At 55.0% G+C, this 52,669-nt stretch carries 71 protein-coding genes (1 of these 71 cut by a window edge); 43 read left to right on the top strand and 28 right to left on the bottom strand.

The window, feature by feature from the left end:
- A protein-coding gene (locus tag N7D90_RS24620) for a type IV secretion system DNA-binding domain-containing protein (RefSeq protein ID WP_261742562.1) crosses the window boundary here: on the top strand, window positions 1-1,370 show its 3' portion. It extends 154 nt beyond the left edge of the window; only the last 1,370 of its 1,524 coding nucleotides appear in the window; its start codon lies beyond the left edge, outside the window; its stop codon occupies window positions 1,368-1,370.
- The gene (mobF, locus tag N7D90_RS24615) at window positions 1,370-4,393 is read left to right on the top strand and encodes a MobF family relaxase (protein ID WP_261742561.1); all 3,024 of its coding nucleotides are present in this window, start codon (window positions 1,370-1,372) and stop codon (window positions 4,391-4,393) included. Before N7D90_RS24620 ends, mobF begins: the two co-directional genes overlap by 1 nt.
- A 231-nt stretch (window positions 4,394-4,624) precedes the next feature.
- On the opposite strand, the gene N7D90_RS24610 is transcribed toward mobF, so the two are convergent.
- Complete coding sequence (locus N7D90_RS24610) at window positions 4,625-5,113, bottom strand: hypothetical protein (protein ID WP_240056269.1); 489 nt, start codon at window positions 5,111-5,113, stop codon at window positions 4,625-4,627.
- A gap of 43 nt (window positions 5,114-5,156) precedes the next feature.
- Entirely contained in the window at window positions 5,157-5,900 is a 744-nt protein-coding gene (locus N7D90_RS24605; protein ID WP_261742560.1) for a hypothetical protein, read from the bottom strand.
- Window positions 5,901-5,936: 36 nt separating this feature from the next.
- Here N7D90_RS24605 and N7D90_RS24600 point away from each other — a divergent pair, with 36 nt between their 5' ends.
- On the top strand, window positions 5,937-6,269 hold the full coding sequence (locus N7D90_RS24600) for a hypothetical protein (protein ID WP_261742559.1): 333 nt from the start codon (window positions 5,937-5,939) through the stop codon (window positions 6,267-6,269).
- A 425-nt stretch (window positions 6,270-6,694) separates the two neighbouring features.
- Entirely contained in the window at window positions 6,695-7,249 is a 555-nt protein-coding gene (locus tag N7D90_RS24595) for a hypothetical protein (RefSeq protein WP_261742558.1), read from the top strand.
- Window positions 7,250-7,623: 374 nt separating this feature from the next.
- Here the strand turns inward: N7D90_RS24595 and umuC are convergent, their stop codons facing one another.
- Together umuC and N7D90_RS24585 are read right to left on the bottom strand one after the other, a co-directional pair.
- Complete coding sequence (gene umuC, locus N7D90_RS24590) at window positions 7,624-8,901, bottom strand: translesion error-prone DNA polymerase V subunit UmuC (RefSeq protein WP_261742557.1); 1,278 nt, start codon at window positions 8,899-8,901, stop codon at window positions 7,624-7,626.
- On the bottom strand, window positions 8,894-9,319 hold the full coding sequence (locus tag N7D90_RS24585) for a LexA family protein (RefSeq protein WP_261742556.1): 426 nt from the start codon (window positions 9,317-9,319) through the stop codon (window positions 8,894-8,896). Before N7D90_RS24585 ends, umuC begins: the two co-directional genes overlap by 8 nt.
- Window positions 9,320-9,450: 131 nt before the next feature.
- Here N7D90_RS24585 and N7D90_RS24580 point away from each other — a divergent pair, with 131 nt between their 5' ends.
- Together N7D90_RS24580 and N7D90_RS24575 are read left to right on the top strand one after the other, a co-directional pair.
- Window positions 9,451-10,086 carry an SOS response-associated peptidase gene (locus N7D90_RS24580; protein ID WP_261742555.1) on the top strand — a complete coding sequence of 212 codons (636 nt, stop codon included), beginning with the start codon at window positions 9,451-9,453 and terminating at the stop codon, window positions 10,084-10,086.
- Between the two features lie 54 nt (window positions 10,087-10,140).
- On the top strand, window positions 10,141-11,184 hold the full coding sequence (locus N7D90_RS24575) for a hypothetical protein (RefSeq protein WP_261742554.1): 1,044 nt from the start codon (window positions 10,141-10,143) through the stop codon (window positions 11,182-11,184).
- 48 nt (window positions 11,185-11,232) lie between these two features.
- Here the strand turns inward: N7D90_RS24575 and virB11 are convergent, their stop codons facing one another.
- From virB11 to N7D90_RS24505, 13 genes are all read right to left on the bottom strand, one after another.
- Complete coding sequence (gene virB11, locus N7D90_RS24570) at window positions 11,233-12,234, bottom strand: P-type DNA transfer ATPase VirB11 (RefSeq protein ID WP_261742553.1); 1,002 nt, start codon at window positions 12,232-12,234, stop codon at window positions 11,233-11,235.
- A gap of 31 nt (window positions 12,235-12,265) precedes the next feature.
- Window positions 12,266-13,432, bottom strand: coding sequence for a type IV secretion system protein VirB10 (gene virB10, locus N7D90_RS24565; RefSeq protein ID WP_261742552.1), 1,167 nt, complete (start codon window positions 13,430-13,432; stop codon window positions 12,266-12,268).
- Window positions 13,432-14,244, bottom strand: a complete 813-nt coding sequence (gene virB9, locus N7D90_RS24560; RefSeq protein ID WP_410012398.1) for a P-type conjugative transfer protein VirB9 — start codon at window positions 14,242-14,244, stop codon at window positions 13,432-13,434. Before virB9 ends, virB10 begins: the two co-directional genes overlap by 1 nt.
- Before the next feature lie 7 nt (window positions 14,245-14,251).
- The gene (locus N7D90_RS24555; protein ID WP_261742551.1) at window positions 14,252-14,953 is read right to left on the bottom strand and encodes a virB8 family protein; all 702 of its coding nucleotides are present in this window, start codon (window positions 14,951-14,953) and stop codon (window positions 14,252-14,254) included.
- A 250-nt stretch (window positions 14,954-15,203) separates the two neighbouring features.
- Window positions 15,204-16,151 (bottom strand): type IV secretion system protein, encoded by a 948-nt coding sequence (locus tag N7D90_RS24545; RefSeq protein WP_261742550.1) that lies wholly within the window; start codon window positions 16,149-16,151, stop codon window positions 15,204-15,206.
- Window positions 16,152-16,220: 69 nt separating this feature from the next.
- Window positions 16,221-16,454, bottom strand: coding sequence for an EexN family lipoprotein (locus tag N7D90_RS24540; RefSeq protein ID WP_261742549.1), 234 nt, complete (start codon window positions 16,452-16,454; stop codon window positions 16,221-16,223).
- A complete protein-coding gene (locus tag N7D90_RS24535) occupies window positions 16,455-17,138 on the bottom strand; it encodes a type IV secretion system protein (protein WP_261742548.1) in 684 nt (227 codons plus the stop codon).
- Entirely contained in the window at window positions 17,135-19,612 is a 2,478-nt protein-coding gene (locus tag N7D90_RS24530) for a VirB4 family type IV secretion/conjugal transfer ATPase (RefSeq protein WP_261742547.1), read from the bottom strand. Before N7D90_RS24530 ends, N7D90_RS24535 begins: the two co-directional genes overlap by 4 nt.
- Entirely contained in the window at window positions 19,609-19,926 is a 318-nt protein-coding gene (locus N7D90_RS24525; protein WP_261742546.1) for a type IV secretion system protein VirB3, read from the bottom strand. The genes N7D90_RS24530 and N7D90_RS24525 overlap by 4 nt, the downstream gene beginning before the upstream one ends.
- Before the next feature lie 12 nt (window positions 19,927-19,938).
- Complete coding sequence (trwL, locus tag N7D90_RS24520; RefSeq protein WP_261742545.1) at window positions 19,939-20,256, bottom strand: VirB2 family type IV secretion system major pilin TrwL; 318 nt, start codon at window positions 20,254-20,256, stop codon at window positions 19,939-19,941.
- Window positions 20,225-20,521, bottom strand: a complete 297-nt coding sequence (gene korA / locus N7D90_RS24515) for a KorA family transcriptional regulator (RefSeq protein WP_155002574.1) — start codon at window positions 20,519-20,521, stop codon at window positions 20,225-20,227. The genes trwL and korA overlap by 32 nt, the downstream gene beginning before the upstream one ends.
- A gap of 104 nt (window positions 20,522-20,625) precedes the next feature.
- Window positions 20,626-21,399, bottom strand: a complete 774-nt coding sequence (locus N7D90_RS24510) for a lytic transglycosylase domain-containing protein (protein WP_155002575.1) — start codon at window positions 21,397-21,399, stop codon at window positions 20,626-20,628.
- Entirely contained in the window at window positions 21,396-21,812 is a 417-nt protein-coding gene (locus tag N7D90_RS24505; protein ID WP_261742544.1) for a conjugal transfer protein, read from the bottom strand. The genes N7D90_RS24510 and N7D90_RS24505 overlap by 4 nt, the downstream gene beginning before the upstream one ends.
- 33 nt (window positions 21,813-21,845) lie before the next feature.
- On the opposite strand from N7D90_RS24505, the gene N7D90_RS24500 reads away from it, so the two are divergent.
- The 3 genes from N7D90_RS24500 to N7D90_RS24490 are packed head-to-tail and all read left to right on the top strand — an operon-like array spanning window position 21,846 to window position 22,889.
- Window positions 21,846-22,169 (top strand): H-NS family nucleoid-associated regulatory protein, encoded by a 324-nt coding sequence (locus tag N7D90_RS24500; RefSeq protein ID WP_155002577.1) that lies wholly within the window; start codon window positions 21,846-21,848, stop codon window positions 22,167-22,169.
- Window positions 22,170-22,219: 50 nt separating this feature from the next.
- Window positions 22,220-22,624, top strand: coding sequence for a hypothetical protein (locus N7D90_RS24495; RefSeq protein WP_261742543.1), 405 nt, complete (start codon window positions 22,220-22,222; stop codon window positions 22,622-22,624).
- A gap of 10 nt (window positions 22,625-22,634) precedes the next feature.
- Complete coding sequence (locus N7D90_RS24490; protein ID WP_261742542.1) at window positions 22,635-22,889, top strand: hypothetical protein; 255 nt, start codon at window positions 22,635-22,637, stop codon at window positions 22,887-22,889.
- Window positions 22,890-22,965: 76 nt separating this feature from the next.
- On the opposite strand, the gene N7D90_RS24485 is transcribed toward N7D90_RS24490, so the two are convergent.
- Complete coding sequence (locus N7D90_RS24485) at window positions 22,966-24,543, bottom strand: hypothetical protein (protein ID WP_261742541.1); 1,578 nt, start codon at window positions 24,541-24,543, stop codon at window positions 22,966-22,968.
- Window positions 24,544-24,572: 29 nt separating this feature from the next.
- Here N7D90_RS24485 and N7D90_RS24480 point away from each other — a divergent pair, with 29 nt between their 5' ends.
- From N7D90_RS24480 to N7D90_RS24455, 6 genes are all read left to right on the top strand, one after another.
- On the top strand, window positions 24,573-24,917 hold the full coding sequence (locus N7D90_RS24480) for a hypothetical protein (protein ID WP_261742540.1): 345 nt from the start codon (window positions 24,573-24,575) through the stop codon (window positions 24,915-24,917).
- A complete protein-coding gene (locus N7D90_RS24475) occupies window positions 24,914-25,552 on the top strand; it encodes a recombinase family protein (protein ID WP_261742539.1) in 639 nt (212 codons plus the stop codon). The genes N7D90_RS24480 and N7D90_RS24475 overlap by 4 nt, the downstream gene beginning before the upstream one ends.
- Window positions 25,549-26,499, top strand: coding sequence for a replication protein RepA (locus tag N7D90_RS24470; RefSeq protein WP_261742601.1), 951 nt, complete (start codon window positions 25,549-25,551; stop codon window positions 26,497-26,499). Before N7D90_RS24475 ends, N7D90_RS24470 begins: the two co-directional genes overlap by 4 nt.
- Window positions 26,500-26,543: 44 nt before the next feature.
- Entirely contained in the window at window positions 26,544-26,840 is a 297-nt protein-coding gene (locus N7D90_RS24465; RefSeq protein WP_261742600.1) for a hypothetical protein, read from the top strand.
- A gap of 14 nt (window positions 26,841-26,854) precedes the next feature.
- Complete coding sequence (locus N7D90_RS24460; protein WP_261742599.1) at window positions 26,855-27,073, top strand: hypothetical protein; 219 nt, start codon at window positions 26,855-26,857, stop codon at window positions 27,071-27,073.
- 62 nt (window positions 27,074-27,135) lie between these two features.
- Complete coding sequence (locus N7D90_RS24455) at window positions 27,136-27,258, top strand: hypothetical protein (RefSeq protein ID WP_261742598.1); 123 nt, start codon at window positions 27,136-27,138, stop codon at window positions 27,256-27,258.
- A gap of 50 nt (window positions 27,259-27,308) precedes the next feature.
- Here the strand turns inward: N7D90_RS24455 and N7D90_RS24450 are convergent, their stop codons facing one another.
- Window positions 27,309-27,536: a hypothetical protein gene (locus N7D90_RS24450; RefSeq protein ID WP_261742597.1), complete on the bottom strand. Its 228-nt coding sequence runs from the start codon at window positions 27,534-27,536 to the stop codon at window positions 27,309-27,311.
- A 183-nt stretch (window positions 27,537-27,719) separates the two neighbouring features.
- On the opposite strand from N7D90_RS24450, the gene N7D90_RS24445 reads away from it, so the two are divergent.
- Entirely contained in the window at window positions 27,720-28,070 is a 351-nt protein-coding gene (locus N7D90_RS24445) for a hypothetical protein (RefSeq protein ID WP_261742596.1), read from the top strand.
- An 18-nt stretch (window positions 28,071-28,088) separates the two neighbouring features.
- Here N7D90_RS24445 and N7D90_RS24440 read toward each other — a convergent pair whose 3' ends face one another.
- Complete coding sequence (locus N7D90_RS24440; RefSeq protein WP_261742595.1) at window positions 28,089-28,490, bottom strand: hypothetical protein; 402 nt, start codon at window positions 28,488-28,490, stop codon at window positions 28,089-28,091.
- A gap of 128 nt (window positions 28,491-28,618) precedes the next feature.
- Window positions 28,619-29,152: a hypothetical protein gene (locus N7D90_RS24435; protein WP_261742594.1), complete on the bottom strand. Its 534-nt coding sequence runs from the start codon at window positions 29,150-29,152 to the stop codon at window positions 28,619-28,621.
- Window positions 29,153-29,448: 296 nt separating this feature from the next.
- On the opposite strand from N7D90_RS24435, the gene N7D90_RS24430 reads away from it, so the two are divergent.
- Window positions 29,449-30,426: an SEL1-like repeat protein gene (locus N7D90_RS24430; RefSeq protein WP_261742593.1), complete on the top strand. Its 978-nt coding sequence runs from the start codon at window positions 29,449-29,451 to the stop codon at window positions 30,424-30,426.
- Window positions 30,427-30,739: 313 nt separating this feature from the next.
- Here the strand turns inward: N7D90_RS24430 and N7D90_RS24425 are convergent, their stop codons facing one another.
- Together N7D90_RS24425 and N7D90_RS24420 are read right to left on the bottom strand one after the other, a co-directional pair.
- Window positions 30,740-31,519: a hypothetical protein gene (locus N7D90_RS24425; RefSeq protein ID WP_261742592.1), complete on the bottom strand. Its 780-nt coding sequence runs from the start codon at window positions 31,517-31,519 to the stop codon at window positions 30,740-30,742.
- Between the two features lie 43 nt (window positions 31,520-31,562).
- The gene (locus N7D90_RS24420) at window positions 31,563-32,255 is read right to left on the bottom strand and encodes a hypothetical protein (RefSeq protein WP_261742591.1); all 693 of its coding nucleotides are present in this window, start codon (window positions 32,253-32,255) and stop codon (window positions 31,563-31,565) included.
- Window positions 32,256-32,449: 194 nt separating this feature from the next.
- On the opposite strand from N7D90_RS24420, the gene N7D90_RS24415 reads away from it, so the two are divergent.
- The 12 genes from N7D90_RS24415 (at window position 32,450) to N7D90_RS24360 (ending at window position 41,459) form a co-directional block, all read left to right on the top strand.
- Window positions 32,450-32,833 carry a DUF2513 domain-containing protein gene (locus tag N7D90_RS24415; protein WP_261742590.1) on the top strand — a complete coding sequence of 128 codons (384 nt, stop codon included), beginning with the start codon at window positions 32,450-32,452 and terminating at the stop codon, window positions 32,831-32,833.
- Window positions 32,830-33,792 (top strand): tyrosine-type recombinase/integrase, encoded by a 963-nt coding sequence (locus N7D90_RS24410; RefSeq protein WP_261742589.1) that lies wholly within the window; start codon window positions 32,830-32,832, stop codon window positions 33,790-33,792. Before N7D90_RS24415 ends, N7D90_RS24410 begins: the two co-directional genes overlap by 4 nt.
- 180 nt (window positions 33,793-33,972) lie before the next feature.
- Entirely contained in the window at window positions 33,973-34,347 is a 375-nt protein-coding gene (locus N7D90_RS24405) for a hypothetical protein (RefSeq protein WP_261742588.1), read from the top strand.
- Window positions 34,348-36,196: 1,849 nt separating this feature from the next.
- On the top strand, window positions 36,197-36,664 hold the full coding sequence (locus N7D90_RS24400) for a thermonuclease family protein (protein WP_261742587.1): 468 nt from the start codon (window positions 36,197-36,199) through the stop codon (window positions 36,662-36,664).
- The gene (locus N7D90_RS24395) at window positions 36,654-37,145 is read left to right on the top strand and encodes a DUF192 domain-containing protein (protein ID WP_261742586.1); all 492 of its coding nucleotides are present in this window, start codon (window positions 36,654-36,656) and stop codon (window positions 37,143-37,145) included. Before N7D90_RS24400 ends, N7D90_RS24395 begins: the two co-directional genes overlap by 11 nt.
- Window positions 37,145-37,777 carry a hypothetical protein gene (locus tag N7D90_RS24390; protein ID WP_261742585.1) on the top strand — a complete coding sequence of 211 codons (633 nt, stop codon included), beginning with the start codon at window positions 37,145-37,147 and terminating at the stop codon, window positions 37,775-37,777. Before N7D90_RS24395 ends, N7D90_RS24390 begins: the two co-directional genes overlap by 1 nt.
- A 406-nt stretch (window positions 37,778-38,183) precedes the next feature.
- On the top strand, window positions 38,184-38,741 hold the full coding sequence (locus tag N7D90_RS24385; protein WP_261742584.1) for a DeoR family transcriptional regulator: 558 nt from the start codon (window positions 38,184-38,186) through the stop codon (window positions 38,739-38,741).
- A 519-nt stretch (window positions 38,742-39,260) separates the two neighbouring features.
- Window positions 39,261-39,506, top strand: a complete 246-nt coding sequence (locus N7D90_RS24380; protein WP_261742583.1) for a hypothetical protein — start codon at window positions 39,261-39,263, stop codon at window positions 39,504-39,506.
- Window positions 39,503-39,838 (top strand): hypothetical protein, encoded by a 336-nt coding sequence (locus N7D90_RS24375; protein ID WP_261742582.1) that lies wholly within the window; start codon window positions 39,503-39,505, stop codon window positions 39,836-39,838. Before N7D90_RS24380 ends, N7D90_RS24375 begins: the two co-directional genes overlap by 4 nt.
- Before the next feature lie 54 nt (window positions 39,839-39,892).
- A complete protein-coding gene (locus tag N7D90_RS24370; RefSeq protein ID WP_261742581.1) occupies window positions 39,893-40,258 on the top strand; it encodes a hypothetical protein in 366 nt (121 codons plus the stop codon).
- 56 nt (window positions 40,259-40,314) lie between these two features.
- The gene (locus tag N7D90_RS24365) at window positions 40,315-40,956 is read left to right on the top strand and encodes a hypothetical protein (RefSeq protein ID WP_261742580.1); all 642 of its coding nucleotides are present in this window, start codon (window positions 40,315-40,317) and stop codon (window positions 40,954-40,956) included.
- Window positions 40,957-41,186: 230 nt separating this feature from the next.
- Complete coding sequence (locus tag N7D90_RS24360) at window positions 41,187-41,459, top strand: hypothetical protein (protein ID WP_261742579.1); 273 nt, start codon at window positions 41,187-41,189, stop codon at window positions 41,457-41,459.
- Between the two features lie 128 nt (window positions 41,460-41,587).
- Here the strand turns inward: N7D90_RS24360 and N7D90_RS24355 are convergent, their stop codons facing one another.
- Window positions 41,588-42,364: an MltR family transcriptional regulator gene (locus N7D90_RS24355; protein ID WP_261742578.1), complete on the bottom strand. Its 777-nt coding sequence runs from the start codon at window positions 42,362-42,364 to the stop codon at window positions 41,588-41,590.
- A gap of 173 nt (window positions 42,365-42,537) precedes the next feature.
- Between N7D90_RS24355 and N7D90_RS24350 the strand changes: the two genes are divergently transcribed.
- The 14 genes from N7D90_RS24350 to N7D90_RS24285 all read left to right on the top strand — a co-directional run bounded on the left by N7D90_RS24350 (window position 42,538) and on the right by N7D90_RS24285 (window position 49,833).
- Window positions 42,538-43,386 (top strand): LPD29 domain-containing protein, encoded by an 849-nt coding sequence (locus N7D90_RS24350; RefSeq protein WP_261742577.1) that lies wholly within the window; start codon window positions 42,538-42,540, stop codon window positions 43,384-43,386.
- A 94-nt stretch (window positions 43,387-43,480) separates the two neighbouring features.
- Window positions 43,481-43,951, top strand: coding sequence for a transcriptional regulator KorA (locus tag N7D90_RS24345; RefSeq protein WP_261742576.1), 471 nt, complete (start codon window positions 43,481-43,483; stop codon window positions 43,949-43,951).
- A 12-nt stretch (window positions 43,952-43,963) separates the two neighbouring features.
- Window positions 43,964-44,173, top strand: coding sequence for a hypothetical protein (locus N7D90_RS24340; RefSeq protein ID WP_261742575.1), 210 nt, complete (start codon window positions 43,964-43,966; stop codon window positions 44,171-44,173).
- Window positions 44,170-44,592 (top strand): hypothetical protein, encoded by a 423-nt coding sequence (locus tag N7D90_RS24335; RefSeq protein WP_261742574.1) that lies wholly within the window; start codon window positions 44,170-44,172, stop codon window positions 44,590-44,592. Before N7D90_RS24340 ends, N7D90_RS24335 begins: the two co-directional genes overlap by 4 nt.
- Window positions 44,531-45,394: a DUF4238 domain-containing protein gene (locus N7D90_RS24330; protein ID WP_261742573.1), complete on the top strand. Its 864-nt coding sequence runs from the start codon at window positions 44,531-44,533 to the stop codon at window positions 45,392-45,394. Before N7D90_RS24335 ends, N7D90_RS24330 begins: the two co-directional genes overlap by 62 nt.
- 742 nt (window positions 45,395-46,136) lie before the next feature.
- On the top strand, window positions 46,137-46,592 hold the full coding sequence (locus tag N7D90_RS24325; RefSeq protein ID WP_261742572.1) for a hypothetical protein: 456 nt from the start codon (window positions 46,137-46,139) through the stop codon (window positions 46,590-46,592).
- Window positions 46,593-46,805: 213 nt separating this feature from the next.
- Window positions 46,806-46,985, top strand: coding sequence for a hypothetical protein (locus N7D90_RS24320; RefSeq protein ID WP_155002546.1), 180 nt, complete (start codon window positions 46,806-46,808; stop codon window positions 46,983-46,985).
- 55 nt (window positions 46,986-47,040) lie between these two features.
- Entirely contained in the window at window positions 47,041-47,838 is a 798-nt protein-coding gene (locus tag N7D90_RS24315) for a DUF3560 domain-containing protein (RefSeq protein ID WP_261742571.1), read from the top strand.
- A gap of 52 nt (window positions 47,839-47,890) precedes the next feature.
- Entirely contained in the window at window positions 47,891-48,097 is a 207-nt protein-coding gene (locus N7D90_RS24310; RefSeq protein WP_261742570.1) for a hypothetical protein, read from the top strand.
- 126 nt (window positions 48,098-48,223) lie between these two features.
- Window positions 48,224-48,460 (top strand): hypothetical protein, encoded by a 237-nt coding sequence (locus tag N7D90_RS24305; protein ID WP_155002549.1) that lies wholly within the window; start codon window positions 48,224-48,226, stop codon window positions 48,458-48,460.
- An 80-nt stretch (window positions 48,461-48,540) separates the two neighbouring features.
- Window positions 48,541-48,732, top strand: coding sequence for a hypothetical protein (locus N7D90_RS24300; protein WP_261742569.1), 192 nt, complete (start codon window positions 48,541-48,543; stop codon window positions 48,730-48,732).
- 176 nt (window positions 48,733-48,908) lie between these two features.
- Complete coding sequence (locus N7D90_RS24295) at window positions 48,909-49,325, top strand: entry exclusion protein 1 (RefSeq protein ID WP_261742568.1); 417 nt, start codon at window positions 48,909-48,911, stop codon at window positions 49,323-49,325.
- A gap of 30 nt (window positions 49,326-49,355) precedes the next feature.
- Window positions 49,356-49,556, top strand: a complete 201-nt coding sequence (locus N7D90_RS24290; protein WP_155002552.1) for a CrpP family ICE-associated protein — start codon at window positions 49,356-49,358, stop codon at window positions 49,554-49,556.
- Complete coding sequence (locus N7D90_RS24285) at window positions 49,531-49,833, top strand: hypothetical protein (protein WP_261742603.1); 303 nt, start codon at window positions 49,531-49,533, stop codon at window positions 49,831-49,833. The genes N7D90_RS24290 and N7D90_RS24285 overlap by 26 nt, the downstream gene beginning before the upstream one ends.
- On the opposite strand, the gene N7D90_RS24280 is transcribed toward N7D90_RS24285, so the two are convergent.
- The 4 genes from N7D90_RS24280 to N7D90_RS24265 form a co-directional block, all read right to left on the bottom strand.
- Entirely contained in the window at window positions 49,762-50,622 is an 861-nt protein-coding gene (locus N7D90_RS24280; protein ID WP_261742567.1) for a SprT-like domain-containing protein, read from the bottom strand. The genes N7D90_RS24285 and N7D90_RS24280 overlap by 72 nt on opposite strands.
- A gap of 310 nt (window positions 50,623-50,932) precedes the next feature.
- Entirely contained in the window at window positions 50,933-51,316 is a 384-nt protein-coding gene (locus tag N7D90_RS24275) for a hypothetical protein (RefSeq protein ID WP_261742566.1), read from the bottom strand.
- Window positions 51,317-51,328: 12 nt separating this feature from the next.
- On the bottom strand, window positions 51,329-52,030 hold the full coding sequence (stbB, locus tag N7D90_RS24270; RefSeq protein WP_261742565.1) for a StbB family protein: 702 nt from the start codon (window positions 52,028-52,030) through the stop codon (window positions 51,329-51,331).
- Window positions 52,027-52,458, bottom strand: a complete 432-nt coding sequence (locus N7D90_RS24265; RefSeq protein ID WP_261742564.1) for a hypothetical protein — start codon at window positions 52,456-52,458, stop codon at window positions 52,027-52,029. The genes stbB and N7D90_RS24265 overlap by 4 nt, the downstream gene beginning before the upstream one ends.
- Window positions 52,459-52,669: the final 211 nt, after the last annotated feature.

The raw sequence follows: 52,669 nt of genomic DNA, 5'->3' as shown, positions 1-52,669 counted from the left end.
TATTGCTGGCCTCTGCCATTGGCGGGCTGGCACTGGCGATCTTGCTGATATGGCTTATGGGGCAACTCGGGAAAACTGATTTTGGCGGTGCACCGTTTCGCAAATTTCTTCGAGGCACCAAAACCGCAAGCATTAGCGCACTCAAGAAGCTGACGCAGGAGAAGAAGCAAGAACAAGTAACTATTGCCAATATTCCTATGCCGACAAAGGTCGAAAACTTGCACACGCTAGTTCAAGGTGCGACCGGCTCCGGTAAATCCGTGCTGATGCGAGAGCTTGCCTATACCTCCCTCAAGCGCCGTGATCGGGCGGTTTTTCTAGACCCCAACGGTGATATGTACTCAAAATTCGGTGGGCCTAAAGACATTGTATTAAACCCCTACGATTCCCGAACTAAGGGCTGGACATTCTTCAACGAGATTCGCGCAGATTACGACTTTCACCGTTACGCGCTGTCGCTTGTCCCGCGCGGGCAAACAGCAGACGCTGAAGAATGGTGCGCCTATGGCCGTTTGTTGCTGCGCGAAACCGCCCGCAAGTTGAAGATGTTGGGCAAACCTTCGGTATATGAGTTGTTCCACTGGACAACTATTGCAGACCCGGAAAGCCTGCGTGAATTCTTGAAGGGCACCACTGCCGAGTCCCTGTTTGCCGGATCGAGCGAAGCCAGCAAGGCCCTCACTTCAGCCCGGTTTGTGCTGTCCGACAAGTTGCCGGAACACTTGAACATGCCGGTTGGCGACTTTTCGATTCGCACCTGGTTGGAAGAAGGCGAAGGAAATCTGTACATCACCTGGCGCGAGGACATGGCCGAAGCCCTGAAGCCGCTTATTTCGGCGTGGATCGACGCCTTTTTTGTGTCGATCCTTTCCATGGACGAAGACGAAAACCGCCGCATATGGGCATTTATTGATGAACTGGCGTCCTTGGAAAAGCTGGCCTCTCTGGAGGCAGCGCTTACCAAAGGCCGCAAACACGGCTTGCGTGTGGTGGCCGGGCTCCAGTCCACCGCGCAGCTTGACGATATTTACGGCCGCGATCTGGCACAGACGCTGCGCTCTTGCTTCCGTTCGCTGGTTGTTTTGGGCGGCTCGAAAACCGACCCACGCACCAGCAAGGACATGAGTGAAGCACTTGGACAGCACGAAGTAGAGCGCGACAAGTACAGCAAGAGTACCGGAAACCGCACCACCACCAGCAAATCCGAAGAGGTGAAGCCGGAGTATGTGGTGACCGCTTCGGAAATCGCCAGCCTGCCAGACCTGACGGGCTACATCGCGTTTGCGGGTGACTTCCCCGTGGCGAAATTCAAGCTAGAGCCGTTGAACTTTAAGAAGATCAACGAGCCATTCATTGAGCGAGCCGCGTAATGCTTAGTCACCAGGTATTGACCCGAAAAAGTATCGGCGCGCTGGCCAGCTACTACGGCGACGGCGCAGACGACTACTACGCCAAGGAGGGCGAATCCATGGAATGGCAGGGGGAGGGTGCAAAAGCCCTCGGCCTGTCCGGCGAAGTTGATAGCCAGCGTTTCAGGGAGCTGCTGGCCGGGGAAATATTGCCGGGCGTGAAAATCATCCGCTCAGACACCCGCAAGGACAGCAAGGAACGGATCGGCATCGACCTCACGTTCTCAGCACCTAAAAGCGTGTCACTCCAGGCGCTGATAGGCGGCGATGCCGCCATTATCAAGGCCCACGACAAGGCCGTGACCAAGGCTATCGAGCTGGCCGAGCAGCGGGCTCAGGCCCGCAAAAAGGAAAACGGAATCACGATGGTGGAGGACACCGGCAATCTGGTTGTCGCCAAGTTCCGCCACGAAACAAGCCGAGAGAAAGACCCGCAGTTGCACACTCACGCCGTTGTTTTGAACATGACGCAGCGCAGCGACGGCCAATGGCGCGCACTGAAGAACGACGAAATCATCAAAATGACCAAGTACCTCGGGGCGATGTATCGCGCCGAGCTTGCGGCGGAGCTGGCAAAGCAGGGCTACAACATCCGGCACGAACGAGACGGCATGTTCGAGCTGGGCCACATCAGCCGCGAACAACTCGAAGGCTTCAGCCAGCGCAGCGCGCAGATTGAGGAACGTCTGGCCAGCCAGGGCAAGACCCGAGAAACAGCCACCACCGCGGAAAAGCAGGCGGCGGCGATGGAAACCAGATCGCCCAAGACCGGCGCCGAGCGTGACGCCTTGTTCAAGGACTGGAAAGACCGGGCCAAAGACCTTGGGATCGACTTCAAAAGCAGGGAATGGGCCGGCGTAGACGCGAAAGGACCGCACATCGAGCGCAACCACACGCCAAGCGAAGTGGCCGCAGACCTTGCAGCAAAGCGGGCCGTTCGTTTCGCCGTCAACCACCTGACCGAACGCCAGTCAGTCATGACTGAGGGCAATCTGATTAACACGGCCGTTAAGCATGGTATGGCCGGGGCCACGATGAAGGACGTGGAATCAGAAATTAAGCGGCAGATCGTAAGCGGTTATCTGATCCAGCAAAAGACCATGTACCGGCCGGCGGAAAACGCCCTTGGCGGTGATCGAGGACAAAGCCGTGAGGCTTGGGTGGCCGAGCTGGAGGCAAAGGGCATGTCGGCCGGCGCAGCGCGTGAGCGTGTGGATACCGCGATCCAGCGCAAAAGCCTGATCGAAACGGAGCCGCAGTTCACCACACAAACCGCCCTGGAGCGCGAAAAACGGATTCACAGCATCGAGCGCGACGGCCGAGGCGCTATGCAGCCGGTCATGTCAGCCGACATAGCGAAAATCATCCTGGAAGGCACCAATCTAAACGCTGGCCAGCGCAGCGCCGCCGAGCTGATTGCCACCACTTCAAACCGGGTAATCGGCGTTCAGGGCTACGCCGGCACGGGCAAAAGCCACATGCTCGACACCGCAAAACAGATGGTCGAATCGAATGGCTACGAGGTTCGCGCACTGGCGCCCTACGGCAGCCAGGTACGAGCGCTGCGCGAGCTGGGCGTCGAGTCGAATACCTTGGCGTCCTTTCTAAAGGCCAAGGACAAGAACATCAACGAGCGCACCGTATTGGTGATCGACGAGGCCGGTGTAGTGCCTGCTCGCCAAATGGATCAGCTCTTGAAGATCGCCGAGAAAGCAGGCGCCCGTGTTGTGCTGATGGGCGACACAGCACAGACGAAAGCCATTGAAGCCGGCCGGCCATTCGACCAGCTCCAGGCCGGCGGCATGGCGACGGCCAAGATGGAAGAAATTCAACGGCAGAAAGACCCGCTGCTGAAAGAAGCGGTCGAGCTTTCGGCCCGTGGCAAAACGGCCGAATCGCTCAACAAAATCAGCTCAGTCGTGGAGATTGAGGACAAGCACGAACGCCGGCAGACCATCGCTGACGAGTACGTGGCATTGACTCCCTCACAGCGTGAACAAGCAATCATTGTGTCGGGCACCAACGAAGCACGCCGCGAGATTAACAAGGCCGTGCGTGAAGGGCTGGGCACACTTGGGCAGGGCCGAGAGGTCGATACTTTGACCCGGACGGACACGACCCAGGCAGAACGTAAGTTCTCGAAGTACTTCAACGTAGGTGACGTGATCCAGCCCGAAGTGGACTACAAGAAAAGCGGGTTGAAGCGTGGCGAGCTGTACACGATCCAGGACACCGGGCCGGGTAATCGCTTAACGCTGAAAAGCAAGGAAGGCGAGGTACTGGCGATCAATCCGATGCAGCACACGAAACTTTCGGTATACCAGCCCGAGCGGGCCGAACTGGCACCAGGTGATAAGGTTCGCATCACCCGCAACGATGCCACGCTAGACGTGGCCAACGGTGACAGGTTCACCGTGGAAGCCATCACGAAAGAGGCCGTAACCCTGCGCAGCGACCGTCGGAGCATTGTGCTGCCGACCGACAAGCCACTTCACCTTGACCATGCCTATGCAGCGACTGTTCACAGTAGCCAAGGCTTGACTGCAGACCGCGTGCTGATCGACGCGGACGCAAAAAGCAGGACTACCGCGAAAGACGTTTACTACGTGGCCATCTCCAGGGCACGCCATGATGCCAAGATTTTCACCGACGACAGAAGCGCGCTACCCAAGGCAATCAGCCGTGAGAACGTGAAGCACGCCGCCCTCGATCTATCGTACAAACTGCACAGGTCGCCAGAGGAAAAAGTACGCCTGCAGGAGCTAAAGGAACAGGCACAGAAGCACGCAGAAGCAGGGAAGGGGGCCAAACAGCCACACGACAAGGACAAAACCGCAGAACGGCCACAGCGGGCCAGCAAGACGCAACCGGAGAAGGGCGCTACAGGGCCGCAAAAGGCCGCTGGCCGCGACCCTGTTGGCAAACTACCCACCGAGCAAGGGAAAGCCTTGAAACAGCAGGAGCGCCGGGAAATAGGTCGTTAAGCGGGGCTGAATTGACAAATTGTCAATTCAGTTGACACGCGCGACAACTATTTTGATATAGTTACTACGTCAGCACAGACCGGAATCCCGAAAGGGAAGTGTTGATTTCGGAGCGTAAAGCTCTCCTAGCCCGTGAGCAGGATAACGACGGCAACGTCGAAAAGAACACGCCGATATTGAGATTCACAGAGAGCCCCAGGCGCGCAAGCGGTTGGGGCTTTCTGCTATCTGTCAGACCGATTTGCCTTCATTCCGCACCTTGAGGATGTAGCGCATGTTGAAAGCCTTCCCGCCTGGCAACGAATGCCGTCCCCAGTTGGCCACCTCGTAGGCTGAAATTACGTGCAAGCGCAGGTAATTGGTCGTGCCTTGGGGCTTTGTGATCGAAAAAAAGATCGCGTATTCGTGCAGATCCATACAGAAATAGCGTTGCCCGCCCTTTTTCTGGCTGTTGTGCGGCACAGCCAGCGATTCGATGAAACGGCGCTCGATATAGTCCCGTAGCTGGCTGCTACAGTTGTACCGATCAGGGCAGAAGTAGCGCCGCTCGCCTTTATGATAGAGCGTCTCACCGTGGCCTTTGTCGTCGGTAAAGCAGTGGAAGCCGAATTCGAATTTGATCGTCAACGCTTCGTTGGCCACCTCAAACGTCAGCTCGAACGGCTGCATGTGCGCCATGCTCACGGTTTTTCCGTTGATAACCAGGTCATTCCATTGCATGTTCAAGCTGCGCCAAGCACGTGAGGGGCCAGCAGTGTACCAGTCAGTTCCCTAAGCTTGCTCTTGTGCGCATATCCGCAATGCGTGCCGGCGACACCCCCGCGAGCTTTGCCAACACGTTATTGGGTACCACCCCAAACAGATGCTTGTATCGAGCTGCCCGCGACACGCGCTGATAGGGCTTCACGCCCAGGAACTCCCGCCGCTGTTCGACCACGGCGAGAGGAACACCTACTGCACGACTGATCTTTGCCGAAGACATGGTGCCAAACAGCGACTCGTACCCAAGCCACGGGCCTTGATAGTCTGGTACCGGGTCTGGCCTTGGTAGCTCAGGCAAGGGAGCTGCAGGCTCGAAGCCGAACGCCTCACGCAACGATTTGACCGTGGCGACTGGAACGTCTGATAGCTTTGCTATGTCTTGGTCACTCACAAGGCCCAGCAGCGCCTTGTAGGGTCTGACCGGATGGTTTGCCGGGATGCGCTGTTTTCTCGGTGTCGGTCGCGCCAAGGGTGCTATGCCCAGCGACTCGCGGTAAGTCGTCACACTGGACACGGACACACCGCATCGAGCGGCAATCACCGGATCGGACTCAACTCCCAGCAAATCACGGAACGGTTCAATCGCCTGATCGACTGTATAGGCGGCGATGCCGAGCATAAGACGGCGAGCCCTGATTCGATTCTTTGAAATACCGACCAGTCTTGCCAGGGTCTGGTCTTTGATACGGCCAAGCTTGCAGTCGTACCACCGGGGCAGCCCTACGATTTTCCAATCAACAGCCATACTTTCCTTTCTCGCCTAATCCCTGTGCTATCCACCATGAAACGCACGACTAATTCCGCCAAGTGGGCCGCAGTCCTCAATGACTGGACGAAAGCCGATGCTGACGCGGCAGCAAAACAGGGCTGGGGTATTTTCGATGTTGGTAGCCCATCCAGGAAGCGAAAGCCCGTTGGCCCCTTCGACTTTAACTATCCCCCTTTCGAGCTTATGAGCATTGACGAAACACGCATCCTAAAGGATGACGCCGCCGCTTTCGACCTAGTGCGCCAGTTGGTGGCCGAGGGTGAACCCTTGGGATTAAAGGCGAAAGCCTTTTTGCAGAAGCACAGCAAAGTCGCGCACGACGCCATCTTTCAACAGGAGGATTGATCCAGGTGTAGGTGTAGGTGTAGGGGAGTGTCGGGTTCCGTCTGATGCGAAATTGCAGTCCACTTGACCACCCGTTTGCATTCGACCTGACCAGTCATTTGCATTCGTTCTGACAACCGATTGCATCGGATTTGACCAGCACGCTTTGTAACCATGATCGGCAGAGAACGGCCAGGAGCGGACGGTGGCCTCAGTGATGGCAAATGGGCGGCATCATCGATGCTGCTTTCGAATCTAGAAGGCAGCAGGGCCTGGCCGTCAGCCTTGTCGTGTTTCTCTTTTGGCGATGTCGTGTTTGCCGCAACCACGTCTAAGCTAGACAAGTACCTACAGGACGACAAGGAGCGTTATACGACAAGCCATCGCGACATGGCATGACTCCTGATAGGAGTTAGGAGCCAAGGACGATCCTCAGGAGGCTCATAATGTTCTCATCGCTCAAGAAAATTCCCGTCTCATCGATTTTGAGTATCGTCGCCGCAATGGTTGGCTTCTCCGTCGCTCTTTACTCAAGCATGGACACATTTCGAGTGAACGATATCTATGGTGTCAAGTTTCAGGTCGATCAGGTGTCCTTGGATATGGCTTTAGCAGAAACGGCCAAGCTTAAGGAGGAGCTTCGCTCCATCAAAACTGATCTGAAAAACGTCACCGCACTTCCTCCCGCGTCGAAACTTGCGATTCAATTGCAGCAAACGCAGAGTGCGATTAAGCAGCTTGCCTCGCGGCAGGAAAAGCTTGAGCAAGTAATACTAGCCAATCCTGCGAAGGCACTAGAAATACCGCTCCTACAACGTGATCTCGAAAATGTTAAGGCCGCGCATCAAGCAAACTTGATCGCAGTCAAAGAGGGGGTGGACCGGATCTACGACTTGAACAAATGGCTACTCGGAGCGATGGCTATCAGCATAATGACGCTTGCTATTAGCAACTTCCTCAAAGGTAAGGAGCCTACCGATGGTAGAAGCCCTCGCGCCTGACACGTCGTTGCAGCGGACTCCGCAAAAGCTGCGCTTTTGCTTCGCCGCTGAACTCGCACGTTATGAATGTCTGCAAAGGGTCGATTCTGTTGAAAAAGTCGGTTTGCCCAAAACGCTCGAATACTGATGGGTAAAAACACCTCTTTTGCGTGCTGCTACGTGAAATCCGAGTCGTGAACCTTCTGCCCAAAGCACAGATTTCAATCTCAGGCGCGAACTTTTCTGCTGTGGAAACCGAAGCCGACTTTTTCAACAGAATCGGTCGTTATCTGCCGGTCATGCCCACGCAGCATGATGGTCAAATCCGATGCAAATGATTGGTCAGGTCGAATGCAAATGGGTGGGCAAGTCTGTGCAATTACCCAGTCTGACGGCTATGTACAGTTGATACGCCATAACTGGTCGAGTTTGGTCGTGTAACTCTGGCTCATGAGGCTGCGCCGCATGGCCCATTCTGGACTCGACGGAACACTAGCCACCCGTAGAGTGCCGCGTCCCCACCGATTATTGATTTCATCAAGTACCGACATAACCTTTGTCGAGTCGGTTGGCTGGGTGCTTGCGAACAGATCATCAGTGTATTCACCCGGCTGACATAGATTCAGCAGCATCACTTCTGCTTTGCTGTACCGGTATCCTGGACGGAACACCCGCTCTACGGCCTCAGTAGCGGTCTTGGTAAGCAACCGCACGTCATCAGTAGGATAGGGAAGGTCGACCACCACGCCGTTGGCATACTGCGCCTCAGTAGGATTGAACATGCCTGTGCGAATGCTGACGCGGATCTTCTTGCACAGCGAATGCTGAGCGCGCAGTTTTTCTGAAGCGCGCATCATATAGGTGGCCACGGCTTCTTTGATCGCTGGTAATTCTGTCATGCGCTGACCAAACGCCCGACTGCAGCAAATTTCCTGCTTGGGTGGATTGGGTTCGTCCAGCTCCAGGCATGAGGTGCCGGCCAACTCCCGAGCCGTTTTCTCAATCACCACACTAAATTTCTTTCGCAGCGTCCACGGATCGGCTTTTGCCAAGTCCATTGCGGTTTTGATACCCATCGCATCCAGGTTTGCTTTCATTCGCCGGCCGACTCCCCAAACTTCGGAAACATCGGTATTGCGCAGTACCCAGTCGCGTTTGAAGGTATCGCAAATATCGACCACACCCCCCGTTTGCGCTTGCAGCCTTTTTGCCGTGTGGTTGGCCAACTTGGCCAGTGTTTTTGTGCGGGCAATGCCTACCCCAACAGGGATGCCGGTGCAGCGAAGAACCTGAGCGCGGATCTTGCGGCCGAGTCCTTCCGGATTAGGCACGCCGCGTAGATCCGCGAATGATTCATCGATGCTGTAGACCTCAGCGGCGGGCACCATTGACTCAATTACGCTCATGACCCGCTGGCTCATATCACCGTACAGCGCGTAGTTGGAAGAGAAGGCCACGATGCCGTGGCGGCGCAGTTTGTCTTTGATTTGGAAATACGGCTCGCCCATCCTCACGAACGGCTTTGCATCGTAGCTTCGAGCGATTACGCAACCATCGTTGTTACTGAGAACGACGACAGGAACCTTGGCCAAGTCCGGGCGAAATACACGCTCGCAGCTCGCATAGAAGCTGTTGCAGTCAATCAAACCGAATACGGGCGGTGATTCAGACATGGCTACGCACGCTGCTGGTTATCACCCCCCAAATGGCCAATTCGTCCCCATCCATGACGTAGCGCGGCGGGTACTTGGGGTTTTCAGACAATAGGATTACGTCCTTGCCCCGCAGGCAGAGCCGTTTGCACAACGGCTCGTTGTTCAACAGCGCGATAACAATGTGACCGTGCACGGCTTCTATAGATCGATCTACCACCGCCAAGTCACCGTCAAAAATTCCAGCGCCTTGCATGCTATCCCCGCTTATCGACGCGAGGTAAACGTGCGGCGCTCGGATGTTCAATACTTCATCGAGCGAGATTTGCTGCTCAATATGGTCTGCTGCCGGCGATGGAAACCCAGCCGGTACGCGAAACGAACATAGGGGCAGGGCGACACCGCCGGCCGCGAGTGGTCCCAGGATGGAATAGCTCATGACGCACGCTTCCGAATGCTGTACAAATATACAGTTAACTTTGTTCGCAGAGCCCGGTCAATTTTTATCTAGCGGATACAGATAGACGGGTCGCCCTGGTGCGCGACGGCGGGACAATCAGGAGATGAGTAATGTGCAGCCATTATGAAGCCCCCAGCCCTGGACAACTTGCCTTGGCGTTCGGCGTGGAGCCAATTGAACAAGCCAAATTGGACCTTTGGCCTGGTTATTTCGGCCCCTTTGTCCGGGGGGCGGCCAAACGGGACGATCCGGAGGACTTTGATTCAGCGCGGGAGGTGCTATCGGGCTCGTTTGGCTTAATACCTGGATGGAGCAAAGACACGAAAATTGCCCGGCGCTGCTACAACGCCCGATCAGAGACGGCGGCTGTTAAACCGTCCTTTCGCAATGCTTGGAAGAACGGTCAACATTGCATCATTCCGGCGGCCGCCATCTATGAGCCCGACTGGCGTAGCGGTAAAGCCATCGCAACCCGGATCACTCGCAGCGACGGCGAGCCTATGGGCATAGCGGGCCTGTGGGAGCGCTGGAAAAACCCATCGGGTGAAGATGTGTTTAGCTACTCGATGCTGACAATCAATGCCGACCAGCACTCGTTCATGCGTAATTACCATCGAGCGGGAGACGAGAAACGTATGGTGGTAATTTTGCCGAAAGGGCTCTATCACGATTGGTTGAATGCTTCCGCAAGCGAAAGCATGGAATTCATGAGGGAGTATCCGGCCGATCGTATGACAGCTGCGTAAACACGCAGGCCCGCCGCGAATGTCCGCGAGTCTGCGCCAAACAAGGAAATGGCAATGTCCAGAAATAGCAATCGCAAGCATACAAAAGCCGACAGGTTCAATATTGACGAAATACGAAAGAACGCAGTTAGCTCTATACAGCTCGGGGTAGAGGATTTTGTTATAAGTCGCGACACACCTGGAAAAACCACGAGAGCTTTATCTGCGGCTAGAAATATATATGCCGGCGTTTTACTGCTATTCAAGTATAAAATAGCCTCCCTCGCCAAAACACCCGAACAGGCCCAAGCACTCATCTACAAACCAGCATCTGTACTTCCTTTTATTACGGATACTGGCAACATATCTTGGTCACCAACGCTGCATGATAAAGAAACCATAAATACAGGCATGATTAAGGCAAGGCTTGAAAGCCTAGGTGTTAATCACGACTGGAAGGCGATTTTGACTTTGCGCGACTGTCGGAATGCTTTGGAACACCTTCATCCTACCGACCCTATCAGCAGCATCCAAGCCTCTATAGCGGCGCTGTTCCCCATGCTTAGTCGGTTCATTACAGAGGAGCTAGGGGAAACGCCAGCAGCTTTGCTCGGGGACGCTTGGCCAACGATGCTTGCTACGCATGACTTTTTCAAGGAATGCCAGATTCAAGTTGAAAACGCATGGACTGCAATTGAATACCCTAATCCCGCAATGAATTTTTTGCGCGAGTGTTGTTGCAGAGCATGTTATTCCTCACTGCTTGGCCCCTTGCAAGAGGATGTAGACAACCAAGTATCAATTGATACAACAGACTTTCGCTTGCAATGTTTTGCTTGCAGTAAAACAGAATCAGCAATCGAGTTTTTAGAAGATAATTTCTCTGACGTGCATGAAGATCCTTTCGAGCAAGCAGAACCCAGGACTGTACAAGAATGCAGTGCGTGTTCTGCCCGCATGTATTTAATAACCGATTCGACATGCCACTGGTGCGGATATGAAACTGTATGGCCAAAATGCGCCGGCTGCGAGAAACCGATTACAGAGTATGTTGCAAACGAAGGAGGAAGACTGTGCGATCAGTGCGCTGAAGATGAGTGGCTTGAGCAGCGGCGCTAGGACAATCACCAATCCCAAAAAAAACCCTGCATCGCAGGGCTTTTTCCATCAGCGCATTTGCTCTTTGGCAAACACGGGATCGTAGAACACTTCGCACAGCTTGCGCTCGGAGAAGTACAGCACCACGTCGATAGTGCTGTAGAGCGTGCGATTTATCATGTCCTGATCCAGCGCCCGGCCGACTTCCGACTGTTTAATCAGAGTCCCCACGCGCTGGTAAGTCTTTAGCGCATTGTTCGCATGGGTAGTGGTGATTGATCCAGGGTGGCCGGTGTTTGCGCTGCCTACGTACTCCCATGCCTCATCACCGCGCAGCTCAGCGAGGAAAATCCGATCAGGGGATTGGCGCATGGCAGAGCGCAGAGCCTCGACCGCAGTAACCCGGCCCTTGCCGTAGCCGTAGAGCATGTGGACACGGTTCGGGTGATTCTCGAGAAACAGTTCGTGTACGTCCTCGATGGTCAACAGGCGCTCATCGGGTGAAACCCGCTCAATGATGGATCGAGCAAAGGTTGTTTTACCCGAACCGGTCTTGCCGGAAATGATGATGTTCCGGTGCGTGCTGACACACATATCAAGAAAATCACGCATCCGGCCTTCGCGCTTGAGGGCCAGAAGATCGGCCTCGAACGGAGCAAGGCGGCTGAAGTCCCGTTTCGACACCAGCGCTTGCGCCTCATCCGCCGTTGGCTTGTTGAACGACACATCTTGGAAGCTATCGAAAGCGCCCTCGGCTGCCAGCTCATCGAGTGTTTTAACCACCAATGAATGCTTACGGATAATCAAGGACAAGGTGCCGTCGATGCAGGCCGGGGGCAGTACAATTTGCCCCCGTTCACCGCCTGGCAATACGACCGAAACAATGCTTTGCAACGGGATGCCGTTGAACACGCAAATGGCGTTGGCCAGCGACGTTAGGTAGGTCATTGTGAGCTCAGGAATCTTGACCATTTCCCAGCCCTGGAACGTCCGGGTCCACAACTCGCCCGGACGGTTAACCGTCACCTCGAAGACGTCCTGCCGCTCCAGGTGCGGAACAATCGGACGCATTAGTTGGTTCACCGTGGTATCACGGCCGAAACTAGCGGCTGCTGCGCTCAAGGCTGTACACCCCTCTGAAATCAAGGTCACGTGCTACGAAGATTTGCAGGCGTTCGCCCTGGTTCTTGTAGAGCGTCGGCGGAATGTTGATGGTGTTTTCCAATGCAGTAGACGCCATGTCTTGGCCCGCATCAGAGGTGTTATCAAAGGTAATCCGATCGTCCCCGCCGCCCGACGCCTTGTTTGATAGGTACTCCCCAACGTCGCCAATCAAGCTCAGCATGATTGCGCCGCCGAAGCGCTCCCAGAAATGAGTATCGACATAGCCACCCAGGCCACCCTCACCCAGCGGGCCGGCGCCCGGCGAGTCCAGGTTGATGATTACCCCATTCGGAGTTTCAACCCGCGTCCACAGCACAAAGATGCGTGCTTGACCTTGGGTCATGCCGCCCTGGTACTGCCCGACGACCTTGGAACCGCTATCGAGTAGAACCACACGGCCGTTGGTGGAGTAAATATCCCGGGTTGTGTAGCAGGTGGTCATGCCGGGAACGGTTGAGACAATTTTCGTTTCAAGCTGGCAATCAATCATCGAACCTTGCGTGAGCATCATGTCGCGGTCGGGCAAGACGCCGGCACGGGCACCGGCAAGACGCACAGGCTGGAGATTATCAGCCAGTGGGCCGCTACCACTGCCGGAGGCTTGGCCGGGCGCAGACTGGCCCTGCGACGGCTGCGAGCCTTGACCATTGCCACCGCCTGAATTCCCGTTCAGCGGCCCGCCTAGACGGCGCATACGAATAAGTTCTTCTGGTGTTGGGCCTTCCGGCTGCCCTTGAGCAGCGCCGGCTTGCGCGACTTGCCTTTGATTGGCGACAGGCTGCGCCGGCATCATTTCTACAGGTTCTGCTTCTGCTGGTTTGGGTTGCTCAATCACCGGCTTAGGCTTCCAGTCAGCGCCGGCCTTGTTGAGCCCCAAGACCGGTTCAACCTTTTCAGCCGCGGCGCTGTCTTTGTTCCCCATCATGCCCATTGCTTTGTAGGTGACGAACCCACCGGCACCAATCACCGCTGCAACAACTGCAACCAGGAACAACCGAGCCCCTGGAGGGTTAGGCTTGCGCTGATCGCCCAAGCGCGAGCCGCCGCGTTCGCCGTCGATCCGGTCGAATTCTTCCGTCGCGTTGATTTCTTCTTTGCGCGCCATTACTCATCCCCCCCAACAACAACCCGTTTGACATTCGGCGATTGCGTCCGCGATTTGTTTTCAACGCCGATAGGGTCGAAAGCGTTGTTGTAGATCGTCAACGCACGATCCCCAAGGCGCAGGCGCCACTTTGGATTGACCTTCTGAACGGAGTAGACATGGTTGTTTTCGCCGATGGTGTTTCGGTTGACCATGCTTTCATTGCCGTCAGCGTCCACCAGGTAGATACCCGGCAAATCGACATTGCCCGGAAACTTGAAGTAGGTGAATTCGTTGTTGTCCCACACATGGACGGGGGCAATGTCGAAGTCGCCGGCCTTGTCATAGTTGATGTTGTAACGGTCGCGTGGCCCCTTCTTGAAACCATCCGCTACCGACTGCTTGCGCTGTTCTTCCATCGACTTCTTGTAAGCCGTGTCAGGGTAAGCAAACGACAGGCTGTAGAGCGCTTTCGCCTCACGGGTCGGCCGGAAGATCAGGCGGAAATTGTAGGTGCGACGGTCAGTGACAATAATCAGGTTCGTGTCGGCCTGTTCAGCCACAGGCTTGATGAACACGTGATTAAGGGACTGGGCGAAGGAGTACGACGCAGAATCCCCAAAAGCGTGCGTGATGTAGTTTTCGCCGGGCTCAAACTCAATGTGGGTTGTGATGCCAATAACGGAATCAATCTGTACCACGTCGTTCTTGTTGAACGTGGTGCTGCGAATCCGATGGTCGTAAGGCGATGCTGCCGGGTAGTCCAGCGCAAGCACTGGAAAGGCGCAGGATGCCGCCAGGGCGAAAGTCAGAAGACGAGATTTAATCATCATGGCGGCCTCAGTTCTTGACCACTTCAGGGTCAGCGCGGAAGGTGTTCACGACGAAGCCCAGCGGGTTGATGCGCCGTTCTTCAGTGGTCATCAGCGCACGCACGTAGGTGTAACCGACAGTCGCGATCCAGTATTCAGGCCGGTCGATTTTGCCGTTCGACCACTTTTGCTGAGTGGTGTAACGAACGGTCGCAATGCCGGTAGCCGAGTCCGTTGAGATAGAGCGCACAGACACTTTGATCGAGGCGCGATTGCCGAGTTGGGCATCGCGAGCATTGGGGCCAGAGTAAAGCGCGTTGTATTCCGCCCATGCCTCACCGCCGCTCATCAGGCGCGTGGAATCGAACATGCCCTGAATCGTTTGATACTCGTAGCCTTCGCGGTTAAGCACATAGCGGTTCACGAAATAGCTATCGACGGACTCGCCATAGCTGACTTCCGCTACCTGCTGCACGGTTGTCGATTCAACGGCGCCTGTCGTTCTATCGACGGTCAGCACCACCGGAGGCGGCGCTTCTTGACGTAGACCTGCGATGCCGGCAAGAACGCCAGCAAACGCGATGCCCCAGGAGAAATAGGCCGTTCGCCAGGCCAACTTTTTCGAGTGTTCCTTTTCAGCCAACAAATCGCGCTCAAGTGCGCTGCTTTCTTCCAGGTAGGCTTGGATTTCTTCCTTGCCAGTCAATGGCTTTTTTTGCGGCTTGCTCATTTGACGGCTCCTTGCACTTCTACAGGCACGGTTTTGTTAACCGGCTCGCGGTTTGATTCGTTGGGTTCTTTAGGCTTTGGTGCGGAACTGCAACCGGCAACGATGCAAGCGCAAAGCAGAAAAACAGTTATCTTTTTCACAATGAAATCCCTTTTGGCTTTACTAAGAGCAAGCCTACCTCTTTGACATCAAATTTGCAATTTTGATTGGAATAAAAAAGCCCCCGTTAGGGGGCGAAAATGTGCTGAGATTAAGCAGCCCTGCCTTTGAAATATCCGTAGGCCTTCGACGCGCCTGTCTTGATGCTGCCGCCAGCCTTGGAAGCGGCCCAGCCACCCGCCCGGCTCGCTTGCCGGCCCGCTGCACTCATGCCACTAGCACGGGAAACGCTGGCAGCACCGCCACGTATGGCGCGCAGTTCGTGCATGTACCCCAAGGCAGCACCCCCGGCCAATGCGCCGGCAATGCCTGGAAGCTGCAACAGCACCAGAACCATCGCGATAGACAGGATGATCGCGCCACCCAGCGAGTAGGCCACGTTAACGCCACTCTCGAATTTCACGCCGGCCACGTAGCCGCCGTAGATATCCATCATCAGCCCGAACAGCGCCGAGAACAGAACGACCAGCAGAACGTAGTTCAACACCTGCCCAATCCACAGATCGAAAAAGCGCGACAGTGGCTGCCACAGGAAGCAGACGATGAAGATCGGCCCAAGGCCAGCCAGCAACGCCAAGGCCACCTTGGCCAGCAGGATGAACGCACCACCGATGGACACCACAACGGCAGTTGCCAGAATGATGATGATTCCAAAGATGCCGTACAGCAGACCGTCCGCCGAGAAGAAGCTCGATTGCTCGAATGCCCTAGACGCCGCGTCAAAGCCTTTACCGGCCGCTACGTCGATGATGCTGGCAGCCCCGGCCCCTTCGGTTGGGTTGGAAATCAAGGCGACCGCTAGCGAGTTCGGAAGCTCTACGATGGCACCCGCAATTTGCGACTGGTACAGCCCGCCCGCGAGAGCGACACCGACGATAATTGCAATGCGCAGTGACCGCGCCAAGAAATCCATAACAGGCATGTCTACGGCGCCGCGAATGATCGCAATCGCGTAAGCGATGAACCCCAGCGTCAGCCCGAGAGTTACAAAGGGTGTGATAGTCGCGATGGCTTGTGTCGAAATTTGAGACACAAACACATTTGTCGCTGTATCGACCTTCGCAAAAAGTGGCTCAAATAACGTAAATGCCATGGGAACCTCACACGCTTACTGAATGCTAGGCATTCCAGTGTTTTTAGAGTTAAAGAGGCTCTTATGTTCGGCCTCTTTGGCGTTCACACAATTTGCTGCTATCGCGTTATCACCTGGATTGTTCGCACACTCGACCAGCTTTGCCTTGCGGTCGTCAGCGTGTGCCAGGTAGTAATCGACGTCATTGGTTGGCTCTTTTTTACAGGCCACCAACAGCGCGCAAACCACGATAATCAGGTACTTACTCATTCACTTAATCTCCGGCATATCAGTATTCGCGGGATTGAGAATATCCCGGTTCATTTGTTTACGTTTTTCATCGACCAGCTTTTCCTCAGAACGGGAAAGCTGCGACACCATTTGCAATTTGGTTGATTCGTTCGACACCAACGCTTGCTCGGCGCCAATACGCGCCTGCAAGTCTTGAATGGCTTTCGGGTCTTTTGTGGTGCTGATTTTCGAAATCAGCGTATTGATATTGTCCAACCGCGACTCTGCCCCTTCGTAGGTTTTCAGTGCCAAGGCTTTCTCCGAGGCGGCGGATTGGAAATTCCGCTCGCGCAGCTCGTCCTGTGAGGCACGGTTAGTCGTGGAAACTCGTTCGGTATTCATGATCGAGCGGGTTTCCCCGTAAGAGCCGGTATAGATCGAACCCGGTTCGGGGATTTGCCCATTGATACCGGGATCATTGTTCACGCCCAGGTAACGGGAGCCGGACACCAGACCTTCCATGATGTCCATTTTTTTGTATTGATCCGTCAGCATTTGGTACTGCTGTTTCATCTCGGCAATTTCTTTGGCCCATTGAGCCACCATCGCGACATTGTGCTGCGCCGTTTGGCCGTTCAGCATCACGTCAGTAGTTGGGATTTGCGCCGTAGCGACGGAGCTGATGCCTGCAAACAGAAGGCCAAGGGCAAGTTTGGTTTTCATCGTGCAGTCTCCTTTGCATTCAAAGCGCGGGCGCGTTCGTAGAAATGTGGCAACCAGACTTTCGGGTCTTCGCCGAACTCGGCAACGCACTGTTCAGAAATTTGCGCAGTTTCTGGGGTGCCCGAGAGAACCAACAACTCATCATCGAAACCGTGAAGGTTCAGCTCGGCCACGGCGCAGTTACCGCCCTGTTTAATCAGGAAACGGCGGCTGTCTTCTGCCAGACCTTTCAGCAATGCGAACTCTGAATCAGTGAGCTTGAAAATTTCGGTGTACGTTTTGTAATCCGCATCCGGGTTAGGCAAGAACACGAAAGTTGAACACTGACCGATAAGCGTCGAGGCGATAGGGCTATTGCCAATATCGTCGGCTTCCTGGGTGGCGAACACGCAAAGCCCATTCTGTTTACGGATGGTTTTTTGCTTGTTCTTCACCAGGTCTTGGAAATATTCGTCTTCCAACGGTTTCCAGAACTCATCGAACACGTACATGAAGCGGCGACCGTCAATCATTTGCTCGGTGCGATAAATCAGATACATCATCACCGGCCCACGAATCTCCGGTTGCTCCAGGAACTCGGTTACGTCGAAGCCGTAGATTTTGTGGGTGGTCAGATCAAGCGCATCGGTCGGGTTGTCGAACATCCAGCCGTATTCGCCACCCTCGCACCATTTCAAAAGCCGCGTGTGCACGGTCGCCGGGCCGTCATCCTCACCCACATGCACAGCATGGGGCAGGTTCTGCAAAAGGATGCTCATGCGTCGTAGAGGCTTATCAATCTCCGACATAAGGGTGTTAATGCCCTTGTCGATTTGTTCCTCATCCTTGCTGGTCACAGGCCCGGAAGCCCCTACCAGATTGCGCACAAAGCGCTTGAGGAACGACAAGTTAGCCGGCGTAGGCTCAAGCTGGAACGGGTTGAATCCGGAGCGCTCGCCCATCTTGAGGGGTAAGTAGCGACCGCCCAGCGAGCGGATAAGCACCTCAAGGCCACGGTCTTTGTCGAATGCCGCGATGCTCGGCCCGAACTTCTGAGCTTGAGCGAGCGTGAAGCCTAAGGTAACGGTCTTACCCGTACCCGACTTGCCGGTAAACATGGTGTTACCCAGCATTTTTTTGTCGAGGCTGTTTTGCTCAGGATTCGAGTAGTGATAGTTGAAATACAGGGGAGTACCGCTGACGGTTTTCAGGATTGTGACCGCTGGCCCCCATGGATTGCCTGTAGGCTTGCCGCTCAAGAAGTTGTGCAGTGGCGACAACGACAGGAAGTTCAGGGAGGTGATCGCAGCAGGCCGTGGCCGGTATTTGAAGTTACCCGGCAATTGCGCCCAATACCCGGCCTCAAGTGCAAGATCAACCTTTGTATCAATGACGCTTCGGTCACTCAGCGCTGAAGATACTTTAGAAAGGTAATCGCGTACTTCGTTGCCCGAGTCACCGAAAACGGTAATGGTCGCGTGATGCTCACCCATAACAAAGTGACCGGAAATCAGCGAGTTCAACGCTTCGTTAATTTCTTCGATTTGCTCGGTCGCAACGTCCGCCGCGTCAATCAGGTTCTTTTGCTGTTTGATCAAAAACCCTTTAGCCGCGTGACGCGAAAGCGCGCTGAAGCTCTGAGTCATGATGAACTCAAAGTTTGTTTCCATCAGGTTGTTGATTTGCCCCGGCTCCGTGTACGCCGGGTAATCGAAAATTTCGCGCTGGCCAAAGAAACGAGAGCCGCTATCGGTGCGAATCTCGCCAATTTCACCCCACTTGCTGAAGAACAAACGATTGCGCCCCATGTACTCAGAGAAGCGCGAGCGGCAGACCGGCATAGGGTGATGCTCACCGTTCACCAGGAACGCCAGAAACTCCAAAGCAGACGAAAAGGCATAACCGCCTTCTTCCTTGTCATCCAGAATCTCGCCGGCATCATTGCGGCGATAGATGCCCAGGTTCTCCGGGTCGTATTTGCCGAGGCTTTGGCTAATGCGCAGGTTGATGTCTTCAACCGCCTTGATGCACGCCTTTTGCCTTTCGGTTTTGACCTCGACAGATTCCTTTTCCATCGCGCCGAAGAACGACAGGACTTTATCGACAACAGGGCGATAAACGACCGTGAGATACAGATCGTTAACCATCAGGTTGTAGCCCGTGAAGCTTTCGCGGTAATGCTCATCGAGCTGATGGCAGAACGGGTTATCAAATTCGCTATCCGGGAATTCATCCACGCGACGCCGAACGATATGCGACCAGACCGATACGTGAGCCGTGGCGATGCCACGAAAGAAGTTATTCAGGTCACGTCGCCAGGTTGTAACTTCCTCGATAGACGCGCTGGTGTGCGACCGGCCACCGATCTTCCAGACAGACACGTACTCAGCTGACTTGGTGGAAATGATCTTGTCCGTGACGTGGTGCGAGTATGGAATGAAGCCTGAAAGCGGTGATTCGCTTTGCAGGTTTTTAGCGGCCGGCATCAGGCTCATTTTTTGAATCTCCTTTTCCTGTAATCAGCGGGGCCGTATGACGACGCCCCCCAAAAACCCTTGTTACGGTTTCGAAATTTGGTTTCAAACCAAAGACCCCATATACGAAAGGCTTTGTCGTCCGTCTTCGTGATTTGAGCCATCACGAACCAAAACGGAAGCACCAACCCCCAACACCACAGGCTGACTTTCAATGCGAGCATGGCAACAAACATGAACATCAAAAGCAGCGGCATCATGGGGACACCCGCGACCGTTGGAGCGCGGGTGCAGCCTTTGAACAATGGCACAGATGCTTGTTCAGAAGGTTCCATGTGTTGGGCCTATCAGGTGAAGAACAGCGCGGTTATTTGAGCGGCAGAACCGGCGATGATGATGCCGATCCCCCAGCGAACGAACGTGTCTTTCTCTACGAACTTGGTCGCGTAACCGATTGCAAGGCACAGCAGGGCGATTACCGCGATAGTCGGGATAATGTCGGTCAGTTCAACCTTGAACGACTCCATCACGCCTTTGGCCTTCGACAGACCGCCAGTCTGTGCCATGGCGACTTCGGTAGTCACAGCCAGGGTCAGAGCGGCAGAGAATGCCTTGTTTGCAGCGGCTTTGGATTTAGCGAGAGCTTGGCGGAGTGCTTGTTTCATTTGTTGTTTCCTCTTGAAGTAGAAATGTTCCATCTTTTACGTTGAAGCGTTCTTCCAGAAATGCGAACAACACACGTGGATCAGCCCATAGTCTTAATTGCCCCCGCTGGGTAAGAAGCGCGAATGTCTCTGTCTTCTTGGTAACTGGATCGTCCGCTTCAAAGGTGAAATACCACTCTTTGAGCGAACGCTTGATAACAACAACATTTCTTGCTGCGCCCATCTGAAAAGCCAGATCGACGCTATCCTGCTGAATCTTCTTCATCTGTTACGGCCCTATTCGTTTTTGTATGTGAAATGCGGGGCCATCCTTCTGCTTTGGGTACATCCGTATACTATCAAAATTGCAATTTTGATTGCAAGCTGGTTTTACTCTCTTTGGAGCATTACGGGCTCGTTTTTCAGAGAAACGGGCTCGTTCGATTTGCTTTCCTGTTGCGGTTCTTGTTTTGGTGCGAAGGCACCGCCACTTGGCCGCGAGAAAGCATCACCGATGCCGTCTGGCAATGGCTTAACGGTGTTAGGTTGAACTGCGGTTGCAGGGGTTGCGTTGGCAGTGGCTTTGGTCGCCTTCAGCCGGATCGGCTCAGTGCCGCCGCTGGCAATAGGCATAAGCGCTGGCACGTCGAGGGTTGCGTTTGAAGCAACGGCCATCACGTAACCATTGCTGATCCCTTTCTTGAAATCGCCCGTGTTGTAACAGGACAGTGCAGCATGCAGCGCCGATTGTTCGTCGCCATATCGGCTCTTTGCACGCTGGTAGCAATCGGTGATTACCCGAGCCGCGCCGGCCAGGTTCTTACACGGGTCGAACAGATCGGACACAGACAGGCCCAGCCAATCCATATTGGAGCTGTTGACCTGCCCAAAGCCGCTATCGAAGTTGTAGCCGTGCTCTTTTAACCAGGTGGCCGTGGCCACAGCTTCCTCTTTGTTCGCCGGTTGCCGTGGCAATCGGGCACCTTTGGCGTTGACGCCAATAGCGTAGGGGTTGACCCCCGATTCATGCCGGACGATTGAGGAAAGGGTTTTGATATGAACCCCCGGCGCGCATTGCGCGGCGAGGGATTTGAAGTCCACAGAATCAACGGCCCATGCGTTGACTGAGGACAGAAGGCTGGCGACCAGGACTAAGCGTTTCATAGCCCACGGACCCCGCCGAACTTATCGCCGATGGTAGAGACAATACCCGGATCGCCCCCGGCGCATGACTTCAGCTCTTTATCGCGTTCTTTAGCTGTGCGGCTTGCGCTAAACTTTCCATTCTTCTTGACGATAATGCTGAAGTATTTTTTTTCATACGACGAGCATTGCGAACCACCGCTACCGCCAAGGATTCGGCCGCCCAGGCACAGAACCATGCCACAAGCGTCATCGGATGCCTGCGCGGTTCCAGTGGTAAGAACAAAAACTGAGGTGGCTGCAACGAGGAAAGCCGAGAATTGCCGTTTCATATGTCGCTCCTGCGCGGTATTAACAATCAAAATTGCAAATTTGATTGAAATGGTGCGGACAAGAAACGATAATGTCAATAGGGCGTCCTTGCCGACAGCCACGAATTGTATCCGAAACAGCACAAGGCCGCACCCATGACACCTGAGAAGTGGTTGGCATTACTGGAAAATGCAACGAACGAACAGCTTAAAGAGTGGCTAAATGCCATTAGCTCGGAAATGCAGAAACGACAGGTAAAGGAACGTGCAGAGGCCCGGAAAAAGATACGGGAGATAGCCGAGGCCCATGGGATCGATCTTGCAAAGATGGCCCCTAGCGGCGCCACTAAGCGGCACGAAGGCAAGTATCGAAACCCTAACGATCAGTTCTCTAGCTGGACAGGTATTGGCAGAAAACCCAAGTGGGTCACGGAATGGTTAGCCGCTGGTAATGATTTGGCCGACCTCGAAATTAAGTAGGCTACTCCCCACCAGGGCAGGAGCCGGCAGGCCGAAAATAGGAGTGGGACATGAAAAAGGCACCGAAGGGAAACGTCTACGACATAGGCACCGGTCGCCCGGCCGCGCCTAGAAAGGCAGCGAACGAGGACAACCCACGCACTGGCGGCGGCGATGAAGGCGGCAGCATCGAGCCCGGCAATGCCGGTAGAAATGCCGCGAGTGTCTTTTTTCGTCACTTCCTAGTCATGGTGCTGATGTGGCTGCGCGGCCCGCTGCGCTTGCTTATGGGCCTGATCGCCGTTCCCACCGTGATTGCATTACCCATTGTCATCTTTGGCCTCGATGCCTCACCGGAAAAAACCAAGATCATATGGGCGCTGATCGCGGTCAGCTTCGGCTCCTTCTGTATCCGCTGGTTGTTTGACTCGCTGGTGATGTGGATTTCACCAGAACCACTTTTTCTAAATTCGTAAGGAGACGTGCATGAAGTTTGTAAGTTTCTCGGCCTGCACTGGCTGGTATTGGATCAGCAGCGGCGGAAAGACCGCTATGCCCGTTGCTGGCTGGGCTGTGACAGATACAGGTGACGTGGTAGGAATGATTGTGAGTAATGCCACTAGCGTGCAAGGCACCTATTCGACACCAGCACTCTCCCCACCAGGCGGTATCGGTAGCTATGTTCAAGAACAGCAGCTCAATGAAACCGCCCGAGCTACATTGAAACGACCGTCAATGTAACTACCCCCAAGCACAGAAAGCCGGCCCAGCGCCGGCTTTTCTTTTCCTGACTAACGCACCGTGCCGGCAAAGTATTTTAATGACGTGGACAATGATTTTTTACAAGACATGGCGCTATGTGCATATGTGTGCCTTCAGCGGTAGATTTTTCGGCTGTCTGCCTAACTCTTTCACCCTTACTTCCGGGGTGAAAAAACGTATTGTATTGGACATTAATCGTTTTTCCATTAACATCTTTCTCTGGCACTACCTCTTCTAATAGTCCAAAATAGTCACCTCCTAGGCTATCCACAGCCTCTTGAATAATAATATGAGCCAATTCCACCGAATAGTTAGTAAACCCTATATCAACTGCTCCTGCATAATGCCCTGAAGAATACTTAGTTTTGTTCTGCACCCCTCTATCCGGCGCAGACGGCCCGCTATGGGTAGGTGCAAAAGGTAGCCTATAGGTACTATTAATATACAGCTTACCTCCTGCCACGTTACTTGCTTGAACAGTCGCATCGATAATTCTATTTCGATGAATCTGTGCTGCTTTCTCTACCTTAATGTACCCATCATAAAAAGTGGCAATGCGACTATTAGCGATAGCCTTATCATTTGCCTGAGCAATATTCTTCTTTAATTCCTCACTTTCGTTGTTTGCTTTATCAATCTCTTTTTTTAAACGAAGTGATTCATCTCTCGCATGTTGTGCCTCTACACTCGCTCTATCTCTCCTCGTCTCAGCCTCTAAAACCCTCTCTAATGAATGCCCCTCAGATGCAGCGAGCCTCTGCTCTCTGCTCCGCGCAGCCCAATCTGAAGTCTTTTGGGACACTTCTTTTGATTCTCTTTTAACCGTCTGTTCTGTTGAAAACTCTGCGGCTTTTTTTAATATTTTTGCTTCATTCGCTAGATCTTTCTCACGCTTCTCACTATCACGAGCCCGTTGTTTAGCCATTTCAGACTCACGTATCATACGGTCATTGAAAGCTGCATCAGTTTCTTGCTCAACCTGAAGCTGTTTACGCTCTCTTGCGGCAGCTGCCGCGTTTTGCTCAGCTTCCTCCTTCGCGATTCTTGCCCTTTCTTCCCTATATTTAGCTTCTGCTTGCTCACGCTTACGATCATCGTGAACTTTTTCGAATCTTTCTCTGTCTTTTGCTTCGGCTTCCTCTTTGATCTGCTCATGCTCTTCATCCATTGTTGCTAGTTCTGCGGCGATCGTCTTTTGCCATTTCAACAAATCTTGGAATTCTTTTTCACTCATAGAGTGCGGATCGAAAAAATATAACGGATCACGTGGATCATATATAAATTTTTCGTGATTTCGCTCGACGTTCTTTTCTTCTACCCAATCAGGATCGCCGGGGTCCCCAACGGGAGGCGTGAATTTAAAAGCGTTTTTTATTTTTTCCACTTCCGGATTTAGAGGATCACCTTTAGGTGGAACAAAAGAAGGTCCAGGCTTTGGATCTTTAAAATTGGGATTGACAGGGGTAAAAATTGGCGCGCCAATTTGCCATTTTGAAGTGCCAAGCTCTTTGGTTTTATATAAATGATTCTGAGAATTTTGAATTACTGGCGCAGCATGAATATTAGATAATGCAACTATTGAAAGTAATCCTATAGCTTTAAAAAGCTTTAGCCAACTTTCATTTTTCATCATGGGCCTCTTCATTCGGTCAGGTTATTTTTATGAACCCGCTTACTCATCGCGCTCCGCCTGCTGCGCTCATTGAATTATTGATTTTATTAAAGCACCCCTCAGGGGTGACGGCTTTTTTTCGCCTGGCTAACGCGCCGTACGGCTTGTTGGCTGCTTCTGTCAAGGCGGACAAGTCCACCCAGCCATCGGCAGCTTGGGGGAAGGCGATCAACCCCATTTGGGTACACCCGAAAAGGGATAGGCAAACTACTGTCCCTAAATTGCCTATTTACAACCCTAACAGGGACAGTATTAAATGGGACACCAAACAGGGACAGGGAGGTACTGCCATGCCGCAACCCAAAAAAACATCCACTCGAATGATTCACACATGATTATTCGAGCCTACCTGCGTGCAAGCACACGCGACCAGGATGCCAACCGCGCCCGTGAGCAACTGAAGTCGTTTGCGCACGACCACGGCGCCAGGATAACAACCTACTACGTCGAGAACGCATCAGGTGCGAGCATCGAGCGCGCCGAGCTTCAGCGCTTGCTCAGCGAAGCCGCCGAAGGCGACATTCTGCTAGTCGAATCCATCGACCGTTTAAGCCGCCTGCCACAGCCTATGTGGGAGGCACTTAAACGCCAGATCGGACAAGCCGGGCTCCAGGTAGTCGCCGTTGACTTGCCCGTCACTCATGCCGCGATGAAGCCCGCAACCGAGGGTGTCGAGGCATGGCTACAGAAAGCCATTGCTCAAATGCTGATCGAGTTCATGGCCGCATTTGCCCGCAAGGATTGGGAAGACCGCCGGACTCGCCAGGCACAGGGAATCGCCACGGCGAAACAAGCCGGCAGACTCCAGCCGCGACAGCCAAATCTGAAGATGTACGCCAGGATAATCGAAGCCCGCAAAACACTTTCGATCAGGAAAACGGCCGAGCTGCTGGGCTGTTCAAAAGGAACGGTTGAACGCGCCCAGGCATGGGCACGTGAGGGACTGGAAAGAGAAGGAACGCCTGTATGACAGAGATAGTGCCCCTCGGTCGCCGTATCGACAGCATGATTCGCGAGAGTCTTGCTATCGAGTACGAGGACGCGAAAAGCGCCGGGATGTTGGGCTATATGTCCCGCTCACTGGTTCAAGCGACGTTGCCCCATACCGACCCCAAAGCAAGCTACTTCGAGCGCACAAACGGCATTGTCACGCTCTCGATTGTCGGCAAACCGTCGATAGGGGTTCCATACGGTTCAGTGCCTCGCTCACTGCTGGCCTGGATATGCTCAGAGGCCGTTGTAACTCAAAGCCGCGAGCTGGAACTAGGCCGCTCGCAATCCGAGTTTCTAGGCAAGCTGGGGATGCCTAACGATGGTCAATACATCAGCTCATTGAAGAAACAGGCTCACCGGCTGTTTTCATCCATGATTTCTCTGGACGGTTCCCGCGACTCAGAAATCGGCCTTGAAAACGTGGTGATCGCCAAGCGCGCCTTTTTGTTCTGGAACCCCAAAAAGCCTGACGAGCGAAGCCTTTGGGAAAGCACCTTGACGCTAACGGCCGACTTCTTCGAGGACGTTACCAGTGCCCCGGTTCCGGTTGACCTGCGCGTGTTGCATCACCTTCGCCAGTCGCCTTTGGCGATGGATATTTACACGTGGGCTTGCTACCGACAGTTCTTGCTCAAGGCCAAGGGCCAAGGCATGGTCAAAATCCCGTGGGGAGCATTACAAGCACAGTTCGGTTCGAGCTATGGGCGCAACGCGACAGACGCTATCACCGACGAAAAAGCGCTGATCGCTAAAGCAGCTCAAGCAACCAGGAACTTCAAACACAAGTTTCTGAAGCGTCTGGCCGAGGTCGGTATTTTCTACCCAGAGCTGGTGGAAGGCATCAGTGATACCCCGCAGTTTCTGGTTATGAAGTCCGTCAAGCTGCATATTCCCCCTCAGTTCAAAACCGAAATATCGGTTTAATCAAGTGACTAAAAACAGTCGAAACAAGCCGGAGGAACGCCACAATGCAGATCTATACCGCAGTAGAGAGTGCCGAGGCGGCCGAGCGGTGTGCCGCGACCGTCGAACTGATCCGTGAAGGCCAGGACCGGACGGCAGTCAGAAATAAGGGCTGGCTTGCCTTGGGTTACGTGCAAGGGGTGTTCAGCCAAGGAGCGATTAGTCCCGCGGTTTACAGCCAGTTCGTCCATGACATTGAACGGGTCGAAGCCGATCGCCTGGCCGAACTGCAGGCGGCCGAGCGGCACCTCGCCGCCGAAATCCAGACCATCGAAGACGAAATGCGCGCTGAGCGCGACTGAAAGGAACCCCGGACATGGTCGACTACACCCTCGACAGTGCGCGCAAAGAACTGGCACGAATTCGCGCCCAATTGGCCAGCGCCGAAGCCGTCCTCGTGCGAATTCGCGCGCACGGCGACCCCCACCTTGCCGAGAAAGAAGCCCGCACCCGGCGGTTAATTGAAGCCTTGGGCGTCGAGGCCGAGGCCTTGGCTCAGCAACTAGGCGACGGGCCGGCCCGGGTGCTGCACTGAGCAGGTACCGAAAAACTTTACCCCTAATCGGAAAGACTTTTCCGCCTGAAAGGAACCCCGCCATGTCCATGATTGATGCGTTCGATGCCGCGCTGATCGAGTTGGCCATGGTCACCCGGGCGGCGCTGAAGGCGGCTTACGCCGAGTTGGCCGCCGCCGAAGGGTACCCCGCGCGTTACTCGTAACGGGATTATCGTTAAATGCCAGGGGCAAAAACCCAGCGGCTCACGTTGAATCACCCCCGATCATCCCTCAGCCCCCTCTCAATACTCGCTTTCACGGTGGCCAGCTCGTCTTGCAAGGTCGCTGGCCTGGCCGGCAGCTCGTACAGCACCAGGAACTCCTTCTGGGTACGCAACAACTGCTCGATCTTGCGCTGCTGTTCGGCGTCATGGGCCCACAGCACCTGGTCGGCTTTGCGCTGCTGCTCGGCTTCGCGACGTTTTTTCCAAAAATTGAACATGGTGCCCTCCCTCAAAAATAGTAAGGAGTCAGCATAGGGCCTGAATCCGCAGAATTTTGGGGTGGGTTTGCATGCTTTTCACGAGGCACGGGCCGATCAATCAACCCCTAGATCATGTTAAATTGCCATTAGATTCAATCACCCCAAGCTACCGCTGGTAGGCTCAAAAAAGGAATGGTTTCAATGCTGGGCTATAGCAAATTTGAATGGATTTTTGCGGGGATTGTTGGGGTTGTACTCTTCAGTTGGATCTTGTGGCCGGCGGAGAAAAAACCGATAGAGCCAAAGCCCGAAAAAGCTAGCTCAGCGGAAATAATGAAATGCTCTGAGCTGATCAAGACCTCTGCAAGCAACCCCTCGACAGTCGTCCTCCACGAGCTGGTAGGCACGTCAAGTGACCGGAAAGGCCCAGGAGGAACGTCTAGAGTCAAAATGGATTTCGAAGCCAAGAACGCTTTTGGTTTACAACTGGAATATCAGGCCGTCTGCCAATTCGCTAAAGGAGTGCCGTCGATTCAAATTTTCAACCGATAGCGATCCCCACCTGGCCTTTCAACAGGCGTCCAATAGTTTTTGGAGATTACACAGCGGCGCATCCCCTTCTTTGTATTCGGGATAGTCATTAAAACTGGTACGAATGCGTGTCCCGGATTTCAGCTGTGGCAGCAGCTCGTCCAGGGCCTTTTGTCGTGTGTACGCGTTATCGCCCATCGAGATCATTTTGTTGTCGTCGATCCTGATTCTCAGGTTGGATTCGCTGTAGGTACTGCCGTCGTAGACATTGGGGCGATCCGTACCGTGCCGATAAAAAGAGACTTTGGCTTTGCCGGACGTCACCGCACACGTCACCACGTCGGTCATCTGATCCGTAGTTTTGCTGACTTTCCAGTCGCAAGAAAACGCCGGTGCCGAAATCAGCAGCAGCAGTGAAAAGGTCGTAGCGAAGGACTTCATCAAGATCATCCGTAATTTAAAGTGCAAGAGGATAGGCCAAGCCATGACCCACGCGCACTGCGAATAACGGTGCTCACAAAAAAGCCCGCCGATTAGCGGGCTTTGGCTGCTCAGGCGTGGCGTCAGGCCTACCCGGCACTACCCTGTTTTTCTGCCGCCTCGCGGGCCTGCCCTTCAGCGTACTCCAGCAGCCAGTTCTGGGCGTTGTCCAACGTGATGAAGGCCATGTGCTTCGCGGCCTCCAGATCGTCTTGCCAGCGCGGCCAGGGTGGGCTGAAGCCATCCTTGTGCACCACGTTCACCAGCCAGCGGCCCTTGCTCTGCGGCACAAGCGTGATCGTGAAGTCCTCGATCCGCGTGGTGTGCGAACCGTCGCCCAGCCGCGTCCACGTCGCATCGCCGTAGGTGCGCAGCAAACGGCGTTTGAAGCGCAGCATCTGCCGCACCAAGGCCAACAGTTCACCCGAGGGCCGGATCTGGCCCGCCAAGGCGCGGTTGAGGCCACGGAGAATGGTCTGTGGCGAACGGTAGTCGCCCAGGGAGTGCATCCGATCCATCAGCGCAGCCGGCGTCCAGCCCAGCTCGGACAGATCCTCGCGCAACGTCTCGGCCAGCACCGCCGTGTTCTGTTCGACACTCGGAAAATCATCAGCGTCAGTCATGTTGCCTCCATTTATGTCACTATATAAGTGACAATATGTCACATAACAAACGACATTACGACAGTCTGCGCTAAATCATGGTTGAGCCATAATTCCACCTATTGGCCTGGCCGGCGAGCCGGAGAAAAGCGGGCTAGCAGTAAATGCGAAATATTCTCAACTATGTGCATCCCCTGCGAATAACGGGGTTTATGGTAAATCTACCGGTGCCACGCCTGGCATAGACGACACAACCAAAGCGCAATCCAGGTCTATTCGTTAAGCTCTACTTCTTTGAATTAAGTGAGCGCAGGGAAGTGATCGGATTCATCGTAAAAAATCGTTGTAAAGGCTATGCCTGCTCGTTATTCCTTGCTCTGGGATTTCTTCAGTTGGCCAACTATGCGCATGCACAGGACTTAACAACATCACAGAGAATGGCCGAACAGGGCAATGCTGATGGAACCGGCGTTGCGCGGGATCCACAGCAGGCGGTCGCCTGGTATCGCAAGGCTGCCGAACAAGGTAATTCCGATGGTCAGTTTCTTCTCGGAGACAGCTATTCCACAGGTACCGGCGTTGCGCAGGATGCACAGCAGGCGGTCTTCTGGTTCCGCAAGGCCGCCGAACAGGGCCATGCCGACGCTCAAGTGTTACTCGGAAAAAGATATGCCACTGGCGAAGGCGTTGCGCAGGACAACAAGCAGGCAGTCGCCTGGTATCGTAAGGCCGCCGAGCAGGGCAATACCGACGCTCAGGTGTTACTCGGAAATAAATATGCGACTGGCACCGGCGTTGCGCAGGATGCACAGCAGGCGGTCTTCTGGTTCCGCAAGGCCGCCGAACAGGGTAATTCCTATGGTCAGCTTTTTCTCGGAGACAGGTATTCCACAGGCACCGGCGTTGCGCAGGATGCACAGCAGGCGGTCTTCTGGTTCCGCAAGGCCGCCGAACAGGGCCATGCCGAAGCTCACCTCTTTCTTGGGGACAGTTACGCCAAGGGCAAAGGCGTTGCGCAGAATGACAAGCTGGCCGTCGCCTGGTATCGCAAGGCAGCCGAGCAGGGCAATGCCGAGGCTCAGTCAAAACTGGGAGCTATTTACTTCCTAGGCAAAGGTGTCCCACAGGACAATGGCATGGCGTATGTATGGTTATCTGTCGCTGTTGCAAATGGAGGGTCGTCAGAAGCCACGAAGGTGCGAGATTTGGCAGCTAAAAAACTATCCAACGGCCAGCTTGAGATCTCGCAGAAACTAGCGGGGCAATATTTTGAAAAATATCAACCGCCTCGTTAATCCGGCGTTCAGAATTTTTGTTCTTTTGTTGCGCAACTTCTAAGTCATGCGACAAGCCATGATCTGCTGGATTTTTTGGTTCGGAGTTGTCGCATAACTCTGTCACCAGAACATGCAACGCCCATGCTTGGCGACATCCAAAAAAAAGCGGTCACTGAAGGCCAGTGACCGCTTGGACTGCTGAGCAGTAAGCTGGGCAAGCCCAGCGAGACGAGAGGGGGTATTTCCGCCCCACCCCAGGCGGTGACTACAACAAAACACTTAACGAGACACGCTCGCAGCGCTGTAGCGGCAGGGGTTCTCCTGGTTATCTTCAACCCATCCGATTTTCGCTGCGCAGCGTGGCCAGTTTGGCCAGGAGCCGCGCCTTGGCCTCATCCAGCACCACTGGATTGGTCTTAATCGACAGTTTTTCCCGAGCCTTGCCACCGAGGAAATAGCTAATCCGTTCCCCATTGGCTTTGGATGGATGAGGTAGTCCATCCAAGAGCTGTTCTGCTTTCAGCAGACCTCGACCTTGTAGGTGATGGAATACTTCGGCGACCTTGGGCCCGAGCGGGACATACAGACATTGCGGGCCCAGCGCGCGGATCTCTTCCGCCAGATGGGTTTCCACCTGGCGACGCAGACTGGCGCGGCTGAGGATGGCGGGGCTGCCGCTGTAATTTTTACCTTTCAGAAAAACCGGGTAGCGCAGGGCCGAGGTGGAGTGCAGTAGGTGCCGGTGCGTGTCGAACAGTCGTGCACAGCTCTTGATGTCCAGCAGCGTATGCAGCCCGACGTGATCGAGCATGCCAATGAGATTGTCACGCATCGCCCCGACGAAGCTGGCCGTTTCCTTCGCGGCTTGTCTGGCGTGCTCTAAGGAGGCGCCTTGGCGCAGTTGTTTACGCGCTTCATCCAGCGCACAGCTGGCCTGCTGCAGGCCCGGCGTGATGCCGCATATCACAATCCGTGCGCTGGTATTGATGTGATCAAAAGGGGCATAGAAGGTCTGCAGATTGCCTTCTGAGGCGAGCAACAGCTCGGCCGGCAGCGTGGCAAAATTGTGAGTGGAGGCGGAAAGCAGGGCGCTGAACTGTTCGAGGCTCATGGGGGTGTCCTTAAATGGCAATTGAGAGGTAGGCAGGCGAGCATCAGTCCGCGCGGGTGGCAATAAATCCCCGACGACCTTTTAACCAGCGCAACGCCTCGGTGGCATCGACTACGGTCTGGGTCTGTTCCTTACGGGTCTGCAGCCGATCTGCCGCTGCGGGCTGGGCAGCATTGCGCACCGCTCGTTCCGACATTTGCCCTAACAGGGCGATCTCCTTGAGCGTGAGATAGCCCGGGACTGGCTGACTAAAAAATTGCGGTACCGAAACCGACTCTTCGTCAAACCCGTCGACGGTAGAGAAATCCAGCAGAGCCCGTATCTGCGCATGGAACAGAAGCTGCTCAAGCTTTGCCGGTACGCCAATCGGGCGTCCTCTGACGGTGAGCGAAAATTCTTCAATTCCAGGCCGGGCAGACTGCACCAGGATAGCCAGGCAGACCCAGTCATCATTCATCTGCTCTTGCTCTTGGGCATCTTTAGCAAGCCTGAAACGTCCATTGATTGCGTAGTTGTAGCAATCGTTGGCAATGGAACGAATTCGACTTTCGCCCTGAAAAATTCGATCCAGTTGGTCGACCTGGTCTTCATTAAAATCGCTGTGGAACGCTGTCAGTGAAGCGGCCAGCCAGCCCAGATAGGCGTCGTGCGCTTCCTCCAGGATCTCGTCCAGGCCGAGTTTTTTCTCGGGAGAGATAAAGTTTTTCTCAAATCGGTCACGCCAGGAGGTGCTCATCGTTGCTGCGCTCGGTCAGTCGGTATGGGCACAGACTATCGGGCAAATATTACATCGTCAATGATTAATTTATGATATTTGAGATGATTAATGGTTTTGCCCCGTGACAGCGGCTGCGCCTGGCGGACGCAGCGCCTTTTAGGGTCGTCTATGTGTGATAATGTCCTTTATCACATATAGGAAGGCATCCCAGCATGAAGCTCGACAAAGACTTGGTGCGCGAGATCCTATTGGCCGTTGAGGCGAGCAAAAATGATCCTAAAGAAGGGATCGACCTCGTACTGAAAGATCGCTCGCCCCGAGAGATTTCATACCATGTGTTGTTGCTGACGGAGGCGGGGTTCGTCCTGTCCCGAGATGCTGCCTACCTAGCAGATGCAGTCTCTATTTGGCAGCCCACGCGGCTCACTTATAAAGGTCATGAGTTCCTCGATACCGTCCGTAACGGCGAGGTTTGGCGACGTACCAAAGCAGGCGCTGAAAAAGCGGGTGTCGCTGGCCTCGGGGTTTTACTAGAACTAGGGAAGGCCTACGGCAAGGAAGTGCTCAAAGAGCGCTTGGGGATCGAGCTGTCATGAGTGGACTCATGCTGACGGGCTCGGTCACGGCGCAAGTCCCGGTGCTGGTCAGTCATGCCGGTGAACGGGCCAGTGTTCGATTCCTGGAGTTTTTTACCGCCAGTATCCGCAATGCCAACACCCGGCGCGCCTATGCGCGGGCGGTTAATGAATTCCTGACCTGGTGCCAGGCCGTGGGCGTTCCCGACTTGGGCGCCGTGGCTCCACTGCACGTGGCCAGCTGGATCGAGCTGCAGACGCAAACGCTGGCGGCCCCGTCAGTAAAACAACGGCTTGCGGCGATCCGGCATTTGTTCGATTGGCTGGTGGTGGGGCAGGTGGTGCCGCATAACCCAGCGGCTTCGGTGCGCGGGCCGAGCCATAGCGCGCGCAGCGGCAAAACGCCGGTGCTTGATCCGTCCGAGGCGCGGCAGCTGCTGGACAGCCTCGATATCAGTACGCCGGCTGGCTTGCGCGACCGCGCGTTGATCGGACTGATGGTGTTTTCCTTTGCCCGGGTCGGTGCCGCGTTGAGCATGAAGGTCGAAGACGTCTATACGCAGCATCGCCGGCTGTGGGTGCGCCTGCGCGAGAAGGGCGGAAAACAGCACACCATGCCTTGCCATCATTTGCTCGAGGAATACCTGCACGCCTACCTGGTGCAGACCGGGATCGACAGCGATCCAAAAGGGCCGCTGTTTCGCACGATTGGACGCGGTACCGGGCAGCTGAGCCCAACCGTCCTGCCACAAGCGAATGCACACGCCATGGTGCGGCGACGGGCTTTGGCGGCTGGGCTCAAAACGTTGATCGGCAACCATACGTTCCGGGCCACCGGGATCACCGCCTACCTGAAGAACGGCGGCACCCTGGAAAATGCAGCGGCGATGGCCAATCATTCATCCACCCGTACCACGCAGCTCTATGATCGGCGCAGCGACGGCGTCAGCCTGGATGAGGTGGAACGGATTCAGCTATAGCCATACTGAAACGCCCCTGCCATTTGGATAACGAACCCTATGTTCAATGACCGGGGACAGAGAGCGCGCTGCTGTGCGCAATCTGGCCACCTAGTGGTGGCCATTCCCCCCACTTCTGGCGTACCAGCACGTACACTCCTGGCTTGAGAGTGAACGGGCTCATCAGAAAGGGAATTCGGCATGCTGTTTTTCAAACCCAAGCGACAACGAGAGTTGGAACGAGACCTCAAGGGATTCATGCCTGGCCTGGCTACCCTCGACGCCGCCACCAAGCTGATGGCGTCTCAAAAGCTGCGCGACTATCGCCAGGCTCTGGAAAACGATGGGGGGCTGCCGGGGTTTATGGCTTTATCGGTCGATGAAAAAACCGATTACATGATGCCCATCATTGCGAAGATGAACGACGCCAGAGAGCGAGACGATGAGGTCGATTTCATCGCGGCCTACCTGACCGTCATGCTGCTGGAGAGCATCAGCTGTGGGTATCACTCGACGATGAACAAGGTCATAGGTGGGATGGAGAAGATCGCCAAGTTCCCCTGGACTAACTCATGAAAAAAGCCCTGCAGCAAGACACCCCTAGAAGAGCTTGTATGAATGCGCGATGACCGCACCGCTCACTTGCTGCACCTGGTCGACGTGGTGCAAGAACAACACGGGCCGTACCCGCACGGTCGGGCCGCATTACTCGCCTGGCTGACCGCGCAACTGGACACCCAGCCGGGGCCGGTTTGCCGATGGCATAGGGCTGCGGACGTTTTTGGTCGAGCTGTGACGGGTAACGCACATAAACGACGGACACAAAAAAGCCGCCTTAGTAGGGCGGCTTTTTCTTGCAAGTCCGGTTAGTGGCCGGCCTTGCGATCCCACAGGGAACGCTTGGTGTGGAAAGAAGCTTACAAGGTGGTACCACCATTAGGCAATTAATAACGTACTACGTCGATTGACGGTAGGGTCGCCGTTATCAAGCGTTCCACGCGTGGAACAGATGGCACGGAAAAAAATATTTACGCCGCAAATGGCCGCCCATAAGGCCTTTGGCGGGTTTTAAACTTTTCTGACCTATTTCGCTGCATTACCTTCCAAATCATTCGGTTAATATCAGGCCTGTTCCGCGTTCGTCATCCTGCTAGTAGTGGCCGGGCAAGCGCGCGAATTTTGGACCCCCGACACGGGCCTAGTAATCCGTGCCGGATTCACTCGGGAGGCCCTAAGCCCAGCCGCCTCACAGGGAACGCTTGGTGTGTTTCCGAAGGTGCGTGTGTTCCGGTAAGCGCGCTGGAGGTACGGCCCAACCACGGGAGGGCCGTGTATGTCTAAGTTAAGACGTGCGTGGGACTTCGTGGTGGTTTGTTTGCGTGCACACCACGTTTACGAACTGCTGCGAGACTACTTTGAAGGTCTGTAAGGACTGATAGGTGGGACCGCTTCAACTTCGGTTGCGGCGGTTTTTTTTGCCCAAAAAAAAGCCCGGGCAGGTACAGGGATTTCCCCTGGTGCAACAGAACGCGGTGCGTGACTGGCGCTGTGAGATAACGATTGGGAAATCGCTGGCACAAAAAAACCGCCGTTGGAGGGTCCTCCTAGACCCGCTCGCAGCCGATGCGTTGATTGCTCAGGCAGAGGACAACGAACTATGAGCCCCCTTTCGCTTGATAACTGAAGCTCACAACACCTTCAGAAAGCACTCTATAGATGGTAGTCAGTTGGGGAAAACCCTATGGACAACCCGACTTATCCACGTGTAATCGGTAACGATACCGCAAAGCCCCATCTCCCAAGGGCTACAAGCAATTCAGCCGAAATTATCCACGTGTAATCGGTAACGGTTTTACGTGTAATCGGTAATGGATTTAGCACGTGTAATCGGTAACAAGCCGCGCAGCACGTGGCCTGTAGCGGTTCCCTCTTTAGCCCCATGTATTGTTTTCATGTATCCCTTCAAATAGATCTTTACAAGTATTGGTCAGCCGCCGCTGTGGACAGTGCGCTACGCGCAACGGCAGCAGCCCGTGGACAACACGCAAGCGGTTGACCACCGGCCGCAGCCTCTGACCACATGGCAGCTTCCCGAACTTGGCAGCGTGGACAATGCGCTGCGCGCACCGGCCTACGGCCTTTGACCACCCGGCCAGTTCACCAGGAAAGGAAAAGCTTTTTTCTTTGAGGATTTGAAAAGCGAAAGGCGAAAGGCAGAACGCCAAATCGCAGGCATAAAAAAGGTCGAGAGCCCGGCAAGGCTTTCGACCTGTTGCTTCCATCACCCTTGCAGGAGATTAGGAAAGTAGCGAGTCCATGATACAGCCCTCAAAGTATCTGTCGCAAGGCGCAATTATTGTGTTTACAAGTGTTGACGTTATTGTGTTTAAATGAGAAACTTACTTTGTCGTTAAAGGAGGTTTCAATGAAACGATCAGCCATGCTGTTAACTGCGTTCCTATGCGTAGGACACGCAAACGCGCAGACCACGTTCAGTGGCGATGTTGTCCGCATCCTGGACGGTGACACAGTTGAAGTTCTGGAAGCCGGCAAACGTACCCACCGGGTGCGATTGGCGAACATTGATGCCCCCGAACGCCGGCAGGCCTTTGGCGAGGTATCCCACCAAGCACTGGCGACAATGGCCTTCCGGCAGCAAGTCGAAGTGCTGGACCAAGGCGGTGATCAATACGGCCGGCGCATCGGTGTTTTGACCGTAAACGGCCGCAACCTCAACGCCGCCATGGTCGCCCAGGGCATGGCATGGGTTTACACCAGGTACAACACCGACCGGACATTGCCTGCGCTGGAACAACAAGCCCGCGCCAATCAGATCGGCCTATGGGCAGACAAGAACCCTACCCCACCGTGGGACTTTCGCCGTGCGCGGTAAATGGTTCGGCGCTGTCGCGCTTTGCCTCCTTGGCACCGCCATTATCATGACGGCAGTTGTCGCCCGAAAAGCTGACCAAGCCAGTCGCCCCGCGAGCCTATGCACGTTGCAATTCGACAGCGTGACGCTGGAGAACGTGCCCCAGGTTACGACCAGAGTTCAGATGGAGCGCGGCCTGTCCGGACTCCAGGAAATAGGCACCGGGATGTTGTTCACCTGGTCAGATGATGAACGCCGGGTTTTTTGGATGAGGGGCACCCCTACCCCGCTTTCAGTCGCGTTTATCGACGCGGCCGGTACCGTGTTACAGATCGAGGACATGGAGCCAGAAACGGAAGTCTTGCACTGGTCAACACTGCCAGCACGTGAAGGGTTGGAAATGGAAAACGGCGACTTCCAGAGGCTGGGAATTGCCCCCGGTAGTCGGCTGACCCGTCGCGAGTGCAAGCCTGTAGCTGAATATCAAAAACGAGGGATGTAATGATGGCTAAAGAAACTTACACACTGGTGAAAGCCGCCGATAAAAGCCGTGAACAGTTTGGCGATGCAAAGTCTGCAGCTGAAGCTTTCAGCAAAGCGAACGCAGCGGAAAAGCCAACGGTTGTAAAAACCACCCCGGGTAAGGGCGCTGAATTTGTCGCTGGCACCTCTGAAATTAAGGGAGCCACCGGCAAGGACTTTTCCAAATACGTTGGACATACCGACAAAGCTTTTCGGGATGCCTGGAACATGGCGGAAGTGCACCGTGAGAAAGGGGCTCAAGCTTTGGAAGCCGCAGGGAGGGAAAACCAAGCTACCCAGGTCGACATGAACAAACTGGAAAAATCCGAAATCGGTAAGACCTATCGTGGCCCGATCATGGCGGTTACTGCTGAGTTTATTGTGCAACGGCATACCGACGAGAAAAGCGGTAATCAGGTTGATATCGCCCATGACAAAGTGAACGTATTTAACTACTCGGATAAGTCGGAAAGCATAGGCAAGGAGCATCAGATTGCCTATCCGCACAGCAAAAGCGGCTTTGCCCGTGAACTTCAGCCCTCCGAACTTCAAAAGGCTCCAGCACCACAGCACGAAGCCGGAAAGACCGCCTCAATCGAGCGCACGAGGTAAGCGTTACTCTTTCCATCGAGCCGGTTGGGAATGGGGGACTAGCGCAGGCGAAGCCGAGTCTGTCGCTCATTCACAAGTGGCCGCTGCCGCAGGCGACTTTTGTTCGATCCAACGCGGTGTGTCAGTAGATCATTAGAAGGCACGATTTGCCGACCCTTTAAAACCGGGCCTCTCAGCGATGGGGTTCGTTCATCCAGGATGAACAGGGGTTCGTTCATTCAGAAAGAACGGGGTGTGTTCATCCAGGATGAACGAACCCCTGTTCATCCTTGTGAGATATCTAACAGAAATGAGCGCACCCACGTTCTTCTAGATGAACGAACCCCTGTTCAGTCTTGTGTGATAGGTCGAAATTGTTGTTAAATATCTAACAAGCGCACTGATATATGAAACATAGAGGTTATGTATGGCCGACCAAACGCCGCAAAAGTACCACCAACCAGCCAACCGTGGAACATGGGTGCAGACAGAGCGTGCCGGCCATGAGGCATGGGCAATGCTCATCAACAAGCATCCGAAAGCCGCGCAACTCCTGCACATCCTCGTAGCGCACATGGACGAAAAGGCCGCATTGGTGGCAAGCCACAAGCTGCTTGCCCAGCTTTGCGACGTGTCGATTATGACCATCCGCCGCTCGCTGGTCGTACTGGTTGAACAGAACTTTATCCAGACCGTGCGCGTGGGCAGTGAGCGTGGGGGAGTGCTGGCTTACATCATCAACAGCCGCATTGCGTGGGCTGACTCTCGGGAAAACCTCAAGTACGCGGCTTTCAACGCTCGGGTACTGGTTACGTCTTCTGAACAAACCGAATCGCTGGAAGGGCCAGAACTCAAGCAAACTCCAATCCTCGCACCGGGCGATCTTCAGATGCCACACGGGCCGGGACTACCGCCACCGGCTCAGGACTCCCTTGATGGATTGATACCTGACCTTCCAGCAGCCCAAAAAAGCGAGCAGATGTAACCTATTCCAACATCCAGAGTCGCGCCGCACTGCACGGCCTCGACTGCCACCTTACGCGCCGTCCTGCAGAACGACGGTATCAGGTGGCCACGTCCAGCCCTCAACCTACCGCACTCCCCGGCTCATGCGTTCAACGGGCTTTCGCGGCATATCCTCGGTCGCAAGCTCCCTGCGGTATTCCACGACCCGTTGACCGCGCCGGGCAGTACGATAGGCCGGGCCTACCGCGCCCCCCCGAAACCGTCTGGCATCACCAGGAGAGAATCCATGCGCTCCAGGTGAAGGGCAGAAAAGCGGCCGTACCGGACGCGCTGAAAAGCGTTTATTGACCACTCCCCGCCCTCGCCATCCAGCATCACATTAGAGCCGCGTCAAGGCTGAGAGGGTTATTTACAAGTGTTTACAAGTGTTGACGTTTAGATGAAATTACGAGATAATACCTGCACGGTTTCAAGCTGGAGCCGATGCCCGATACGAGCGGCGGCAACCGCTCCGGGCCAACCTTGCAGGAGATCGAGCATGAGCAAGCCAGCCATCCCAAACAGCACCGCCGAGAAGGCGCACCAGAAAGCGTTGAAGCTGATCTACCGTCATACTCACCGCGATTTCAAAGGTCAGCGCGACGGCATTAAGGAAATTCTGACGCCTCGCGGCCTTGTCTCCCTTGACGACCTCACCGAATCAGAAGTGGCCGAGCGCTTGCCTTCGGCGTTGAAGAAGGAGGCCGCACGCTTGAAAACAACCGCAAAAGGAGTTGCGTTGTGACCGATAAAATCTCAATTCTCATCACCCGGCGCGAAGATGCGCCCGATCCAGGAATGCCCAGCCAGTTCTGGCCAGGTGCCGGCAGTGAAGGCGCAATGTTCCGCGTACTTGGCCCAGTCATGCCGACCGAGCTTGATCTAACCGCCGCGCTTTCTGCGTGGCGTGATTGGTCTTCACTGGTCAGCTACGACGCTGAATCGGGGGTTGGATACTTCCAGGTGATTGACGACGACGCACCGCCAGCCGGGGTGATAGTCAAGCTGGAGGCACAGGACACGACTCAAATCCGCCGCGTTACCATCATCATTGAGCGTTGCGAAATCGACCACTGAAGCCCGAAACGAGCGGCGGCAACCGCTCCGGGCCAGCCTTGCAGGAGATACAGCATGAACAATCAAGAACCGAATACCCATAAAACCCGCTGGACACTCGACAACCTGACGCGTGTCGGCGTGTTGCTTCTCATCCTTCTGTTCGCCGCAAACCAATTATTCGGCGAGTTGTTTAATCTATTTGTTTTGAATTTTTGTATTTATGTTTTGATCCCGTTTTGCGCCGCCATTTTTGGAACGGTCTTGTGTGGCGTATTGGCGTTCGGCGTCATATGGCTGCTGATTGGCAATCAAAAAATGACAGCATTTTTCGACTCACCGCGTGGATTCAAAGCGTTTATGGCGTTTAACACCACCGTTGGAACCGCCGTTGTGGTTTGGCTGTATTACTTCACTCCGTATGGCATGAGCAGCCTGTAAGCCCGTAACATCACGCTCTGACTCCCCAGCAAAACCCAAAGCAATGGACGGTTTGAATGTATTTATTGGCTTGCGCGGTAATCATGTGGTTCACCCTGGTGCAGTTACTGAGCCACATTATTGCTAGAGACAAAAGCATGTGGTTTGGCTGGCTTTACCTCATTGCAGGCCCTCTGGCAGTTGCGCCGTTGCTGACCTCGTTTTATGACGGGATTTTGTTAGAGAGCCGCAACGGGCTTTCAACGTCGTCAGGGCACGCCTCGGTTTGGTTGTCTTTGGCGGGTAGTTGTTTGCTGGCCGGACTCTTTTTTGCCCACGTCTGGAAGTCCGTTCGATCTGAAGGGCATTTGAGCTTTTGGCGAACGGGTGGCCTGGTTGTTTGTGGGCTGGCAATTCTGGAAACAGGCATTGCCTCCGCGAAACAAGCGACCTTCGCAAATGACCGTCTGGCAGTGGTGAATTTTGATTTTTTCCGTAACCAGGTTACGGACATTCAATGCGAGAGCGGTGTACTGCTGGCACGTCTTGAGGCTGGCGACGCTGGAGCCGCCATCACTTACCGCTGCCCTACTTCGTCGGTTTTGAATCGTCACACCAGCGCCCCGTTTGTGCCGTGGCCTGACTACAGAGAAGGCAGCAGCAAGGAGCTGGGAAAGGCCATGCAAGAAATGCTCGACCAGATGCCAAAAGAGGGATAGCGCTGCAACAACTTCTAGGAAATGTTTTACCCCTAACCGGAAAAACTTTTCCGCCCGTGATCCTGATAGCCCGCCGTTGAGTGGGCTTTATTTTGCCTGCTAACAGTATTTACAAGTGTTTACATTTTTAGGTGGATAATGGATAATTATCCCATCGGCGCCACACTGGAGCCGATGCCCGAAACGAGCGGCGGCAACCGCTCCGGGCCAACCTTGCAGGAGAAATTTCTATGGCTCGCAAAGTAAAACTCGGTCAGGCACTGGCTACTATCGGCGTCTTGGAGCTATGCCGGTATGGCCTCGACCTCGGCCCGTTGTTCGACCGTCACGCCTCGGGTGATTGGGGGGATGCAGACGAAGCCACCAGGAAGGCGAACGAAAAAGCCCTCGGAGAGGGGGGCCGTATCACGTCTGTATATCACCCGAACGGCCGGCGGGTGTGGATCGTCAGCGAGGCAGACCGTAGCCATACATTCGCCATGCTTCCGCACGAAAAAGAGTGATATAAGCCCCGCTGCCTGAAACAGCCCCGACAAGTTCGGGGCTTTTTAGAGAGAAAGCATCGTTTGCTGTACGGCGCGCGGAACGATCAGAAAGGAGTCACAGAGCGATTAACAGTGGCCGGACGGGTTCAGTTTTCGATTCCAATTTTTTCTAGAATCTCTGTTTGTAGCGTTAGGATGGCTTGTTCGTCAGCGTCCGAAAGGTGTCTCAGATATTCGGCTCTCTCATGAAATCTGCCAAGCACTTGTCGATAAAATGAGCGTTCTCCGCCGCTCGTTGCCTCCATTCGGCTACAAACTTCCAGAAATTCGTCTCTGAAATCATTGATTTGTTCGCTGAAGTCTCCCGCAAACCCAAAGACGATTTCAAATCCTGTCTCCTTCACGGCCCTTCCATTCTCGGCCAAGATATTGGCTGCGCTAGTGAGCGCGAGCAGTAGCGCAAAGCCTGACGATCGTAATTTTTTATCTGGTGTTTCTGGATAAACCTGGAGGTATGAGGCGTAGCTCATTGATCTTATATGACCTGAAACTTTTTGATCAGCCAATGAAATAGGTTGCCACGTGTGTGCAAAAAGATTTCTGATTTTGCGCAACTGCTCTAAATCACTGAACTGATTCTTTGTGATAAGACCGAGCGAGTAAGCCGCTTTGATACGTGATGAAAAATTCCCCAGAGGGGCGCCGAAGCCCTCCACAAGCTGAGCTGAAGCGGCAACTGGAAGCATGAACGCTTTCAGCAAGTTACCAAGGGCGTTTTCTGCGAAGGCGGCTAAGGATAAAACTAGACCCCTATCGTCCTGTTTTTCTAGCAATGGTCCCAACGCATTCAAATTTCCGAAGACTTCACATTCTTCTTCGTCTTCCATCAGGTCTGCATTGTCTACGTCGTTATTACCTTCCATTAAACGGGGCTCCTGGTAGCGCGGTATTCCATAAATTTACGGGTATTAAGTGTTTACAAGTGTTGACGTATTTCTTTGATATGTAGATAATACGCGAACAGGCCTGGAATCGCGGCGGCAACCGCCCCGGCCTCAATCCAAAACATTGCAGGAGATAAATCATGACCGTTTGCATGAAGCTGTTCCAGACCGGAACCCGTATTGCTTGCTCTCTCCCCTATGCGGGTGATGGCATTGTTTTCGATATTCACGGCATACAACTGCCTGAAAGCGTACAAACGCTACAGCGTGGCGTCGGTGTGCGTGGCGGCAATGCTCGCCTTGATGTTGTGTTCTTGAACGGCACCATCAGCCGCAATCTGTCCGAAGCCTTGGTGCGCGGATCGTTGCAATGGCGTGTCCTTGATAAAGTGGCCAGCGAGGCCGAAGTAAAACATGCACTCGAGAATGCGCAGACAGAACAAGCCAACCGCGATGCGACCGCCCGTGCTGAAGCTGAGCAATTCGCGACCGAGGTTCAGCGCCTGAAGACTTCGCCGGAATTCGCGCACCTGGTGCAAGGTGAAGACCGTTACAGCGGCGTCCTGGCAGCGAAGAACATTCGCCAGGTACTGAAACGGACTTTCCCTGCCATGAAATTCTCGGTGCGCAAAACTAGCTATGGCAGCTTGGCTATCGAGTGGACTGATGGCCCCACAGAGAAGGAAATTGAAGAAGCGGCCGGCAATTTCAAAGGCGGCTATTTCTGCGGGCACGAGGATATTTACAAGTACGAGAGAACACCGTGGAATGAGGTTTTCGGCGCGGCCGAATACATCAGCTTGCGCCGTAACCATTCCGCTAGCCTGACCGAACGCGTTATCTCCGACCTGTTCACCGATTGGAGCGCCACGCTTGAAGATATTGAGCGGCCGACTGTCGAGCAGTTTGAGCGCGGTTCTCTGTACACCGTGAACGTGCCGGGCATGTTCGACACGCTGCAACACATTATCCGGCAAACCCTCTACCGGACACGCGGCTAAGGCAGCATACGGGGCCAGCTAAGGCTGGCCCGGTGTGAGTGCTTAGGCGGCGTGGCCACAATCGAAACATACGCAATAGCCTGGGAACCACACCATGACCGCAACGAAGAACAACGAGGACAGGCTGATGAAGATGGCAGCCAAGATCAAAGAAACTTACGAGCCGGCCGAGATTGCCCAGCTTATGCGCCTGATCGGCGCAACGCCAAGCACCGGGGAAATGAGCCCCGAGGAATTCGAGCGGCTGATGAAGGAGCTAGAGGCAAAGAGCAACCGCCGCGGCTACACCGAAAAATCAATCGAAGCGGCTCGCCTGGTGTTGGTCATGGGCGCCAGTATCGCCGAGGCAGCAGCGGACACCGAACTATCCAGGCAGGCAGTCAATCAGTTGATGCAACGCATCCGCCGTCGCATGGAATCCCTGCCGCAAGGTTGGGTGCAGGTGACGGATTGGTTCCCGGTCGAAGTGGCAAAACAGCTTGCGAAAATCGCGGAGACGCTGAAGGCGGCACATGCCGCCGGTAAGCCACTGAACGAAAGTTTTACTATTTCACTAAAGGAATAAAGGAGTAATCCGATGAGTGTTGAGGCCGAAATTAAAGATCTGATGGTCTCGCCTGCTGCCAGTTTGTGGATCAAGCAGGCGCTGAAATCGGCGCTATCACGCGACTACATCGACGCGGCGAACGATGCCGATTTGTTGCTCGATCTGCTTGACCGTCGCGCCACTGAAAAGCTGGGCCTTGACGCTCAAATCATCCCCGCCGGAAAAGGGGCCAAAGTATGAACCATGACCCACAAAATGAAATTACTGCTGCCGATCTACTACCCGAGTTCGAGCGTGTGCAGGAGCTGGTGAACGGCGCCCGTTATGTCGTCGCGCAGCACGGGCCGGGCGGTAACTTAAACGTCTTCAGTCATCACCCGTTCTACCAAGAGAAAACCGATTCGTGGGTTTTCCCCAATGGTGCGCAGGCGCGCAGCACTGAGGACTATTGGCTGGCAGAGACTGAATTTGTCGATGCCATGGGGAGGGCTGAGAAACGCCGGCAAATCCGCGAGTACGGGGTTTTGAGGCATAGTGCGAAATTGCCCCACCTGCCCACCTGCCCACCTGCCCACCTGCCATCTATGGAAAAACACCATGACGAAGCCAAAGCGTCATCACTACCTACCAGAGTCCTATCAAAAGGGTTTCTGGGATGAACAAGCAAAGAAGATTTGTTTCATCGACCTTCAGACAGGAACGAGAGCGGCCACAGCTCCAAGGAATGTCGGGGTGGAAAAACATCTTTACAGGTTTGACACGCCGGTAGAAGGCGTATCGGATACAGCGATTGAGAACCCGTTGCTTTCCACACTCGATCATCGATACGTCACAGCATTACGAAAGATAGAGGGTGACTTCAATGATGATGATAGACAGTCGCTAGCCATCGCTTTGGCGTTCCTCCGATTCCGAACCCCCCTGATGTTCAGGGATGTCGAAATGCGGGCGATTGATTTTTTCCTTGCTGAGATCAAGAAAAACCCCGGCAAAGTGGCCCAGGCTGCCGCTATTGGCGTAAATCTGGATGACCCAGCGGCATTCATGGATTCTACGTCCGAAATTTTCCAAGTTCCCAAAGACCTTGTGCTTTCCGTATTTCTTAAAAGCTCGGTGGACTTCGCGTTCGCTTTGGTCGCCATGGGATGGCGGGTATACACGACGGATACCGGGAAATTCATCACATCGGATAAACCCTTTAGCGCTGTGGAGGGTCCAGGACTGTTTTCATCAAATGGAGTCCGTGGGAGTTACCTAATCCCGCTATCGTCACGCCTATGTTTGGAAATTGGAGCGTGCGAGCAACCACTTGAATTTGTCCCTCTTTCGTTGGATCAGGTCCGAGAAATTAATGGGATCGTCGCGTACTGCGCCGATAAAAAAATATTTGGTTCACATTTTGAGGAGCTTGATCTAGCGCTCGCGAGCTCCGAACTGGATACACCTACACCGAAGCAATGAAGATGTTTTACATTTCCCTGCGCTTCGCTCCGGGTCGGGCTTTCGTGCTGCGCATCGAGCCAGGCCAAACAGCCGGCCTGTCTCGCCCCTTCGGGCTTCAATCCCCGCCGGCAAGCCGGCTCTAATGCCTCTGGCCGTCGCGGCCTGCGCGCTCCGCTTGCCTGGCGCTCTGGGCGCCCTCCTATGCCGATTCGCTGCTTTCTACCTGCAAAGGCATCGCCTATCGGCTCAAAGGGCCCCTACGGGCCGCTACGCGTCCCTGCGCGCCTTCGGCTTGCCACCTTGCGCGTTGTCCTGGAGAGCGACGGTATCAGGTGGCCACGTCAGCCCTCAACCTATCGCACTCCCCGGCTCATGCATTCAATGGGCTTTCGCGGCATATCCTCGGTCGCAAGCTCCCTGCGGTATTCCACGACCCATTGACCGCGCCGGGCAGTGCGATAGGCCGGGCCTACCGCGACCCCCCGAAACCGTCTGGCATCACCAGGAGAGAATCCATGCGCTCCAGGTGAAGGGCGAAAAGCGGCCGTGCCGGCCGCGCTGAAAAGCGTTTATTGACCGCTCCCCGCCCTCGCCATCCAGCATCACGCCAGAGCTGCGGTGTCAACTCGACCGGGTTAATTACATGTGTTTACAAGTGTTGTCAAAAGTAGGATAATACACACATCGGCGCCACACTGGAGCCGACGCCTGAAACGAGCGGCGGCAACCGCTCCGGGCCAACCTTGCAGGAGTTCAAACGATGGAACTGGAAAACGTGTTCTATGTACCTGGTCAACGCTGGGTGATCGACTTCGCCATTGTGCGCGGCGATGGCGTCACCGTGAGCCAGCTACAGGGCCACACGCTGGAGGAAGTCCAAACCCGCAGCCCCGGCGCGATCCTGATGACCTATCAGGAAGCCGTCGAGCAGATCGAAACCGGTTGTAAGACCGAGCCGCGCCAGATCGACGCGGAAGACTTCGACTATGCACTAAACGTCCTGCCGCCTATGCAGTGGGTGCGCGGCGGCGATGCCGAATCGTTTTGGATGAGCGAGCGCACGAATGGCCGTGTCACCGGGATTTATGCCCGTCTCGGGGCCACCTATTGGAAGTTTGAGGACGTTTGCACCCTGCCCCACGCCGAGATTATCGCCAAGGTGCGCAAGGCTCAGGAAAGCCGACGTGAAGCCGCATTAGCCGCAGATAAGCTGTAGGGCACCCTACAGACAAACCAGACAGCGCCCTACATGGCCCGTTGACCAGAGAAGCCCGCCGAGTGCGGGTTTTTCTTTGAATAAAAATAGTGTTTACAAGTGTTGACGTTAAACATCGTAAAGTAGATAATAACCACATCGGCGCCACTCTGGAGCCGATGCCCGAAACGAGCGGCGGCAACCGCTCCGGGCTTACCTTGCAGGAGATACACCATGAAAAACCAAGCGACTAAAACCCCTCGTTCTAACTCCCTTGTGAATGTTGATTTTGCCGCGCTGGAGAGCGTGCCGGCCTACCTGCGCAAAGGCGTAACGGTCACTGATAACGGTCAGGTCATCACTGCCAACCGCCCAGCGATTGGCACCGTTACCAGCATCGGCCGCGCCGCTTAATCAACCCCAACAGGAGCCTGGCCCGCCGGGCTCCACCCTCACAAGGAACGAGCAAATGAACGACTACGAGCAGAAGCAAGCCGACCGCCGCGAACGCTTCCAGGATCGCGCCGAAAAAGCCGTAACCCAATCCGACGCCCTGTATTCCGCCGCCCGCAAGCGCGGCGAGGCTATTCCCTTCGGCCAGCCTATTCTGATCGGCCACCACAGCGAACGCCGCGATCGCAACTTTCGCGCCGGTATCAACCGCATGACCGAAAAGTCTTTCGAGTTGAGCGACAAGGCCAAGTATTACGAGCAGAAGGCCGCGAGCGTAGGCACTGGCGGCATTTCCAGCGACGACCCGGACGCGCTTGTAAAGCTGCGCGCCGAGCTGGCCGAGTGTGAAGCCGACCAAGAGCGGATGAAGGCCGCGAACAAGGCAATTCGCACCGGCAAGACGGCAGACAAGCAAGTCCCGGCCCTTGTGGCGTTGGGCTTCAGCGAAGCGACCGCGCAAAGCCTCATCAAAGGCGACTTTTGCGGCCGCATTGGCTTCCCGACCTACAAGCTCAGCAACAACAACGGCAACATGACCCGGATTAAAAAACGCATCCAGGAGCTGGAATCGCGCCGCAGCCGCGAGCCGGTCGAAGTCGAAACCGAGGGTTACACCTACCGCGAAGACACGGAAGAAAACCGGGTGATGTTCGTGTTCGACGGCAAGCCATCGCAGGAGGTGCGCGACCTGCTTAAGCGTAACGCTTTTAAGTGGTCACCCAGCCGAAACGCATGGGTGCGCCAGTTGACCGGCTCCGGCATTTACGCGGGCCAGACAGTGCGCGAAGGGCTGGCCAAGCTCAAGGCTGAATAAGGCCCACGGCCGGGGCTAGTGTCCCGGCCATCCTACCGGCAGGAGATCGAGCATGACCGAGCGAGTGAAGACCGAAGCAGAGCGCCGCCTACATGACAGCATCGAGGCGCTGGCCGCCGCCGCTGTACACAGTCAGCGCGGCGATGGCCAAGTTATCAGGGCATACCGCTTTGCGGATGGCTCATTGATCGAGGTTCGCCAGTTGTCCGGGCGTAGCGCCTTCAGTGTCTCGGGCTGGCATTTGGCAAACAGTAAATAATAGTGTTTACAAGTGTTGTCATTGCATGGGGTTTATGGGATAATGTGTTTATCGGCTCCACACTAGAGCCGATGCCCGATACGAGCGGCGGCAACCGCTCCGGGCCAACCTTGCAGGAGAAACACCATGTCGAATGTACCCGCCACTTTGTTCTACTTCCCGACCGCCGACGCGCTCAAAGGCTTCCACCGCTTCGAGGTGATCCAGACTCACCAAGTCCAAGGCGGCGGCGATTCCGTGCCCTTGTGGGCTGTGACCGGCTACGACCGCAGCAGCGGGCAAAACACCGTCCTTGCTGAATTCCACGCCGAAGGCAACGCCGACACGTTCCGCGATATGTGCGTGATCGTTTCGCGCAGCTAACCAGCGGCCGGGCGGCGATGCCGCCCGGTTCCCGCATCGAGGACGGCGCCACAGCGCCACAGCGCCGCAGGGATCGACTGATGGAATCCGAACTGACCGCCACCCAGCGCGAGGCGCTGCTACGTTTCAAGAGCAAGCAAGGCCGCTACTGGAAATCGTGCCTTGTGGCCTTGTGGGTCAATGGCCGGGATGATCGCGCCGAGGACGGCGCTTTGTTGCGCCAGGTGCGCAACACGCTAGGCGTTGACGGCTTGGCCAAGGTGAAAATCTAAGCCTCACAGCAACGGCCGGCTGACGCGCTTTTTACCTGGTGCGGCGCCGGCCTTTTCGCATTCCAGGGTGCGGAAATGCGTTGGCTGGCTGACGCGCTGTTCACCTGGTGCGGCGCCTTCGCTATCCGGTGATAAGCTGTAGGGCACCCTACAGACAAAACCAGACAGCGCCCTACATGTCTAAATTGACCATCGGCCGCATGGCAACACTTTATGGTTTGCACCGTTCCACGCTGCATGAAGCCGTGGCCAAGGGGCGCGTGACAGCTAGTCTCGACGGCAAAGGGCAGAAGGTTATAGACCTGTCTGAAATGATCCGGGTTTACGGGGAAGCGCCGGGACAAGCCCGACAGTCCCCTACACCGACGCCAGACACCCCCCCGACACCCCCACTCGACACGCTGCAACCGCTCTTGGAAGAAATGCGGTTATTGCGTGAAGAAGTTCGAGAGTTGCGACAGGCATTGCGCTTGCTCGAACACAAACCTGAGGCAATGCCCGAGGTAGTGCCCGCGCAACCGAAAGCAGCCTCGGTTTCAAAACATCAAGGCCCCGCTACATGGGCCAGTCTGTTCAGTGCGCTAGACGAATAAGCCCGGTAGACCGCAGATCGAGGCGAAGGCATGGATGAGAAGAACGACCGCCGCAAACAGAACAACCCTCACACGACCGTCAGGGGAGCCGGCGCCGACGCTGCGCGTCGGGGCGCTCCGGTGCATTCGTGCCCATACTCACATCCAGCCATGCGCAATTCTTGGCTGCGCGGCTTTTCAGCCGCGCAGCAAATGACGTTCGGCTTTGACCTGGAGAGCGCCGATGCATGACAGTCTGGTGTGGGTTTTGGGGGGCGTCGCGGTCTGCGCCTTCGGCGCATGGTGCTATCGCCAGCGACTGGCCGCGCTGCTACGCGAGCCGACGCCGGGCGTGCTGCGCGCCTGCCGCATCACCGGCAAGATTGCCGGCGTGGTATGTGGAGTAGGGTGCATTGTGCTGGTGTGGGCTGGCATGACCCAGCCGGAGATTTCTTGGCTATACGCTTGCCTCGGCGTGATCATTTTGGCGTTCAATGCGCTGCTGTTCATTCGTCCCCGCAGTCGTTAGGCCGATTGGCCGCATGGACACAGGACCATGCGTGACCGTCATTCTATCTTCGCCCTTTGTCCAGGTGCGCCCCCCGCAAAACAAGTGCATACCCGGCTTGCCCCAGGCTTGGCCGGTGCATTCGTCGCAGTAGTATTTGACCCGGTTGGACCGGTTCACAGGTTCGAGCGGCGGCAGCACCACGCCGGCCATCAGCTCAATTTCGTCATTCTCGCCTTCAACCGGTTCGCCTTCGACCGGCTCAGGCTCGCCCGGCTTTGTGACCGGTGCAGGCAGTCGCGGGGCAGGGGGCCGCTCGGGTGCGTATTTATCGACCCAGGACAACGTGAAGTCCCTTGTTAGCAAGGTCTTGCAGGCCCGATCAAAAGCCCCGTCCGTGATGATGTAGTGCGTCATTTGCTCGCCGGTCTTCATGCCACCGGGCTTGCCAGTGTTGGTCGGCATGAGCCCTACAGCTTCCATTTTCCGGCCCCATTCCTTGTTGTGATAGCCACGCCGGCCGGGGGTGCCGTGGTGGAACTGCCACTGATGAACCATTTCATGGACGAGGGTAGAGAGGCTTTCGCGGATCGAGCGCACCGCAAAATAGGCTGGATTCATGGCGATTTCGTCTACCAAGGTGCCGTTATTGCGCGAAAGGAAACGCTGTCGAGAGCAGTAGCCATAGGTGCGTTTTTCGCGCTGAAGCGTGAGCATTGGGACTTTTAGCAGGCCATCAAAAAGCACCGCGTTGAAGTGATCGAATGCGGTTTCCAGCTCGCTATAGGCTTCGTGAGTTGGAGTTTGCATGGCCTGTCCTTTTTGGATTGCACAATCCAAATTCTAGGGCAGTTTTTTGGATTGCACAATCCAAAAACAAGGGGGCTTTTTCGCTAACGCGAAAATCGGGATTCCCTTCCGGGCTCGCTGCCGCTCGGTCCTGCGGACTGCCGCAAGCGGCCCCCTCCAGGCAACCCTAGCCGGGCGCCATCCTGGCGCAGAAAACGGAACCCGACACTTCCCTACACCGACGCCAGACACTTAGTGTTTTTTGGATTGTGCAATCCAAAAAACAGGCACAAAAAAGGGCGGCATTGCCGCCCAAGGGGAACCGCGCCGGTCAGCGCATGAAGAACGCCGCCGCTGCAATGCCGGCAATCAAACCGCCCAGGACGCCGCCGGCCATGCCGGCGAACATCGCCATAGTGGCCAAGCGGCGGGCGCCGCCTTCGACCACATCAGCGGATTTGCTGATTGAGGCGGCCGCTTCGCTGAGTGGCTTCGCCATCAGCTCGCGCTGGCTGGAGAGCAGGGCGCCGAACTGGTCGGCCGACGCCTTGATGTTCTTGGCCGCGTCCTCACCCGCAAGGAAAACCTGAGTTGCCGCCGCATCAGCAACAGCGGGCATCGCCGCTTGCAGCGCTTCGGCCCGATCCAGAAGGGCGCCAACGTCGCCCAGCAGTTCCGCCATCAGTGCTTCGCGGGTTGTTTGAGGCCCGGCCATAGTGTTCCCCTTTTACTTCTTCGTGATCGCGGCATAAACCGCGTCTAGGTTTTCGTTCGCCGACAGTGCAAGGCGGCGCATCGACACCATTGCAACACAGCGCATCTTTTCGTCGTCGTCCTTGGCTTCGCGCATCTTGGCTTTGTAGTCCGTGGTATCAGCGATCAGCTCAGGGATAGTGGTCTTGTGTACGCGCAGCTTGTGATATAGCTCGCTGTAATCAACCGCCGCACTTTGGCGCAGCGTGTATGCCTTGCTAACTTCGTGATACTGAATCAGTGGGAAAAACTCTTCTTCTACGGTTTCGCTGGATTGCAGTTTGTTGAACACGACCGTGATTTTCTTTGCCGGAACGCCCATAGCCTTCAGCGCCTGGACAGTTGCAATTGTGTCTTTGATTTGTTTGCTGTCCTTGACGGTCGGCACCACAAACAAATCGAATTCTTCGTGCGACCCACGATATTGCTGCATCAGTTTAACGAAGTCCTCGACGTTCGACGCGCCTACATCGACCACCGCCGAATCCATCATCATCAGTTCTTCCTGGAGCTGGCCGAATTGATCACCACGCACCATGTCATCCGAACCTTCATCGGCATTAATCGATTCTACCGAGATGAACTCAGCGCCGGGCATACGCGGCAACAGCAAGTGTTTCGCGATGGTGGACTTGCCTACGTTACCGGACAAACTGACTACGGCTACTTTCTTCATGGTTTTTTGCTCCTGCGAATTGATGGTCGCTGCATAAACTGATTGGTGAAGTCTTCGCGGCGTTGCTCGTTCGACAACAAATCACTGACCGATGGTTCAGAGTCTGGAGCCGGGGAGCTTACCGCCTCTGGTTTAACTTCCACCGCCTCAGAATTGCCGTTCTGTACTGCTGGCGGTTTTGGTTTATTGCTGGCCTTTCCTGGTGTTTCACTAACGAAATTCCTTTTCCGGTATCGGTGTAGGTAGTTGTAAAACGTGCCTGCCGAAATCTCGATACCTTGCGCCGTGATGAGCTGGTGAATCTCAGCTCGCGGCACACCTTCCTTGATCTTCCTGTCGATCTCCGGCGTAAGCGGTTCAAGCTGCCCGTATACGGTTTTGCCTGCTAACCCGGAAATCATGGTCTTGAGCTGATCGGTGTCTGCCATGGGTTTAGCCTCTTTGAGCTTGGGCCGACTCTACATGCTACTTTTCAGCAATGCAAGTGCTATCTATTGCTATTACTGCTATCTACCTGCTATCTACCTGCTATCTTGCTAACTTTTGTGCTTCCAGATTGCAATCGGGCAAGCCGATTGGTTGAAAAATGACCCTCTGATCGTTTTTCCCTAAAGAAAGGCGTTGTATGAGAGCTTTTTG

It is taken from the genome of Pseudomonas fragi (assembly GCF_025426255.1).
Lineage (GTDB): Bacteria > Pseudomonadota > Gammaproteobacteria > Pseudomonadales > Pseudomonadaceae > Aquipseudomonas > Aquipseudomonas kulmbachensis.
This window is presented reverse-complemented; position numbering and strand designations above follow the sequence as displayed.

Bases quoted from the DNA above. Each gene is read 5' to 3' on its own strand.
- N7D90_RS24435 (WP_261742594.1), bottom strand. From the start codon at position 29,152: ATGACTGACGCTGATGATTTTCCGAGTGTCGAACAGAACACGGCGGTG.
- N7D90_RS24490 (WP_261742542.1), top strand. From the start codon at position 22,635: ATGAAGTTTGTAAGTTTCTCGGCCTGCACTGGCTGGTATTGGATCAGC.
- N7D90_RS24610 (WP_240056269.1), bottom strand. From the start codon at position 5,113: ATGCAATGGAATGACCTGGTTATCAACGGAAAAACCGTGAGCATGGCG.
- N7D90_RS24470 (WP_261742601.1), top strand. From the start codon at position 25,549: ATGACAGAGATAGTGCCCCTCGGTCGCCGTATCGACAGCATGATTCGC.
- N7D90_RS24525 (WP_261742546.1), bottom strand. From the start codon at position 19,926: ATGGAACCTTCTGAACAAGCATCTGTGCCATTGTTCAAAGGCTGCACC.
- N7D90_RS24385 (WP_261742584.1), top strand. From the start codon at position 38,184: ATGGCCGACCAAACGCCGCAAAAGTACCACCAACCAGCCAACCGTGGA.
- N7D90_RS24315 (WP_261742571.1), top strand. From the start codon at position 47,041: ATGAACGACTACGAGCAGAAGCAAGCCGACCGCCGCGAACGCTTCCAG.
- N7D90_RS24425 (WP_261742592.1), bottom strand. From the start codon at position 31,519: ATGAGCCTCGAACAGTTCAGCGCCCTGCTTTCCGCCTCCACTCACAAT.
- N7D90_RS24465 (WP_261742600.1), top strand. From the start codon at position 26,544: ATGCAGATCTATACCGCAGTAGAGAGTGCCGAGGCGGCCGAGCGGTGT.
- N7D90_RS24580 (WP_261742555.1), top strand. From the start codon at position 9,451: ATGTGCAGCCATTATGAAGCCCCCAGCCCTGGACAACTTGCCTTGGCG.
- N7D90_RS24330 (WP_261742573.1), top strand. From the start codon at position 44,531: ATGACGAAGCCAAAGCGTCATCACTACCTACCAGAGTCCTATCAAAAG.
- N7D90_RS24510 (WP_155002575.1), bottom strand. From the start codon at position 21,399: ATGAAACGCTTAGTCCTGGTCGCCAGCCTTCTGTCCTCAGTCAACGCA.
- N7D90_RS24345 (WP_261742576.1), top strand. From the start codon at position 43,481: ATGACCGCAACGAAGAACAACGAGGACAGGCTGATGAAGATGGCAGCC.
- N7D90_RS24310 (WP_261742570.1), top strand. From the start codon at position 47,891: ATGACCGAGCGAGTGAAGACCGAAGCAGAGCGCCGCCTACATGACAGC.
- trwL (WP_261742545.1), bottom strand. From the start codon at position 20,256: ATGAAACAAGCACTCCGCCAAGCTCTCGCTAAATCCAAAGCCGCTGCA.
- N7D90_RS24485 (WP_261742541.1), bottom strand. From the start codon at position 24,543: ATGATGAAAAATGAAAGTTGGCTAAAGCTTTTTAAAGCTATAGGATTA.
- N7D90_RS24440 (WP_261742595.1), bottom strand. From the start codon at position 28,490: ATGAAGTCCTTCGCTACGACCTTTTCACTGCTGCTGCTGATTTCGGCA.
- N7D90_RS24475 (WP_261742539.1), top strand. From the start codon at position 24,914: ATGATTATTCGAGCCTACCTGCGTGCAAGCACACGCGACCAGGATGCC.
- umuC (WP_261742557.1), bottom strand. From the start codon at position 8,901: ATGTCTGAATCACCGCCCGTATTCGGTTTGATTGACTGCAACAGCTTC.
- korA (WP_155002574.1), bottom strand. From the start codon at position 20,521: ATGAAGAAGATTCAGCAGGATAGCGTCGATCTGGCTTTTCAGATGGGC.
- virB11 (WP_261742553.1), bottom strand. From the start codon at position 12,234: ATGCGTCCGATTGTTCCGCACCTGGAGCGGCAGGACGTCTTCGAGGTG.
- N7D90_RS24360 (WP_261742579.1), top strand. From the start codon at position 41,187: ATGGCTCGCAAAGTAAAACTCGGTCAGGCACTGGCTACTATCGGCGTC.
- N7D90_RS24280 (WP_261742567.1), bottom strand. From the start codon at position 50,622: ATGCAAACTCCAACTCACGAAGCCTATAGCGAGCTGGAAACCGCATTC.
- N7D90_RS24500 (WP_155002577.1), top strand. From the start codon at position 21,846: ATGACACCTGAGAAGTGGTTGGCATTACTGGAAAATGCAACGAACGAA.
- N7D90_RS24595 (WP_261742558.1), top strand. From the start codon at position 6,695: ATGTTCTCATCGCTCAAGAAAATTCCCGTCTCATCGATTTTGAGTATC.
- N7D90_RS24600 (WP_261742559.1), top strand. From the start codon at position 5,937: ATGAAACGCACGACTAATTCCGCCAAGTGGGCCGCAGTCCTCAATGAC.
- N7D90_RS24530 (WP_261742547.1), bottom strand. From the start codon at position 19,612: ATGAGCCTGATGCCGGCCGCTAAAAACCTGCAAAGCGAATCACCGCTT.
- N7D90_RS24370 (WP_261742581.1), top strand. From the start codon at position 39,893: ATGAACAATCAAGAACCGAATACCCATAAAACCCGCTGGACACTCGAC.
- N7D90_RS24265 (WP_261742564.1), bottom strand. From the start codon at position 52,458: ATGGCAGACACCGATCAGCTCAAGACCATGATTTCCGGGTTAGCAGGC.
- N7D90_RS24305 (WP_155002549.1), top strand. From the start codon at position 48,224: ATGTCGAATGTACCCGCCACTTTGTTCTACTTCCCGACCGCCGACGCG.
- N7D90_RS24540 (WP_261742549.1), bottom strand. From the start codon at position 16,454: ATGAGTAAGTACCTGATTATCGTGGTTTGCGCGCTGTTGGTGGCCTGT.
- N7D90_RS24450 (WP_261742597.1), bottom strand. From the start codon at position 27,536: ATGTTCAATTTTTGGAAAAAACGTCGCGAAGCCGAGCAGCAGCGCAAA.
- N7D90_RS24380 (WP_261742583.1), top strand. From the start codon at position 39,261: ATGAGCAAGCCAGCCATCCCAAACAGCACCGCCGAGAAGGCGCACCAG.
- N7D90_RS24355 (WP_261742578.1), bottom strand. From the start codon at position 42,364: ATGGAAGGTAATAACGACGTAGACAATGCAGACCTGATGGAAGACGAA.
- N7D90_RS24300 (WP_261742569.1), top strand. From the start codon at position 48,541: ATGGAATCCGAACTGACCGCCACCCAGCGCGAGGCGCTGCTACGTTTC.
- N7D90_RS24405 (WP_261742588.1), top strand. From the start codon at position 33,973: ATGCTGTTTTTCAAACCCAAGCGACAACGAGAGTTGGAACGAGACCTC.
- N7D90_RS24480 (WP_261742540.1), top strand. From the start codon at position 24,573: ATGAACCCGCTTACTCATCGCGCTCCGCCTGCTGCGCTCATTGAATTA.
- N7D90_RS24390 (WP_261742585.1), top strand. From the start codon at position 37,145: ATGATGGCTAAAGAAACTTACACACTGGTGAAAGCCGCCGATAAAAGC.
- N7D90_RS24410 (WP_261742589.1), top strand. From the start codon at position 32,830: ATGAGTGGACTCATGCTGACGGGCTCGGTCACGGCGCAAGTCCCGGTG.
- N7D90_RS24415 (WP_261742590.1), top strand. From the start codon at position 32,450: ATGAAGCTCGACAAAGACTTGGTGCGCGAGATCCTATTGGCCGTTGAG.
- N7D90_RS24445 (WP_261742596.1), top strand. From the start codon at position 27,720: ATGCTGGGCTATAGCAAATTTGAATGGATTTTTGCGGGGATTGTTGGG.
- N7D90_RS24460 (WP_261742599.1), top strand. From the start codon at position 26,855: ATGGTCGACTACACCCTCGACAGTGCGCGCAAAGAACTGGCACGAATT.
- N7D90_RS24535 (WP_261742548.1), bottom strand. From the start codon at position 17,138: ATGAAAACCAAACTTGCCCTTGGCCTTCTGTTTGCAGGCATCAGCTCC.
- N7D90_RS24365 (WP_261742580.1), top strand. From the start codon at position 40,315: ATGTATTTATTGGCTTGCGCGGTAATCATGTGGTTCACCCTGGTGCAG.
- N7D90_RS24350 (WP_261742577.1), top strand. From the start codon at position 42,538: ATGAAGCTGTTCCAGACCGGAACCCGTATTGCTTGCTCTCTCCCCTAT.
- N7D90_RS24420 (WP_261742591.1), bottom strand. From the start codon at position 32,255: ATGAGCACCTCCTGGCGTGACCGATTTGAGAAAAACTTTATCTCTCCC.
- N7D90_RS24585 (WP_261742556.1), bottom strand. From the start codon at position 9,319: ATGAGCTATTCCATCCTGGGACCACTCGCGGCCGGCGGTGTCGCCCTG.
- N7D90_RS24605 (WP_261742560.1), bottom strand. From the start codon at position 5,900: ATGGCTGTTGATTGGAAAATCGTAGGGCTGCCCCGGTGGTACGACTGC.
- N7D90_RS24340 (WP_261742575.1), top strand. From the start codon at position 43,964: ATGAGTGTTGAGGCCGAAATTAAAGATCTGATGGTCTCGCCTGCTGCC.
- virB9 (WP_410012398.1), bottom strand. From the start codon at position 14,244: ATGATGATTAAATCTCGTCTTCTGACTTTCGCCCTGGCGGCATCCTGC.
- N7D90_RS24400 (WP_261742587.1), top strand. From the start codon at position 36,197: ATGAAACGATCAGCCATGCTGTTAACTGCGTTCCTATGCGTAGGACAC.
- N7D90_RS24275 (WP_261742566.1), bottom strand. From the start codon at position 51,316: ATGGCCGGGCCTCAAACAACCCGCGAAGCACTGATGGCGGAACTGCTG.
- N7D90_RS24335 (WP_261742574.1), top strand. From the start codon at position 44,170: ATGAACCATGACCCACAAAATGAAATTACTGCTGCCGATCTACTACCC.
- mobF (WP_261742561.1), top strand. From the start codon at position 1,370: ATGCTTAGTCACCAGGTATTGACCCGAAAAAGTATCGGCGCGCTGGCC.
- N7D90_RS24325 (WP_261742572.1), top strand. From the start codon at position 46,137: ATGGAACTGGAAAACGTGTTCTATGTACCTGGTCAACGCTGGGTGATC.
- N7D90_RS24320 (WP_155002546.1), top strand. From the start codon at position 46,806: ATGAAAAACCAAGCGACTAAAACCCCTCGTTCTAACTCCCTTGTGAAT.
- virB10 (WP_261742552.1), bottom strand. From the start codon at position 13,432: ATGGCGCGCAAAGAAGAAATCAACGCGACGGAAGAATTCGACCGGATC.
- N7D90_RS24290 (WP_155002552.1), top strand. From the start codon at position 49,356: ATGGATGAGAAGAACGACCGCCGCAAACAGAACAACCCTCACACGACC.
- stbB (WP_261742565.1), bottom strand. From the start codon at position 52,030: ATGAAGAAAGTAGCCGTAGTCAGTTTGTCCGGTAACGTAGGCAAGTCC.
- N7D90_RS24295 (WP_261742568.1), top strand. From the start codon at position 48,909: ATGTCTAAATTGACCATCGGCCGCATGGCAACACTTTATGGTTTGCAC.
- N7D90_RS24555 (WP_261742551.1), bottom strand. From the start codon at position 14,953: ATGAGCAAGCCGCAAAAAAAGCCATTGACTGGCAAGGAAGAAATCCAA.
- N7D90_RS24575 (WP_261742554.1), top strand. From the start codon at position 10,141: ATGTCCAGAAATAGCAATCGCAAGCATACAAAAGCCGACAGGTTCAAT.
- N7D90_RS24495 (WP_261742543.1), top strand. From the start codon at position 22,220: ATGAAAAAGGCACCGAAGGGAAACGTCTACGACATAGGCACCGGTCGC.
- N7D90_RS24455 (WP_261742598.1), top strand. From the start codon at position 27,136: ATGTCCATGATTGATGCGTTCGATGCCGCGCTGATCGAGTTGGCCATG.